Genomic DNA, 57,671 nt, shown 5'->3' on the forward strand with positions numbered 1-57,671 from the left:
AGTGGGGTTTGTTTTTCAAAGCTTTAACCTGATTTCACATCTATCGGTTTTGGATAATGTGACGTTGGCAATGACCTTATCTAATGTTTCAAAGTCAGATCGAGAAAAAAGAGCAAAAGAAATTTTAGGTGTAGTCGGGCTGCAAGACCAGTTGCATAAGAAACCGGATGCTATTTCAGGAGGTCAAAAGCAACGTGTAGCAATTGCTCGTGCGTTAGTAAATGATCCGGATATTATTATTGCAGATGAACCTACAGGAGCTTTGGATTCAGAAACAACCAATCAAGTCTTAGAAATGATCAAAGAAATCGCAGAGAATGGCAAACTTGTCATCATGGTTACCCATTCAGAAAAGGTAGCAGCTTATTCTAGTCGAGTTGTGACAATCGATGATGGGCGAGTAATCAATGATCAGATGGGCAAGGCTCTTACAGTTACAGATAACAAATACAAAACAGCGAAACCCAATCGTAATAAAAATTTGAGCTTACTGGGATCCGCTAAGCTAGCACTTCTAAATATGAGAGAAAAATTATCGCGCAATATTTTGATTGCTTTAGGTGGAAGTATAGGAATCATGAGTGTCATTTTGATGTTGTCTTTAGGAAGTGGTGTGAATTCCTATTTAACGGATACGATGAACAGTCAAGTAAACCCCTTAGTCAGTGAAGTTCATATGCCAGATGAAGAAACGGGAAATGAAACAGACATAAATGAATTGCAAAACCAGAACCCTCTATTGTCTAGTTCAGCTTCATTTGAAACGGAAAACATTGATGAGTTGGCTGGAATTGAGCATGTGGAATCTGTTGAAGAAGGCTTTACTAATTTTTCAATTGGGACCAATAAAGCTACGTATAATGAAAATTCTGGTCAGTTTATGAGTGTAACGACTATTTCTTCTATGATTACGAGCGCAGATATAGCAGAAGGTGGACTTCCTGAAGAAGGAGAAGTCATGATTACTAAAAACATGGCGGATACTTTAGGCGAAGACCTTGTAGGAAAAGAGATTCAAATCAATACGATTGTTAATGAAAAACCGCTTGATTTGACCATGACTGTTAGTGGAATATATGGTATTGAATCAGGGTTAGACACAATCTACTTGAATTATGAAGATTTGAAAAACGCGTTGGAAGAAGCAGGTGGAGAATTAAATCCTAATATTGCTTACCTTGTTTCCGATGATGCAGCGTCGACAGATGCTATCAAAGCTAAAGTAGAAGACTTAGGGTATAAAGGATCGTCAACGGAAGCTATAGCAGAAACATTTAGTCAAATGTTAGATGTCTTTACGTATGTTTTAGCCGGCGTTGCTGGGATTTCATTAGTGGTTTCAGCTATCATGATATTGACTGTCTTATATATCAGTGTAGTTGAACGAACAAAAGAAATTGGTGTAATCAAAGCTATTGGAGGACGTAAAAAAGACATTCGTCGTATCTTTGTATCCGAATCCTTCTTAATTGGTTTATTTAGTGGAATGTTTGGAGTCGGTATCGCTTGGGGATTATCATTAATTGCTAATGCTGCAAGCACGCACTATTTTGATGTGTCTATCATTGATTTAACGCCAATGTACGCTGTTTCTGGAATAGTTTTAAGTATCATTATTAGTATGATTGCTGGTCTAATGCCTGCATCTAAAGCTGCAAAATTAGATCCAGTAGAGTCGTTAAGAAGAGACTAATCAAGTAAACATATAAGTTCTGCTAATAAATAAAACCTAACGCATAACTGTGCTTAAGCAGTTACGTGTTAGGTTTATTTTTTTTATAAATAGCAGTATGGTCAGGATTGTATTAATTCGGTAGAAGTTATTATTTTATTGTGATTGATGTAAATTCTAGGGACTCTTTTACCAATTAAACAAGCGACTTCATAGTGAATCGTGCCCATTTGATCAGCAACCTCACCAATTGAAATAGCACCATTTAGTGGATCTCCAAAAAGAACGATTTCTTCGTTAAAGTAGACAGGATCAATTTCAGTAAGGTCCACCATAGTTTGATCCATACATACGCGTCCGACAATAGGTGCTTTATGCCCGTTTACTGTTATGTGTCCTCTATTCGATAGTGTCCGTGAAAGTCCATCTGCGTATCCGACGGGAATCGTTGCAATCATCGAATTTTTTGTCGTTGTATACGTTCTTCCATAGCTGATGGTTTGACCAGCCGTAACTTCCTTGATTAAGATCGGTTTTGTTTTGAACGTCATTACTGGTTTCAAGCATATTTTAGTGCGCAAATGTTCTTCGGGGTATAAACCATAAATGCCAATCCCGATACGAACCATATCTAAATGCATCTTAGGAAATGCGATGGTCGCCGCAGTATTGCAACAATGTTTAATGGGAATCGTATGGCCCTTTTTTTGAATGGAAGAAACAATTTTCATAAAATGGTTAAATTGATCATGAACAAATGTAGATTCAATAGCATCTGCATCAGAAAAATGAGTGAAAATACCTTCGAATACCAAATAGTCTGATGTAATTGCAGCAATGATTTGTAAGGCTTCTTCAGCCGTTCGTACGCCAATTCGGTTCATTCCGCTATCAATTTTCAAATGAATACGGCAAACTTTCTTTTTTTGAATAGCTAGTTTTTGAATGCTTTCTACAGCTTCTTTTGAGTAGATGGTTAACGTGATACCATAATCAATCGCCATTTCAATTGTTTCAGTATCTAGGCTAGTATAGCCAAGTACTAGTATAGGCGTAGAGAATCCAGCTTTACGTAAACTGATTGCTTCATCTAAGAACGCAACGGCCAAGTAAGTTGCACCAGCTTCAATTGCTGCTTTTGCTGTTTCTATAGCGCCATGACCATAGCCATCAGCTTTTACAACTGCCATTAAAGCAGTTTCAGGTGAAAGTATTCCTTTAAAAGCCTTTATATTATCTGTTAAGTGATCCAGAGCAATTTCTACCCATGTTTCTCTATAACTTTCAATTTTCATTTCGTCACTTCCTAAATTTATCTATCAGATTTTTAATAATGATACCATTTAATAGTGAGAAATTGTACTTTTAATATGGGAATGATAGGTAGAAATAGTCGAACGCATAAATGAAATCATAAATACATGGTATACTAGTGAAAAGTTATACAGTGTATCTTAGAGAAACTATAGGGTGCTCATTTTTATAAATAGATTAGTGTGTTCTGCTATTATTAAAAGATAGGGTGGGTTACATAGATAATATTCTAGATTTCCGAAAAAATTATTTAGCTATTCTTAAATCAAAGAAATTAAAGCAACACAAAAAAATTGAATTATTAACGAATATTTTGTACCAAATGGATCAAATTTTTAAAATACGGACCGGTGAAATGGAAAAATACGATACAGATAATTATGATGCGGTAACTTTATATTTAGAAATTTTGGCCGTTTTAAAAACGCATCAGGAAAAATGACTAACCAACTAATGGGTAATAACAGGAGGAAACTCGGTTATTGGCCATTAGTTTTTTATTAAAAAAGATTGTTTTTCGAATAATTAGTTAGTTTAACTAAAGATAAGTGTTATGATGTTTAAGTGAAAAAAGCTTTTTTAAAATTTTAAGTGATTTTCTTCACAAAGAAAAGGGGAATATGTATGAGTTTTAATGTTTTGATGTACCATGAGTTTCGCGAACGAGACACATTTGATAGAACCAAACCATCTATTATTTCAGTAGAGCAAAATTACCAAGATGCTTTACCAGCAGTACTTTTCAGTTATTTAGATGATTTTGAAAAGCAAATGAATTATTTGAAAAGTGAAGGCTACCACACTTTAACACTCCAAGAAATAAAAAAATTTTATGAAAATGGAGCAACACTTCCTAAAAAATCCGTTTTAATAACAATTGATGATGCTTTTCAATCTGTACATAAATATGCTTATCCTGTTTTAAAAAGTTTACAATTTCATGCGGTTAGTTTTGTGGTATTAGGGTGGTTATCACAAAAACAAAAAGTTTTTGATCCAACGGTTTCAATGGTTATGAGTAAAAAAGAATTAGAAAAGATGAAAGATGTATTTGAATTTGCTAATCATACGACCAATTTACACATCCGTCATTCGGACGGCACAGCTGCTATGCAACTGGTTTCTATGGAAGACTTGAAAAAAGATTTAATAGCTTGCGGGGAGTATGTGGATTCTCCTGATGTATTTGCTTATCCGTTTGGAATTTATGATGCTAAAGATAGTGAACGGTTAACGAAAGCCGATGTAAATTATGCTTTCACAACGACTCCGGGTACCAATACAATAGATACACCACTATTGGAGTTGCACCGTGATACGGTAACATTAGGATGTTCAATAGAAGAATTTAAAGCTATTATAGAAAGAGGACAAGAAAAATGAAAAAATTAGTTAAGTTAGCAGTAGTCGTTTTCTTTTTATGGATTGTTTTATTCGCACTAGCAGCTTGCTCAAATAGTAATGAGAGCAGCCAATCGGCACAAACCAGTGAATCAGAGCTTTCAAATGAACCTCTGCGATTTGGAACATTGCCAGCAGAATCAGCTATTCCAATTATACTAGCAAAAGAAAATGGTTATTTTGATGAAGAAAATGTTTCTGTAGAAATCACTCCTTTTAACGCACCAAATGATCGTAACGCAGCGGCTCAGTCTGGCGAACTTGATGGAATGATTGGTGATGTAATGACGGCTCTTTCATTTAAAGAAGGTGGAATTGATTTGACCATCACATCGGATATCAATGAAGAATTTAAATTGTTGTCTTCCCCAGATTCTGGTATCACAGATATAAAACAATTGGATGGAAAAGATGTTTCATTAGTACCTAAACTATTACTTGAATACATTATGGATGAAATAGCTGTTAAAAATAATATTACGTATGAAGTTGTCTCTATTCCATCTATCCCTGCAAGATACGAAGCATTATTAGAAAATCAAATTGACTCGGTCATCTTTACTGAACCTCAAGCTACAGCACTAAAAATGAACGGAGCTCATGTACTGGCAAGCTCGACAGAATATGGCATCAAAGGTGGGACGATACTCTTTAGTGATGACACTGTAGCGGAAAGATCTACAGATATTACTGCTTTTTATCGGGCTTACAACAAAGCTGTCGATTACATGAATACCGCAGATCCAGCGGAGTATAGTTCTATTTTAAAGGACTATAATTTTCCCGAAACCATGGGAGATTATTTAACTAATAAAGAAGAGGACTACAATAAAGCGGCTATTGTTACGAAAGAACAATATGATAGTATTGAAAAATGGACAAAGGTCAAAGAAATGATCAGCAAAGAATATACCTATGAAGATTTAACTGACTTTTCTATGTTAGAAGAGTAGTAAAACACCACGATTTAAAAGTTGCCTCTTTTACAAGAAGCGCCTTTTAAATCGTGGTGCTTTTTTTACAGCTACTGATCTTTTTTCCAAGGTACTAGCAACCGTTCTAGAATATCAATTAGTTTAAACAATAGAAATCCAAGTAAGCAAAGTGCCAATATGCCACAAAACATTTCCGAATAATCAATGACTGACCAAGCATTCATGATGTAATAGCCCAACCCATATTTGGTAGCATAGTTTTCAGCAAAAAAAAGTGAGGCTATGGCAATTCCAATACAAACGCGTAAACCACTGATGATTTGGGGAATAATAGCTGGACAAAGTAAATAGATGAACGTTTGCCATTTGCTAGCATGCATCATGCGCATGACCTGATAATACGATCGGTCAATTTGGCTAATACCGTCTCGGACAGATAAAATGAGTTGAAAGACGATAATCCAAACAACTAAACTAATCTTTGAAGCATCACCTAATCCATAAAGAAGCATAAAAACAGGCAAGAAAGCCACTTTTGGAATAGGGTAAATCAAATATACTAGCGGAGATAATAGACGGTCTGCCCATTTACTCGCTCCAATCCAAATCCCTAGAGGAATACCAATCAGGAATGAAATAAGGATAGCCATTAAAATGCGGTATAAGCTGCTGAAGATATGTGGGATGAGTGATGGAAACAAGTGTACAAATAAACGAATGGTTTCGATTGGTTCTGGAATGACAGGATGATTAATAAAAAAATAAAGACCTTCCCAAATTAAAAATAAACCAACTAAGCCAATCAATGTATCAAAAGGCATTTTTGTTTTTTGATTCATCCTCTGGTCCCACTTTCTAAACTTTCCCTTACCGTTAAGCACATATCATAAAAAATAGATTTTTTTCGAATCGCTTTAATGCCAACTAAAGGGTTCTGGATTATTTCATGTATACCGCCTTTTTTCATTACAATGATCTGTTCTCCTAAAAAAACAGCTTCTTCAATAGAATGAGTTACTTGTAAAAGAGTGGTCTTTTTTAGTTGATGAAGAGCTAAAATCATTTCTTGCAATTGTTCTCTGGTCATCGCATCTAGTGCTGAAGTAGCTTCATCCAAAAGAAGAATTTCAGGCTCTAAATTTAAACTACGAGCAATAGCAGTCCGTTGTTTTTGTCCGCCACTGATTTGAGAAGGATAATAGTGAGCGATATCTAAGATACCTAATTCGTTCAAAAGAGCGGTTGTTTTTTCCTTGATTACCGTTCGATTTTGATGACTTATTTTAAGTCCTAGTGCTACATTATCAAACACAGTGCACCATGGAAGCAGAGCATAATCTTGTAAGATAATGCCAGTGCGTTTTGGAAAATCAGTTACGGGTTCGTCGTTCATTCTTAAAACGCCACTGTCAGGTTTAATAAATCCCGCTAAAGTATGTAGTAGTGTCGTTTTACCACAGCCGGATGGCCCAATTATGACACAAGTAGAGTTTGTTGGAACGACAAATGAAAGTGCATCTAACACAATTTTATCTGTGAACGAACAAGTTAGATTATTCACAAATACAGCGTTTTTAATCATTTTTTGTCCCTCTTTTCGTTAGTTAGGTCTATTATAAAATTTTCAGACGCAAGATACAAATACCTTTTAAAAACAAGTCAATCATTAAGTTAAAAGCATAATTCTGAATAATTGTTCGTGTTTTGGTTACTTATTTCCAGTTTCTACATATTGATTCTTGATAAATTGATTAAAAGGCGTATAATTTCAATTGTCAAAGAGATTTAGTTCTAAATTTAAATCCCGTTTTTTTTAATAAAGACAATTATAATATAAACTAGAGGAGTGCACAGAGTGACAAAAAACTATCCAACAAAAGAATTCATTAAAAATTTACCAAAAGCTGAGCTTCATCTCCACTTAGAAGGAACTTTAGAGCCGGAATTAAAATTGAAATTAGCAAAAAGAAACAAAATTGCTATCGGACAAGAAACCATTGAAGAAGTTCAAAAAAGTTATCAATTTGATTCTTTGTCTTCTTTCTTAAATGTGTATTATCCAGCAATGAATGTTTTACAAAAAGAAGAAGACTTCTATGAACTAGCTTGGGAATACTTAAAAAAAGCTAAAGAACACCATATAAAACGCGTAGAACTATTTTTCGACCCTCAAGCACATACTTCAAGAGGTATAAACTTCAAGGATGTCATTAACGGCTACTATCGTGCTATTCAAAATAGTTCTGAGTTAGGGATAAGTGCGGATTTGATTATGTGCTTTTTACGAGATATGTCTGCTGAATCAGCAATGGAAACTTTTGAACAAGCACTTCCGTACAAAGATAAAATTGCTGGGATTGGACTAGATTCTGATGAAAGAGGCAATCCGCCAAGTAAATTTTTTGATGTATTTAAAAAAGCTAAAGAAGCCGGATTTCACCTTACAATGCATTGTGATATTGATCAAGAAAATTCAATAGAACACATCCGCCAAGCTCTTTTCGATGCAAAGGTTGAAAGACTAGATCATGGGACAAATATCATAGAAAACCCAGATTATGTAAAATATGTGAAAGAAAATAATATCGGCCTAACTTGCTGCCCAGTATCGAATGGTTTTGTAGTAGAAGATATGAAAGGAAAAGAAATTATTGAGTTATTGGAACAAGGAGTGAAAGTAACGGTCAATTCAGATGACCCAGCTTATTTCCAGAGTTACATTTCTGACGACTTATATGCGGTAGCTGAAAATTATTTTTTAACAACAGAACAAGTTGTTCAGCTTGTTAAAAATTCTTTTGAGATTGCTTGGATTTCTGATGAAGAAAAAGTAGAATATATCCAATTAGTAGATGCATATGTTGATAGCTTTAATAAAGTTAAGGCGATATAAGGTTTTTTGTCTGACTAGTAAAAATTTAGTCTTTTGACAAATGAACTGCGTTAATTTTGAAAAAACACTGGCTTTTTATTTATTATTCCTTTATAATAAGAAATGCCGCAAGGCCGTACGGCAATGGTGAACTTTCGAATCGTGTCAGATCTGGAAGGAAGCAGCACTAAGGATGTTTCGTCATGTGCCGTACGTACATAGAATAAAAAAAGAAACCGCTGATTTTTAATCAGTGGTTTCTTTTTGTCTATTGGTGTAGTTATCTGGGAGGGTATCTAAGCCAATTCAGCATTAATAAATCTATTTATCTCAGAAGAAACTTTTTTGAAGCATCCACACTTTAAGGTGGGTAGCTGAATAAGTTAAATAGACTAAAAGAGTCTTTGTCAGCTGTTTAAATTTGGACTCAAATGACGTATAATAAAGAGTAATGACGAATGGTTCAAGAAAGGGAGAAATGCATGAGTTATCAAGCACTTTATCGAGTATGGCGTCCCCAACGGTTTCAAGACATTGCGGGTCAAAAAGCTATTACGCAAACGTTGAGAAATGCTTTAGCACAAGAAAAAACAAGTCATGCTTACCTTTTTACTGGGCCTCGTGGAACAGGAAAAACGAGTGCAGCGAAGATATTTGCTAAAGCTATTAATTGCCCCAATTTAAAAGATGGGGAGCCTTGTAATGAGTGTGAAACATGTCACTCTATTACCCAAGGCCAATTAAATGATGTAATTGAAATTGATGCGGCCAGTAATAATGGAGTAGAGGAAATTCGAGATATTCGGGATAAAGCAAAATATGCTCCGACTAGCGCAGATTACAAAGTGTACATCATTGATGAAGTACACATGTTAACAACTGGAGCTTTTAATGCCTTATTGAAAACATTAGAAGAACCCCCTAAAAATGTTGTGTTTATTTTAGCTACAACAGAGCCCCATAAAATCCCATTGACTATTATTTCAAGAACGCAACGATTTGATTTTAAACGTATCAGCGTTCGAGATAGTTGTGAACGGATGGCATATATTTTAAATCAAGAAAAAATAACTTATCAAGAAGAGGCTTTAACCGTCATCGCTAGAGCTGCTGAGGGTGGAATGCGTGATGCATTAAGCATTCTAGATCAAGCTATCTCGTATGGAGATGACTCAGTAACGGCTGAAAATGCCATGAGCGTTACCGGTAGTTTGACACAAGAATTAGTCTTGGATTATTTTGATACCATTATTCAACATAAGACTGAAAAAGGCTTGTCTCTTTTGCAAAGTATCTTAGCAGAAGGAAAAGATGCCAGCCGTTTTGTAGAAGACCTGATTTTGTTCAGTCGAGATTTATTGGTTTACCAACAAGCTCCCCAGATGACCGATTTATTAGAAGGCGCAAATGTTGACGAAGGATTTAAAACGCTCAGTCAGACAATCACAGCTCAACAATTGTATGAAGTCATTGGAATTTTAAATGATACTCAACAAGAGATGCGATTTACAAATCATGCAGAAGTGTATTTGGAAGTTGCTACGGTAAAATTAACTCAGTTAACGGTTGCTAAGGTAGCGGATAGATTAGCAGTTGAAGAATCAGGAACAAATGGGAATTCACAAGTTGGGCAACAAAAGATCACGGATATGGAAAAAGAACTTCTTCAAATGAGAAAGCAGCTGCAAGAATTTGCCAAGAATGGCGGAGCTCCTCAGCCAACTAAAAAAGCTCCCAAAGCAATCTCTAAACCAGGAAATAATCAATTTAAAACAAATACGACAATTATTTACAAAGTGTTAAGTGAAGCAACAAAAGATAACTTAGCTCAGTTGGTTGATATTTGGCCTGATTTATTGAATATGCTTTCGGTAACGCAACGAGCTATCATGAAAGCTTCAACGCCGGTTGCAGCGAGTCCTAATGGCTTGATTGTTTCATTCGAATATGATATTTTGTGTCAAAAGGCTACAAATGATCAAGAATTGCTTGAAGCTGTCAGTGAAGATTTGCGACGTTTAGTGGGATACTCACCGCAAATGATCTGTGTTCCAGCAGAACAATGGCCAGTTATTCGAGAACAGTTTTTGAAGCAAAATAAAGAATTAATAAAGAAACGCCCAGCAGAAAAAGTTACAACTCCTTCTGTTCATAAGAATGAAACCCAAGTTGTTTCTAATTACGAACAAGAAAACCTAGCTAGTTTAGAATCGGTTTTACCGGAACCTGAAGAAGATGAAACGATTGTGACAGAAGCTATGGAATTATTTGGAGAAGCAGTAGTAGAAGTAAGAAATGATTAAAAAATTAATGGATTGAAAGGATGAATAATTAATGCGTGGAATGGGAAATATGCAAGGTATGATGAAACAAATGCAAAAAATGCAAAAAGAAATGGCAAAATCACAAGAGGATTTAAATGCAAAAGAATTTTTTGGAACAACTAATGGGGACTTAGTAAAAGTAACCCTAACAGGTGAAAAGAAAATGAAAGATATCGCTATAAAACCAGAAGCGGTTGATCCAGATGATATTGAAATGCTGCAAGATTTGATCATTTTAGCAACAAATGATGCTTTAGAAAAAGTAGAAGTAGAAACACAAGCAGTTATGGGGAAATACGCTAAAGGAATTCCCGGTCTTTAAGCCACTTAAATCAGATTTAATGAATGAAAATGGGATTCCTTGCGGGTCCCGTTTTTTGAATCCTATAATTCCGCTATAAAGGATTAGAAAGGAAATGACTATGCAGTATCCAGAACCGATATCAAAATTAATGGACAGTTACATGAAATTACCTGGAATTGGGGCGAAAACAGCAGCTCGCTTAGCTTTTTTCACAATTGATATGCATGAAGAAGATGTAACAGATTTTGCTAAGGCTTTGATTAGTGCAAAAAGAGATCTGCATTATTGTTCTATTTGTGGTCAAATTACAGAAGATGACCCTTGTCAAATATGCCAAGATAAATCACGTGATAGAAGTATCGTTTTAGTTGTCGAAGATCCAAAAGATGTTATGGCTTTAGAAAAAATGCGCGAATACCATGGCGTTTACCATGTATTACATGGGGTTCTTTCTCCAATAGAAGGTACTGGTCCTGAAGACATCAATATACCGAGCCTGATCAAACGATTGCAGTCTGACGAGATTAATGAAGTGATTATTGCCACAAATGCGACTGCTGAAGGTGAAGCTACAGCTATGTATTTATCAAGATTGATTAAGCCAGCAGGAATTAAAGTTACGCGTTTAGCTCACGGTCTTTCAGTCGGAAGTGACATTGAATATGCCGATGAAATTACACTATTAAAAGCAGTTGAAGGGCGTAGAGAACTTTAAACAGGATTTAGGAGGGAGGCTGAAAAATGCTATTTAAGAAAAAATATGCATTGCGAAAAGAGTACGATGCAGCCTTGCTAAAATTAATGACCGAGACAAAAGGAAAATGGGAATACGCTAAAAAAATTGAATATTCCGTCATTGAGAAAGATAGTTTATTATTTGCTCAAACAAAATTAGCAGAAGCAAAGTATTTTTATTTATTTAAAGAAGCCAAAAATAGACACATTAAAGGCGATACATCTACTTTAGAATCGGGTAAGTAACCAAAAATAAGGAGGAGCGAGGATGAATAGAAAAAAAGATGATGCAAAACAGCATCGTCGCCCTCTTTCTGATGTATTAAAGCAACATGAAAAAAAAGAAAAGGTCTCTTTTCATGTACCGGGACATAAGAATGGCATGAACTGGGATCCATCATTAACTTCTTTTCACTCCATGCTATCTTTTGATCAGACGGAAGTTTCAGGATTAGATTATTTGCATGAACCTGTTGGTGTTTTAAAAGAAAGCCAAGATCTGCTAGGCGAGTTATACAGCAGTAAAAAGAGTTATTATTTAGTAAATGGCTCAACTGTGGGTAATTTAGCTATGATTATGGGATCGACCAATAAAGGAGATCAAGTGTTTGTTGATCGAAGTTGTCATCAATCGGTTATTCATGCATTAGAATTAGCTGAATTACACCCGGTTTTTTTTACCCCTGAGCTGAATGAATTGGATGCAACGCCTTTAGGAATTTCTTTACCAAGATTGGAAGAGGCTTTTAAGCTTTATCCATCTGTTAAGGCCTTAATCGTAACATATCCTACATACGATGGTATGGTATACCCGCTCAAAGAATTGATTGATTATGCCAGAAAAAGAAAGTGTTTAGTGTTGGTAGATGAAGCACATGGACCACACTTTACATTAGGAGCTCCTTTCCCTGCCTCAGCGTTAGATTTAGGAGCAGATGTAGTTGTACAGTCTGCTCATAAAATGCTGCCTTCACTTACACAAACAGCGTATTTGCATCTTGGAAATCATGTTTCATTTTCTATTGAAAGCCAAATTGAACATTATTTGCATATTCTTCAATCCAGCAGCCCGTCTTATCCGTTGATGTTGTCTTTGGAGTATGCTCGTTACTTTTTAGCCTTTTTTAATGAAAAAGACTTGGAAACCACCTTGGACTATCGTGATAGATGGAAAAAGCAATTTGAGAATGCAGGTTTAGAAATACTTCAAAGTGACGACCCGTTGAAAGTGAGAGTGTCTTGGGCAAAACATAGCGGTGAAGTATTGGCTACTCAACTAGAAGAACAAGGTATCTTTAGCGAAAAGACAGAAGAAGATACCGTTTTGCTGACGTTTCCACTACTAAAACAAGAAGCAGAAGTTAGCGAACCTTTCTCTCTTCAATTGCTGCAACAGGCAGAAAGTGATGGGGTCGATAGAGGAAGAAAGCGATTGTCAATGGCACCTCATATGGAACTAGATTTAAGTTACAACAATCAAAAAAAGCGAAGAGTTAAACGAACGCGTTTGGAAGAAGCCCAAGGGAAAATTGCCGCACAAAATATAACACCTTATCCACCGGGAATCCCGCTTGTATTAAAAGGGGAACGATTAACAAGTGAACAAATCCGACAAGTAGAATATTGCTTAAGTCAGTCAATGAGAGTTGTTGGACTTGAAAATAAAAGGGAACTTTTTATTTTTTCTGAAAATGATTGATTCTATCGCAAGCAATAAAGAAAAGCAATTAGACTGTAGGTCTTAGATACAGTATAATGAAAGTAGCTATAAAGCTAGATTAAGAAGGTAGGGGCTTAGAATAGTGAGAGGAATATTTATTACAATTGAAGGTCCAGATGGCGCAGGGAAAACCAGTGTTATAAAAAAACTTATTCCAATGTTGGTAGAAACTATTCAACAAGAAATTGTTGCAACAAGAGAACCTGGTGGCAGTCGAATCGCCGAAGAAATTCGTGAACTTATTTTAAATCCAGAGAATATTGAAATGGACATACGTACGGAAGCATTATTGTATGCAGCCGGAAGAAGGCAACATTTGGTAGAAAAGATTATTCCAGCCTTGGAAACAGGGAAAGTAGTGATCTGTGATCGGTTTGTGGATAGTTCACTAGCTTATCAAGGCGTAGCTCGTGGTATTGGTATTTCTGAAGTAGCTGAAATCAATCAGTTTGCAACAGATAATCTTTCTCCGGACTTAACACTCTACTTAGATATAGAGGCCCATTTAGGTTTGGAACGGATCAATCAAAATAAAAATAATCGTCAATTTGACCGTTTAGATCAAGAAACACTAGAGTTTCACGAAAAAGTTCGGTCTGCTTATTTAACCATTGCTAAAGAACAGTCGGAGCGAATCGTTCAAATTGATGCAAGTCAAGAATTAGAAAAAGTTGTTGCGGATTGTTACGAGATCATTATAAAAAGAATCAAAGGATAAAAAGAAGAGGGGTCGATTTACGATGAAATTAATATTAGCTATAGTTCAAGATAAAGATGGTGGACGTTTATCGAATGAATTTGTAGATGCGGGTATAAGAGCAACAAAGCTTTCAACAACAGGAGGCTTTTTAAAAGCAGGAAATACAACATTTATTGTAGGAATCGAAGAAGAACGTGTGGACGAAGTATTAGATATCATTCGTAAAAATTGTCAGTCAAGAGAACAATTTATGACTCCTCCTGTCAGCTTAGATGTTTCAATGGAAACAAATATGCCTTATCCAGTAGAAGTTCAAGTTGGTGGGGCTACTGTATTTGTGTTACCTGTTGATCAATTCCAACAATTTTAAAGCGGGTCGTGATGAATATCGAAGAAAAATTAAATTGGCTACAACCTGTACTAGTCAAACAATTCACAAAAACTGTGCAACAAAAACAGTTAGCACACGCGTATCTTTTTGAAGGTATCTCAGGAACGGGTAAAAAAGAGATGAGTTTGTGGTTGGCCGCAAGTTTGCTTTGCCAAGATGGGGAAGCAAACCTCCCTTGCGAAAAATGTCAAAATTGTCGACGTGTTTTTGAACATCAACATCCAGATGTGATTGAGATCATTCCAGATGGCTTATCTATAAAAGTAGAACAAGTTCGTAATTTAAAAGCAGAATTTTCAAAAAGCGGTGTAGAAAGCCATCAAAAGATTTTTATAATTGAAGATGTTGAAAAGATGACAACGGGTGCTGCAAATAGTTTACTTAAATTTTTAGAAGAACCTGAAGGGAGCGCAGTAGCATTTTTATTAACTACAGCTAAGCAACGGATTCTTCCAACTATTTTATCTAGATGCCAACTGGTTCATTTTCAAGCTTTAACTAAAAAAAAGTTAATGGCAGAGCTTGAAACTAAAGGACTTTCTATTAATCAGGCTTCTTTATTGGTACAATTGACCAATAGTGTAGAAGAAGCACTTGAAATGAATGGAGACGAATGGTTTCAAGAGGCAAAGAAAATTACTTGGAAATGGTTTACACTGATTACGAGTAAAGACAGCCAAAGTTTCATTTACGTACAAACGACTATTATGCCTCATTTCAAAGACCGCGATGCACATAGAAGGTTGTTAGATTTAATTTTATTAGCCTACCGAGATGTATTGATGATCCATTATCACACATTAGATGTATTGGCGTATGCACGTTATCAAAAAGAACTGGATCACATTAAAACAGAATATACAGGAAAAGCAATTATCCAAGCTATTGAAGACGTCTTGCTTAGTCGTAAAAAACTAGAAAGCAATGTCAATGCTCAAGGTGTTTTTGAACAGCTTGTTTTACAATTAATGAAATAAAGGTATAAAAGATGATTTAAGCGATGATCATAGTAAAGAGTGGGTGATAAGGGATGGACAAAAAAACTTTATATGATAGTTTTACTCAAATAGAACTTGATACTGATACGACTCTCCATCAAATCTCTAAAATTAAAAAAGAGGTTGAAACATTGGTCGAAGAAAATGCTACTCTTCGTATTGAAAATCAACACTTGAGAGACCGTTTGAGTGATCTTGAAAAGCAGCAACGATCAGATGAAGAAGTTGTAGAACCAGAGATGAGCAAATCACGTTTAAATCTTGAAAAGTTATACGAAGATGGATTTCATGTGTGCAACGTATTTTATGGTTCAAGAAGAGTAAATGATGAACCTTGTGCCTTTTGTTTAGATGTCATTTATGGCGAAAGAAGATAAAACACGAATTTAATAAAAAAACTTGTAACCGTACTGATAAAAAAGGCTACAAGTTTTTTGTTATTTACTGTTATATTAGTTGGAGTGTGAACCATTTGGAAATGTACAACTCAAATGATAAAGTAACAGTAAATGACAATAAGGAGTTGGTATAAGTAATGAAAGTTGTATCAATAAAAAAACCGGGTAATTCTAAAGAATTAGAGATGCAAGAAAGACCGATACCAAAACCTGAAATGGGACAACTATTAGTAAAAGTTAAAGCAAGTGCGATAAATAGGACCGATATCATGACGCGTGAAAATAGACAATTGCCTGAACCGTATCCAATATTAGGCATTGAAGTTGCTGGAGTGGTAGTTGAAAACCAGGATAGTTCCAACAATCAATTGGTTCCAGGAACACGAGTTGCTGGATTAGTGAATCACGGCGGGTATGCAGAATATGTCGTTATGCCAGCAGATCGAGCCATTCGCATACCGGACAATATGAGTTTTGAAGAAGCAGCGGCAATTCCAGAAGTTTTTCTGACTGCGTATCAAACACTTTATTGGTTAGGAGAATTGGAGTCAGAAGAAACAGTCTTGATTCATGCGGGAGCTAGCGGTGTAGGCACAGCAGCTATCCAATTGGCAAAAAAAATGACTAAAGCAAAAGTTATCGTAACTGCAGGCTCGACTGAAAAGTTACAATTTTGTAAAGAACTCGGTGCAGATAAACTGATCAATTATAAAGAAGAAGAATTTGATCAACTCGTTTTAGAGTACACTGAGCAAAAAGGCGTTGATTTGATATTAGATTTTGTCGGCGCTTCATACTGGGAAAAAAATTTGAACAGTCTAAAAACAGATGGACGTTGGGTCGTTATTGGGGTGTTGGGTGGAGCAGTAGTTGAAAATGTTAATTTAGGCATGTTGCTGCAAAAACGAATAACTCTAAAGGGGACTCTGTTAACACCTAGAAGTGATGACTATAAAGCTCAATTAACCAATGAATTTATTGAAAATGTTTTACCATATTTTGAAAAAGGTTTGATTAAACCTATTGTAGATATCGTTTTTCCTTTGGATGAGGTAGCAAAAGCTCACCAGTACATGGAGGAAAATAAAAATAGCGGAAAAATCATTTTGAAGATTGAAGATTAAGCAAATATAGATAGAATTTCACTTACTCATATTAGAGAGAGAACCTTAATAAGTTATAGTGAAAATGACGATAATTGAAGGAAGTGTCAATAGTGAATCAGTGGTTAAAAGGCGATGAACGAATGGATCAGTTGCTCAGTCATAACTTATCTATTATCCAAAGCCCATCAGTCTTTTCATTTTCGTTAGATGCAGTATTATTAGCAGATTTTGCTCAACCAGCTAAACATGATCGCGCAAAAGTTGTTGACTTATGTGCAGGAAATGGAGTCGTCGGCTTATTGCTCAGTCAAAAAACAAATAGTCCGATTATAGGAATTGAAATACAAGAAAGATTAGTTGATATGGCCAATAGAACCATTCAAGTTAATGGGTTAGAAAAGCAAGTTTCTATTGTACATGGAGATTTAAGTGATGCAAGCAAATGGATTAAGAAAGATACGGTGGATACATTAACGTGTAATCCGCCATATTTTGCGGTGGGAGAAAAAAGTATAAAAAATCCTAATTCCCATTTGGCAATTGCCAGACACGAGTTGCATACAAATTTAGATGAAGTTATGAAGGTTTCAAGTGGGCTGTTAAAAATGAATGGAAAAGCTTATTTCGTTCATCGTCCAGATCGATTAATCGAAATCTTAGAAACAATGAAAAAATATCGAATTGCACCTAAAAAAATGCGTTTGGTTTATCCAAAAGTTGGAAAAGAAGCCAATACATTATTAATTGAAGGTATAAAAGATGGAAAAGATACAGGCTTTCGCGTATTGCCACCACTTTTTGTGTACAATGAAGATAACGACTATTTACCAGAAGTGAGTGCGATGCTACATGGAATCCGTTAGTTATTTTTATGTCTTATATTGTCAAGATGGAAGCTTTTATGGCGGATATACCACAGATCTTGAAAGAAGAGAACAAGAACATAACAAGGGTATTGGTGCGAAGTACACAAAACCCAAAACAAGAAGGCCGGTAAAAATGATTTATGCAGAGGGTTATGGAACTAGAAGTGAAGCTACAAAAGCAGAGTATGCTTTTAAGAAACAAATTCGGAAAAGTAAATTAGATTATTTAATAAACCATGGAGTTGTGTTTCCCATTCAATCAACAAATCCTTGTTTATTAAACATGCAACAAATGGAAGTAAAGGAAGGTGAAAAAAATGCAGAGTCAAAAGAGTTTTGAGCAAACTGAAGGCGGAAGTTTGTATCTTATTCCTACTCCTATTGGAAATCTAGAGGATATGACATTTAGAGGAGTAAGATTACTACAGGAAGTTGATTTGATTGCTTCTGAAGATACACGGACTACTCAAAAATTACTAAATCATTATGAAATAAAAACACCTCAAATCAGCTTTCATGAACACAATACACAAGAAAGAATCAGCCAACTAATTAAAAAATTAGAAACAGGTATGACGATTGCCCAAGTAAGTGATGCCGGCATGCCGTCTATCAGTGATCCTGGACACGAACTAGTCGTAGCTTGTATCCAAGCTGGGATTCCAGTCATTCCTTTACCAGGAGCAAATGCTGGGTTAACAGCGTTGATTGCATCTGGAATAAGTCCGCAGCCTTTTTATTTTTTTGGTTTTCTACCACGAAAAAAGAAGGATCAACTAATTGCTTTAGAAGAACTGAATCATCGGCCGGAAACGATTATTTTATATGAATCGCCTCATCGTTTAAAAGAAGTCTTGAAAAATATGTCAACCGTTTTTGGAATGGAACGACGGATTGTTTGTTGCCGTGAATTGACAAAACGATATGAAGAATTTATAAGAGGTACTATTGAAGAAGCAATTGACTGGTCAATGACAAATGAAATTAGAGGCGAATTTTGTTTAATCATTGAAGGCAATAGTTTAGGAACGCTTTTAGCGGAAGAAGACACAAGCTGGGAAATATTGTCGCTAAAAGAACACGTTGATTTAATGATTAATGATAATGAATTTACCAGTAAAGATGCCATTAAAGAAGTGGCGAAATTAAGAGGATTAAAGAAGCAAGAAGTCTATGCAGCTTTTCATGAATTTTAAAAGAATAGAAATAGGTTAACAGAAAAAGCATTTGCCCCTTTTACGGAATACATACTCCGGAAAGAAAGCAAATGCTTTTTTTAGCATTAGTTAAATTGAGTTAAAGATTTCAGTACCTATTTAGTATGATTTATTTTATCTTCTGCTAATAAATCGCGAATTTCTTTAAGATATTGTTCTGCTATAGGAACTTCAATTTCCTCAACAATAACTTCTTCTTCTTTTTTAAATTTATTTGCAGCATTATTAATGAGTTTAATAAAGATAAAGATAACAAGTGCAATCAGAATGAAGTCCACAACTGCTTGTAAGAAAGCACCATACTCTAATTTAGCACCGCCGACTTCTACGGATAAACCTTGAATGTCTGTTCCACCAGTAAGGATACCAACAAGAGGCATAATAATATAACTAACAAGAGCAGTAACGATGGCAGTAAAAGCTGAACCGATAACGACCCCAACGGCTAAATCTAGAACATTTCCTCGAAAAGCGAATTCTTTAAATTCGTCCATAAATTTCTTCATTTTTTTTCACCTCCTAATAAAGATAAAATGATAAATTATTTAGTACTACTTCAACTATAGCACAAGAACATTTTCATTGTCCATTTTCATTCATAGAATGTTCAGATAAATTTCATTTGCTAAAGAGCTCCATTATAAAGATAAAGTTTAAAATAAGAATATGCAAATTAGTGAGGAGTAAGGAGAAAATAAGGTATAATGAAAAAAGAAATAGTTTTATAAGGGGGAAAAGATATGAAGAAAAAGTGGAGTCGTCTATTAATCATTTCTTTAAGTATGGTAGCATTAAGCGCTTGTGGAACAAATGATGAAAATGAAGGTGCATCCTCAGAAGCAACAGTGTCTGAATCGACTGTGTCTGAGTCAATTACTTCGGAATCAACATCTTCGCAAGTAGCAGATTCATCAACACAAGAAGTTTCATTACAAGAAAAGTACAATGAAATTTATGAAGATGGATTAGCTCAATATGATGCTGGGAAATATGATGAAGCAGCCGGTACAATTGGACTACTGCTGCAAAATGATTTGTCAGAGTATAGTGAGCTTGAAACGAAAGCTATTAAGTTAAACGAAGACATTACGCTTGCTCAAGCTGAAGCAGCTAAGGCAGATGAAGCAACTGCGCTGATAGAAAAATCAACTTATAAAACAGAACGGACTTCAGATTTAGCTGCTGCAGAATTTTCAAAAGCAACAGGTAAAGATATCAAAACAGTTTCTGATGACGAAATTGGCAATTGGTTAGCCGATAAAGAAGCTGCTGTAGCAGAGTCTAGTAAAGAAACAACAACTAAAGCAACACCTGAAGAAGAAGTAAATGCAGCACTGGATAAAATAGTTGCGCTAACTGGAATATCTCCAGAGGACAACCAATTTTATGCAACTAAAAAGGATGAACAAACGTATACTGTTGAAATTCGTCATTCACATGAAGTAGATGGAGTAGGAATTTCAAATATGGTGGGCATGTTTGAATACAATTTAGCAACAAAAGAGTTGAAGAAAATGGATCCATTAACTGGTGAATATACTGTATTCAGCGGAACAAACTCTGGAATTTAACTTAACAAAAAAAAGCAGGAGCCAGATAAATGAAACTGTCTGGCTTCTGCTTTTTTTATTGGATTTTTTTAATGTACTGCTCAACAGGGTAATCAGAAAGCGGTAAGTCAGTCGGTTCACCTGAGATGATTTGGCTCAACATACGACCGATTAAAGGTCCTGAAGTTAGTCCCGATGAACCTAGACCACTAGCTGTAAACAGGTTAGGATAATTGGGAACGGCTCCAAAAAAAGGAGCAAAGTCAGAAGTATAAGCTCTTGTTCCGACCCGGATACTTGTAATGGACGCATTTTTCAATCCAGGAGCAAGTTCAATAGCTTCAGCTAACATAAGTTCTAATTTTTCTTTAGTGGGTGTTAGATCATAACCGCCATCGTTTTCATGTGTAGCTCCTACAATAATTTTACCGTTTGAAAAAGGTATAATGTCTTTTTCGCCATCTGGCATAATAACAGGCCATTTTGACATGTCTTCTTGTAAATGAAGCTGAATCAACTGTCCTTTTTGAGGACGGATATCAACCTCTAAACCAAGTGGATTGAGTAATTCAGGTAACCAGGCTCCGACTGCTAAAACAACTGCATCATACGTTTTTGTTTGAGTCGTAGAACGAATAACATACTCAGATGGATGTGAGTGTGAGAGTATAACTTTTTCAGAATAATGACGGGCGCCATTAAATATGGCTTGATCAATCAATTTTTTTGTTAATAAAGAGCCATCAACGCGTGCACCTCCTGAAGCAAATAAAGCTGATTCTTCTAAACCATATAGTGGAAATTTCGCCTTGATTTCTTTGGGTGATAAGAGGGCGATGTCTCCAATTTCTGGAGCCGTTTCTCGGCGCTTAAGAGCGATTTGCTCCAATTTTTTTAGTAAGCTCGGCTTTTTTTTGAAGACAAGCGTTCCAACCTGTTGGTAAATATCTGAATCAGAAAGAGGTTCATTTAAATCATGCATCAGTTGAGGATAAAAAGCAGCGCCTTTAGAAGCAAGTTCATACCATTCTTTATTCCGACGTTGAGATAGCCAAGGGCAAATAATTCCGGCAGCAGCAGAAGTTGCTTGCCCCATACCATCGTCATAGATATCCACATCATCATATTTTTTACTAAGGTAAAATGCAGCGGTAGCTCCTACGATACCGCCACCGATAACTGCAACTCGTTTTGTTTGTGTCATTGATCCTCATCCTTTATATATACAATTAAATAGTTGTATTAGTAATTGAAAATACTCGTTCTTATATGATAGAAATAGATAAAGAAGCAATTTTAAGTTCATTCCTTAAAATTGCTTCTTTCAATGAAAATAGCTTTTTAACGAATTTGTCCTTCACCAAAGATGATATATTTTGATGAAGTTAATTCATTTAACCCCATTGGACCGCGCGCATGCAACTTTTGAGTGCTTATCCCAATCTCTGCTCCGAATCCAAATTCAAATCCATCTGTAAAACGAGTAGAGGCATTAATGTAAACAGCAGCAGAATCTACTTCGCGATGAAATTGTAAACCAGCAGCGTAATCATCCGTTACGATTGCTTCAGAATGACCCGTACTATAACGATCAATGTGTTCAATCGCTTCATCTAAAGAAGAGACTACTTTAACAGCTAAAATGAAATCTAAAAATTCAGTTTCCCAGTCATCTTGAGTAGCTGGAATGGCTTTTTTTAAGTAAGAAAGAGCTTTTTCATCTGCTCTTAATTCGACATTCCAAGGAGCTAAAGCTTTTTCAATCACAGGCAAAAAGGCTTCTGCTACATCTTCATGGATTAATAGTGTCTCGGCGGCATTACATACAGAAGGTCTGGTACATTTGGCGTTAACAATAATGTCGGTTGCCATCGTTAATTGAGCGTCTTTATCGATATACACATGGCAGTTTCCGGTACCTGTTTCGATTACTGGCACAGTAGCTGTTTCTAAAACCGTTTGAATCAGCTTTGCACCGCCGCGAGGAATTAAAACATCCAGGTAGCGATTCAACCGCATCATCTCTTTAGAACTTTCACGTGTGGTATCTTCAACTAATTGAATCACTGAAGAAGGAAATACAGTTGGTTTAAGGGCATCTTGCAAGATGCGGACTAAGGCTTTATTTGAGTGAATCGCTTCTTTCCCACCGCGTAAAATAACCGCATTGCCGGCCTTGAAACACAGAGTACCAGCATCAGTGGTCACATTTGGGCGAGATTCATAAATAATTCCAATAACGCCTAAAGGAACGCGTTGTTTGCCAATCGTTAAACCAGCTTCATTTTTCCACATACCATCGACTTTTCCGATTGGATCTGGTAGATCAGCTATTTCAATGATTCCATTGGCCATCGCTTTAATGCGTTCTTGAGTTAAAATTAAACGATCCATCATATTTTCTGATATTCCATTTTCTTTAGCAGCGGTTAAATCTAATGCATTAGCTGTAAGAATTGTTTCTGTATGATCCACTAAAGATTGGCTCATCAATTTTAAAGCCTCATTCTTTTCAGATGATGAAGCTCTTGCGAGTGCACGAGCGGCTTTTTTTGCTTTTTCACCTAGTTGAATCAAGGTTTCCATAAAATCATCCTTTCAAATTTAATGTGCTGAAAACAATGTGCCGATTTCTTGGCCATGTATAATATCAAAAATAATGGTAGGGTCTTCTCCATTAGCCAATACCATTTGGCTAGATTCTTTCAAGATATGATTGGCAGCTAACAATTTAGTAGACATTCCGCCTGTTCCATACCGAGAACCTTCTCCACCAGCAAGTGCATATAATTCATCCGTGATAGTATGAATCTCATGAAATAAAACAGCATCCGGTTCATCATTTGGGTTTTTATTATAAAAACCATCAATATCCGATAACATGATTAACAAATCGGCACTCGTGATTTCGGAAACAACAGCTGATAAACGATCGTTATCACCGAATTTAGTTAAATGATCCAACTCATCAACGGCAACCGTATCATTTTCATTTACGATAGGGATGATCCCTTTTAAGAGAAGCTGCTCAAATGTATTGATAGCATTTAATCGGCTAGTGGGGAATTCGATTATATCGCGAGTCATTAATACTTGGCCGACAATTTGTCCATAGCCAAAAAAGAATTTGCTGTATAGGTTCATTAATTCAGTTTGTCCTACAGAAGCAACAGCCTGTTGTTCGGGAATTGTTTTTGGCCGTTCAGTCAACTGAAGACGAGAAAGTCCAACGCCCACAGCGCCAGAAGAGACTAAGATAATTTCTTTTCCTTGGTTTTTTAAATCAGATAAGACAAAAGCCAATTTTTCCAAGCGTTGTAAATTGATGGTGCCATTAGGATACATGATTGTACTAGTACCAACTTTTACAACAATTCGTTTGCAAGAAGCTAATAATTTCCGAGAAGTAGTCGTCATTTTTTTCATCCATTCTATGCTTAATAACCTTAAATAAATAAGCCGTTTTAGTCCTTCTAGTTTACCAGTTTCTAGTACAAAAAACTAATCTTTCTTATATAGGAAAGATTAGTTTCAGTTTGAGAAGGAATAGGTTAAGGTGTTTAAAAATAGTATACGTATTGTACAGCTTAGCTTCTCAAGAAAGATAAAAAAATTGGCAAGCAAAAAGATTCATTTGTCTTTTGCTTGCCAATTTTATAGTACTATTTTCTGTATATTTAAGTTCCTCTACATTTATGGGAACTGAGAGTGATTTGGTAGCTTAAAAATGTTTATTCATTTTACTCATAATAAACTTTTGCAGTTCAACCACTACAAGAATCGCTAATGAAAGCCCAACGACCATCAACCAATGAGTTGCACTCAACGCTGCTAAATCAAAAATAGCCGCTAAGAATGGCACAGTAGCCACTAAGGCAATAAGCCCAATAGAAAGCATTGCTAGTAGGAATAAACTAAGATTTGAGGTAATACCTACTTTGAAAATAGATTCTTTAGTACGTGCATTAAAGATATGCAATACAGAAGAGAAACCTAGAATCAAGAAAGCCATCGTTTGGCCGACTTCATGACTTGGAGCAATTGAAGAACCAATATCAATAAACGAGCCTACATAAAATCCAATCAGTGTAGTAACAGTAAACGTTATAGCGGCAATCGCAATATTCCGATAACCGCCGTTAGCGAAGATGCTTTCACCTTTAGCAGTTGGACGATTAGACATGATCGTGGGATCAGCTTTTTCTCTGCTTAAAGCAAATCCAGGGATTCCATCTGCTACAACGTTAACAAATAGCAATTGTATCGCAATAACGGGTAAGCCCCAGCCCATAATAACGGCGATTAACATAATGAGAATTTCTGAAATATTACATGATAATAAGAAATAAACGGTTTTTTTGATGTTTTCATAAACACGTCTGCCTTCTTCAACAGCATGAACGATTGTATCAAACTTGTCATCTGTCAGAATCATGTCAGAAGCACTTTTAGCTACTTCAGTACCAGTGATCCCCATAGCTGTACCAACGTCAGCAGCCTTTAAAGCGGGGGCATCATTGACGCCATCACCAGTCATAGCTACAACATCTCCATGTGATTGCCAAGCTTTAACGATACGAATCTTATCTTCAGGAGAAACTCGCGCATAAACGGAATAATCACGAATGGTTTCTTTTAATTTTTCATCTGAAAGTTTGCTTAATTCAACACCAGTAATAGCTTTATCGCCTTCTTCAAAAATACCGATTTGTTTAGCGATAGCAGAAGCAGTAGCGGCATGGTCACCAGTAATCATAATTGTCTTGATACCGGCTGATTTAGCTTCTTTAACGGCTTGAATACTTTCTTCACGTGGAGGATCAATCATTCCAACGATCCCAGCGAACGTAATGCCATTTTCTAATTCTTCAGGAGTTAAATCTTCTGGAAGTTGATCGTATTTTTTATACCCAACAGCGATAACACGTAATGCGTCATTAGCAAATGAATCATGGATATCTCGGGCATTTTGACCTACTTCATCTGTAATAGAAGAAAACTCGACTGGCAAACGATCAAAAGCTCCCTTAGTAATGGAAATGTAATGACCATCTATCTCATGAACGGTAGTCATCAACTTACGACTAGAATCAAAAGGTATCTCGTGTACACGTGGATAAGATTCATCTAAATCATCTTTTTGTAATCCTTTTTTCTGTAGTAAGCGGATAATCGCTGTTTCAGTAGGATCTCCACTGATAACTTCCTCGCCATCACGATCTTCAATCGTCGCGTTTGAGGCTAGGCTCATCATCTTAAGAACCCATTTTTCATCATCACCAAACTCATTTTTTACATTTATTGGTTCATGAGGAAAAGCCCAAAGCTTTTGAATGGTCATTTGATTTTGAGTTAATGTTCCTGTTTTATCTGAAGCAATAACAGAAGCACTACCTAAAGTTTCAACGGAAGGGATAGTTCGGATGATCGCATTGCGATCTACCATGTTTTTCACACCATTAGCTAATGAAATAGTGACGATAACAGGTAAGGTTTCAGGAACGGCTGCAACAGCAAGTGATACAGCTGTCATTAGGCTAAGGATAAAAGCTTCTCCTTGAAGGAAGCTTAAAGTGAAAATAATAATCCCAGCAATTAAAGCTATCACACTTACTTGTTTTCCTAAACCATCCATTCTAGATTGTAAAGGTGTTTTTCCTTGTTTAGTATTGTTCAACAGATTCGCAACAGAACCCATTTCGGTATCCATACCGGTAGCTACAACAATAGCTGTTGCTCGACCATTTGTAACCAATGTTCCAGAAAAAACAGTATTAAATACATCACCAACAGGACTATTTTCTTCAATTTCAGCATTTTCGTCTTTTTCAACTGGAATGCTTTCACCAGTTAAAGCAGATTCTTCGACTTGTAAATCACTGCTGGAAATTAAACGAGCATCTGCGGGAATTTGATCTCCGGCTTCTAATAGTAAAATATCTCCGGGTACTAAATCAGTGGCATCAATGACGTCTTCTTGGTCATTTCGTAACACTCGTGCTTGTGGTGCAGATAAATTTTGCAATGAAGCTAGAGCTTTTTCAGCTTTTCCTTCTTGTCGGATAGCAATAACAACGTTGATTAAAATAATAGAGAAGATAACAATGGGTTCTGAGAAATCATCGGGGTGTTCAGTGATGGCAATGTACGTTGAGATAATTCCAGCAAGGATCAAGATGATAACTGTGACATCTTTTAATTGATCAAGAACTTTTGAAAATAAAGAAATACTTTCTTCTTCATCAAATTGGTTGGCACCATATTGTTCTCTATGCTGTTCTACTTCTTTTGAGGTTAATCCTTTTTCTGGGTTACTATTGAACTGAGTTACAATAGATTTAATTTTTTTTGTTCTGAAATCCATAACATTCCTCCTGATATAATAGTGTTTGATAAAGCGGTCAGAAACAAGCAACCACTTGTCTGTTTTTTAAGTATACCAAGAAATAATAAATCATGTCAAATTAGGAGATTCAAAAAAAGCCAGCAACGGTAAGATGAAATAAGTTTAAAAGGAATAAACTAAATTTCAAAAAAAAAACCATCCACAATGAAGGGGATGGTAAAGGAGCGATTACTTTCACTTTGGAGGAGAAAGGTACTATCAAGAGATAAAAAGTTGGTTGTTATTGGTATAAGTAAACTATAACGATAAAGTATGAAGAAAATAGGATGAAATCTTTAGGATTTTATTAAGAGAGAGTCGACTAAATAAAAAAAGCTATCTCAATTAAGAGATAGCTAAAGGGGGTAAGTCTCTTTTCAATAGGGGGAGAAAAGAGAATGAAAAATAAATTTAGTTTTATTTAAACAACTGTTACAGTTTATCATAGTCAGTTAAATATCCTATGATAGTAAAGTGAAAAACGTAATGGAATTAAATTAAAGTTTACTTATTTATGATTCATCAGCTAAAGCCTGTACGATTGCCTGATTAAAAGCCGGAAGATCTTCAGGTGTACGGCTAGAAATGATGCCACTTTCGTCTAGTACAACTTCGCTGTCTTCAAATAAAGCACCTGCATTTATCAAGTCTACACCAACTTGTTTAACAGCGGTCATCTTTTTACCTTTGACGACTTCAGCATTAATGAGAAGTTGAGGACCATGACAAATTGAAAAAATAGGTTTTTTTGCATCAGCAAATGCCTTAGTAAACGCTAAAAACCGATCGTCAGATCTTAATTGATCGGGTGAAAAACCACCTGGAATCAATAATGCATCAAAGTCTTCTGGTGAAACGTCGTCAATCCCTTTATCAATGGTGATAGCAACGTCTCCTTTTTTTCCTGTAACCGTGTTGCCTGCTTTGTTCTCAATTGTAATCACTTGATGACCTGCGTTTATTAAAGCTTCTTTCGGCGAAGTGAATTCAACATCTTCAAATAAATTGGTCACTACTGTTGCAATTTTCTTTCCCATGTACAATCCCTCTTTCCTTAAAGTTTAACTAGTATAAGTGTAACGCAGACAAAAACGGTCTTCAAGTGAAAGGGCTTCTAAGGTTACAATACATGGAGTTTTAGCCTTATCTTTTTTTCAAGTAAGTGTTATCATTGAATAAAGATAGGAAAGGAGTTGGTCATAGATGAATATTGCTTTTATTGCGCATGATAAGAAAAAAGATGAAATGGTCAAATTGACTACAGCTTATAAAGAGATTATTAAAGACCACCAAATATTTGCTACAGGAACTACTGGACAACGAATTATTGATGCAACAGGTTTAAACGTGCATCGCTTTAAATCGGGTCCGCTTGGAGGAGATCAACAAATAGGAGCCTATGTTTCTGATAATAAAATAGACCTGGTTATATTTTTAAGAGATCCTTTGACAGCGCAACCACACGAACCAGATATTTCTGCTTTATTAAGATTGTGTGATGTCTATGAAATACCATTAGCAACAAACCTTGGAACGAGTGAAGTGTTATTAAGAGGTTTAGGAAACGGCTTTATTGAATGGCGCAAAACGCAACGAGAAGCTCAGTTAAAAGAACTAGAAGAATACGAATAAAAAAAGAAGCTCGGACCAATCGTCCGAGCCTCTTTTCAATTATAAGCCGCATTTTAACTGAGCATTACAGTTCGTACAAGTGTTGCAACCACCTAAATCTTCTACCGTTCCTTGACGACAGATAGGGCAAGTGTCGCCAATTTCATTTCCATAATTCTTTGCATCGCTAATAGCAGCAACTTGAATCGTTTTTTGTTCTGAAGAAGGACTTTCATCAAGCGTTTCTTCGTCCCAGATTGTTTCTTCAGCCTTTAATGTTAATACTTGTGTGTCACGGCTGCCATCTACGTAAACTGTTCCACCTTTTGCGCCACCTTTATAAAGACGTTCATAGATTTTTTGAACTTGTTCAACCGAATAACCTTTGGGAGCATTGACCGTTTTAGAAATAGAACTATCAATCCAACGTTGGATAGTACATTGAACATCAACATGAGCTTCAGGTGTTAAACTCATGGCCGATATAAATTGTTTTGGCAAGTTTTCTGGGTCTGCTTCTGGATGTTGATCTAGGTATTCTTGAACGATGTCAGCTTTCACTTCGATAAATTTACCTAAGCGTCCGCTTCTGAAATAACTAAAAGAATAGTAGGGTTCAAGACCAGTTGAAACGCCGACCATAGTCCCCGTTGAGCCTGTTGGAGCGACGGTTAACAAATGCGAATTGCGTATGCCATATTTCAAAACACCTTCGTGGAGGTGTTTTGGCATTTGCTTCATATAACCAGATTGAAGGAATCGTTCTCTTAAGTTAGTTGTTTCTGCATCAGTTTCGCCAATTAAAAATGGAAAGCTACCACGTTCTTTTGCTAATTCAATAGAAGCTTCATAAGCTGAAACAGCAATGGTCTCGAATACTTTATCTATTAATTGATTGCCCTCTTGAGACCCATATTCTACGCCGCAGTAAATCAGTAAGTCAGCAAGGCCCATAATGCCTAAACCAACACGACGTTCGCCTAATGCTTGTTTTTCATTGTCGGCTAAGAAGTAAGGTGTCGCATCAATCACATTATCTTGCATGCGGACACCGACCTGAACGGTTTGTTTTAATTTGGCAAAATCGATTGTTCCAGATTCTTTGTCAGCCATTTCAGCTAAATTAACAGCTGCTAAGTTGCAGACAGAGTAGGGAGCAAGTGGTTGTTCACCACAAGGATTAGTAGCAACAACTTTTTGTCCATAAGCCGTGGCATTCGTCATCTTATTCGCATTATCAATGAAGAAAATGCCTGGTTCAGCAGCGTAAGTGGCACAAATAGTAATTAGCTTCCACAATTCACGAGCTTTTATTGTCCGATAAGTGTGAACCGCATGTCCTGAAGCTTCCCATTCGCGGACATCTCCAACTTCCGACCAATGAGCATTGTATTCTTCCATATCTGCTGGGCTGTATGACTCAACGGCAGGAAAACGAAGCTCGTAGTCCGTATCATTTTCAACAGCTTCCATGAAATCCGTTGTCAAACACACCGAAATATTTGCTCCAGATAAGAAATCTGGATTATGAACACTGTAAGTACCGCCTGTTTTTAATTTGTCAGCTGTTTCTTTCATCATTGTCTCATCAAATCCACCATAACCTGGTACATTCTTATAATTTAAAATACTTTGATACATAGCTATTTCACGTTCGGTAAAAGGAGTGAACGTTAGTTTTTCATTAGCTAATTTTTTAACTTGGTCGTCTGCTGTATTTTCAATTAAATAACGTAAAATACGAGGATTTTGCATTTTTGAAATAATAAACTCAAGAATATCTGGATGCCAATCTGCTAACATGATCATTTGAGCTCCACGACGGCTGCCGCCTTGTTCTACTAAGTGAGTTAACTTCGCAATATCGTCCAACCAAGAGACCGCTCCTGATGATTTTCCATTTACACCGCGAGCTAATGTATGACGCGGACGAAGAGTAGAGCCATTCGTTCCCACACCACCACCACGACTCATGATTTCCATCACTTGTTTGCGATGATCTGAAATACCTTCACGAGAGTCTGGTACAAATGGCATAACATAACAATTGAAATAGGTAACGTCAGTTTCTGAACCTGCACCATATAAAACACGTCCTGCAGGAATAAAATTCAAGTTTTTTAATTCCTCATAAAAAGTAGCATAAGCAGCTGCTCTTTTTTCAGGAGTCGATTCTGTGGCAGCTAAGCCAGTCGCGTTTCTTTTGGCGATTTGTTCGTAAAAAATTTCAAGCGGCTTTTCGATTACATCTAAACTACAAGTGATGATGCCAGTTTTTTGCTCGTACTCGTCTTCAATGGCTCCACGGAATTCTTCATCAATTAAAACGGAAGCTGTGTGTTGAGAATGGTTGATGTGTGTAACAAAACCCGTTCCTCTAGTAGGGTATTTTGGATCAGCTTTAACGGTTAAAACAACTAAATCTCCTACAGACAGAGTAGACTTGGACAAATCTTTAAATGAATACCGGTCTAGCATGACTAAGCGAGAAACGCCTTTATAAGTTAAGTTCATATCTTCAGTTATCGGATGAACTTGAGGAAAAGCGGGAATAGTTTCATTTAAATTTTTAATGGTTTGTTTCATTTTTGTAGAGCTATTGGCAATCATGAACACCACTCCTTAATAAAGTATGTATTTTTGTAAATAAATAGTAGAAAATATGTAATCACCTATATCTAGTTAACAATAATTCATTTTACACTACATATAGTGATATTGCACGATTAAAAATTCGTTTTTTTTAAAATAAAATGAAAAAAGAAGCGAAAACAACTCGCTTCAATCTTTTTTAGAAAATATTTTTTTATTATTGTTCATTTAAAAAATCTAGTGCATATCTGACATGTAATTCAGTGGCTATCGCTAACCCACGTTCATCAATATCAAAATTTTCATGATGATGCCCATACCAAGTTTCCGGGTTAGCAGGATCTTTCGTTCCTACGCGAGCATAAACGCCTTGCGCAACAGCTAAAAAGTCGGCAAAATCATCTGCTCCTAAACTTTTTGGATTATCTTGAATAATATTCTCATTTCCTACGATGTCAGCTCCTACACGAGCCGCGCGACTTGCAGCTAGTTGGTTATTGATAAGGGGAGCAGCAGCATCGTAATTTTCAAATTCAACTGTCGTACGATGAGCTGTAGCGACATCTCGTGCCACGCGTTCAACAGCTGCTAAAACAAATTGACGTGTTTCGTGACTAAACGTACGTACGGTTCCTTCAATCGAAGCTTCATTGGCAATAATATTGTAACGAGTTCCTGCGTTTAGAACGCCAACAGCAACCACAACATTATCTAAAGGACTCACTTCACGAGCAACAATGCTTTGTAATTCGACTGTAATAGCTGCAGCAGTTAAAAGAGCATCTCTTCCTAAATCGGGTCTAGCCGCATGACCGCTTTCACCTTTTACTTTGATTTTGAAAATATCACAAGAAGCATTTGTTGGACCAGCTGTAGCAACGATTTTTCCGGTTTCGATAGAAGAGTCGACATGGATACCAAAAACTTGATCCACATCGTTGACGAATCCGCCAGCCACAAATTGTCTTGCGCCAGCGCCGATTTCTTCCGCTTGTTGGAAAGCTAATTTGATTGTGCCAGAAAAATCCGCTTCATGCGTTTTTAAGATTTTTGCAGCCCCTAATAAAGCAGAAGTGTGACCATCATGACCGCATGCATGATGCAAGCCTTTCTTAGTTGATTTATAAGGTTTATCTTTAGCATCTTCTAATTCAAGAGCATCAATATCTGCCCGTAAAAGAATTGTTTTACCAGGTCCTTTTTTACCTATAATAGTCCCGAGAGCTCCTGTTTCACCCACAGATTCGTAAGGAATTGCTAATTTATCTAATTCATTTTTGATGAATTTAATCGTTTCATATTCTTTTAAACTTGGTTCAGGGTGTTGATGAAGATAGCGGCGTAACGCAATAACCTCTGGAGCTCCTTGTTGAACTTCTTCGTGTAATGTAGATTGAGTGATTACTGTTGTCATAATTCATCGTCCTCTCAAATTTGTTTACTGTTATTAGTTGTACTCATTTACCATACTGGAATAGAAGAGCCTTTTGATGTTTCGGCAATCACTTCTTTTGTATCTTCAGCCTGATAAGCTTCTATGATCTTTTTGAAAACTTCATTATCTTTATCTTCTTCTCTTGAAACAATCGCATTGTAATAAGGGTCCGATGATTCAGTAACCGGTTCTAAGAAAACAGCATCTTCAGTTGGAATGAAGCCTGCATCAACAGCCATTCCACTATTGATAACGGAAGCAGTCACATCATCTAAAGCACGAGCAGTTTGAGAAGAATCTAATGTTTCAAAGGTTAAGTTTAAAGGATTAGAGGTAATGTCTTCGACTACAGGGATCTGACCTTTCGAAGGATCAACCTCAATTAAACCAGCTGTTTGAAGTAAGAGCAGAGCACGACCTTCATTTGAAACGTCGTTTGGAATGGCAATCACATCGTTTTCTTTTATCTCGGAAATGTCTTGAATACTTGATGAATAAATACCAAGAGGAGCGATAACCGTATCAGCGATAGCGACTAGATTTTCTCCATGGTCTTCGTTAAAAGAATCCATGAAAATTTTTGTTTGAAAAGAGTTTAAATCTAATTCACCTTCAGCAAGAGCTACGTTTGGTGTAGCATAATCTGAAAATTTAATCAGTTCGATTTCAACACCGTCTGCGGCTAATTTTTCTTTCACAAAATCCCAAACTTCATTTACCTCGCCAACGACACCAATTTTAATCGGTTCAGTTTCTTCTGCTTTCGAAGCATCTGTTCCACAAGCAGTCGTTACAAGAAGTCCTACTGCTAACGTTAACCCTAAAAAGCCTTTTTTAATTTTTTTCATCATAAATTCCTCCAATGTCATCTAGTGACTCGTTTTTTTAACTAAAGTATTTCCTATCAATTGACTAATAAAAACAATGATCAAAATAATAACGGTTGCGACGAATGTTACGTCATTTTGGAAACGATTATACCCTCTAGCTATAGCTAAATTCCCTAATCCGCCGCCACCGATTGCTCCAGCCATAGCGGTTAAACCAATCAAGTTAATGATTGTAACAGAAGAGACACGAATGATGGCTGTCAAACCTTCTTTTAAATAAACACGGAAAATAATTTCTAATGGGCTGGATCCCATTGATTGTGCAGCTTCTATGACGCCGGGATCAACTTCCAATAGAGCGTTTTGAATCTGTCTAGCGAAGAAAGGGACTGTTCCGATAACCAAAGGGACGATAGCAGCTGTTGTACCAATAGATGTATGGGCAATCAAGCGAGTTAAGGGGACAACCAAAGCCATCATAATAATAAAAGGTAAAGAGCGAAAGAGGTTGACGATTTGATCAAGTACATTGTAAAGACGAGGGCTTTCTAAGATGCCCCGACGATCCGTTACCACAAGAATGACCCCTAATATCAAACCAAGTACACCGGCTATCAAAGCTGTTGCAGTTACCATGTAGAGTGTCTGTAAAGTACTTTCAATAATTTCATCTTTTAAAGGGATAACATTTTCAAAATAGGTTGTAAGAAATTCGGTCATTTTCATTCACTCCTTAGATAATAGTGGTTTCTTTTTTTAATGGAATAACTTGGTGTTGCCGGTGTATCAAAGTTACTTTTACGTTTTTTGATTTCAAATAAGCAATAGCTTTGTCACGAAAGCTAGGTTCGCCACTTAACACAACAATAAGATTACCGACAGGTGTTTCTTGCAAAAATTCCACATTTCCAAATAAAATATTGGTTGTAACACCAAATCGAGTCGTTAATGTAGCAATCAATGGGTCACTAGTACTTTCGCCAACATAAGAAATCGTGGCTAAAACATCATTTGGTTGCAAATCAAGTAAAGTAGGGTGTTTCAAAATGGTTTCTAAAGCTTGCTCAACATGGGTTGCGGTATTGATAAACTCTTTTGTGATTCTTTCTTTAGGTTCTGTAAAAATAGTGACAAGATCACCTTCTTCAACGACATGACCGTTTTCCATAACCGCTACTTTATTGCAAATTTCTTTTACAACTTGCATCTCATGAGTAATGATGACAATTGTCAATGCCAATTTTTGATTTAACTCTTTCAATAATTCTAGAATCGAAAGGGTCGTTTTTGGATCCAAAGCACTGGTAGCTTCATCGCACAATAAGACTTCAGGATCATTGGCTAAAGACCTGGCAATAGCTACACGTTGTTTTTGTCCACCAGATAGTTGAGAAGGGTAAGCAGAACTTTTATCGGTTAACCCTACTAATGTTAATAAATCAGCTACTTTTGTTTTAATTTCTGTTTTAGATAATCCTGATTTCCTTAAAGGATAAGCCACATTTTCAGCGATTGTTCGTGACCCCATTAAGTTGAAATGTTGAAAAATCATGCCGATTTTCTTGCGCGCAACTCGTAATTGTTTTGGTTTTAAACTTAATAAATCTTGACCTGAAACGATTACTGATCCTTCTGACGGTCTTTGAAGAAGGTTGATGGTACGAACTAAAGTACTTTTCCCAGCTCCGCTGTAGCCGACAATCCCAAAAACGTCTCCTTTTTCAACAGTTAACTGAACATTTTCTACTGCTCTTACAGTTGTTTCTTTTCCTGCAAATGTGACACTTACATTATTTAATGTAATCATGTATATTCCTCCTTAAAATAGAAAAAAGCGTTCGTCCATTAACCTACTGCTGTAGATTAAAGGACGAACGCTTTACCGCCGTGTTACCACCTTTATTTGAGTTGTTTTCGCAAACAACTCCTTATCAAGTACGAGAAGAAAACTTCTGATACTCTAGCACTGTAATGGGTGCACCCATGATAGCCTTATGTTTAAAAACACTCGGTATCCCGCTCGGAGGCCATTTTCTTTTTACTCCTGCAAACCTGTTCTCAGCATTCAGGCTCTCTGTTAGTGCATTCTGTAAAAATACTTTTCTCTTCATTGCGTTTAGTTATGTAATTGTAAAAATAAAAAAGTCCTTACAAAGAAACGAACGAATCCGTTTCTTTGTAAGGACGAAAGTCAGTTATCTGCTTCGTGTTACCACCTTAATTTATAAGTATATTACTATACCTACCTTATCCAGTACACCAGACTGTTTTGTCTGTTTATACTGTGACACTGTAACGGGTGTTCCCGTAGTAAGCTGACACTTTTACACAAGTGATTCGCTAACTCCACTCAAAGACCATCTTCGGTTCAATTTGACTACCCCATTTTCAGCAACTACTGGGTTCTCTTGTATAGACGAATTTAAACGTACTCTTCTTTTCATAGTGTTTTATCATTTTATTTTCATAATTATTATCTAATTCTTAATATACAGAACTGAAAAATAAATGTCAATGACTAATTTTATTAAATAATAATTTTCCCTAACAAATAAAATTTCGCTACTATACCAAATAGGTAGAATATGCTATAGTGAATTTGCCTAAAAGAGGTAAAACTAATTTAGGTAATCTATCAGAGTAGGAAATGAAGCGTTAAGTGTCGCTGGGATGGGATGTTGCCCGCGAACGAAAGATTGTTTAGACAATTTGCGGTTTTGTTTCTGCATTCGCTGCATAAGCTTTTATGTGTGGAGCTCTTCAAAGGAGATCTTCAAAATGAGTAAGAATAAGTATGACGCACGAAGTGTTTCAATAATAGGATTATTAATGGCGTTAGAGATCGTTTTAACTCAGTTCATTTCGATTGAAACCCCAATCGTTCGAATTGGTTTTGGTTTTTTACCAATTGCTATTATTGCTATGCTTTATGGTCCTTGGATAGCTGGAATGACTTCAGCAATAACAGATGTAATAGGAACGATATTATTTGGTGGGGGAGTGTTCTTTCCAGGATTTACCTTATCAGCATTTATCGGAGGAATGATTTATGGTTTGGTTCTTTACAAGAAACCTAAATCATTAAAGAGAATTATTTTAGCGATACTTTTGGTTACCATTTTTGTGAATTTGGGTTTGAATACAATTTGGTTAACAATCATGCTTGATAAAGCCATCTTTGTAATTTTCCCTACCCGGTTATTACAGAACCTTGTTTTAGCACCCATAAACATCGCATTGTTGTACTTTGTTGTACAGAATAAAACATTACGGAAAACCATAGGAATTGACTAAATTCTAATTAGACTAAACATAAACAACACAACACCCAAACTAAGACAGCTTAAAGTTAAGCTGTCTTTTTTTTGTATTTTTATTATAATACCAATTTTACTTTCATGACAAAATTCATTGATAGAATAATTTTCCAAAAAAATAATTACATAAATATAAAAAAAGCAGGTATCAAAAATTAATTTGGTCTCTGATTTTTTTGTTTTCCTGTAAAAAAAACGAGCAAAAAAACATTGTTTTTTGCCAATCTGACGTCATTTTTTTCACTTAGATTCGTCAGGCACAGCCTGACAAGTCAACTTTTATGAGCATGGCGAAAAAACAGGCGATGTCGGAATCTCTTTTTCCTCTTACCAAGAATTATCTAAATCTCATTTTATTTTCGCTACGATTTTTTTCTGTTTTTTCTTTCAAGAGTTTTAATTAGCAAATCTTTTAGTTGGTGGTAAAATAACTTCAAGGAGTGATAGAGATGACAACTATACAAGTAGAGCTATTAGATCGTGTTCAAGAACGTTTTGAAGAAACTTTGGACAAAATGACGGTAGAAGAGGCCAATAAAATGCCACATCCTTTACTTAAATCAGTAACTTGGCTCTTTTGGCATACTGCTCGTGAACTTGATATGCAGATTTCTGATCTAAAAGGCGAAGAAGCACTGTATACAAGTAAGGGGTGGAATAAACGTTTTGATTTGCCATTCCCAGATTATGCGCCCGAATACAAACATACATCAGAGGAAGCTGAACAAGTCACCGTTTCTGACAAAGATCTCTTGAGTGATTATCTAGATGTCAGTATCAAATTGGCAAAGGATTATCTAGATAATTTAAATGAAGATACTTTAGATAAAATTGTTGATGAAAATTGGTCCCCACCAGTAACTCAGCAAGCTCGACTTGTTTCTATTATTGATGATGCCGTTATGCATTCAGGACAAGCCGTTTATACACGTCGTTTGGTGATTAATGAATAATAGAAAGTACGATTAATTAACTCTCTCGCTTAATTACAGCCTATTCGTTGTGTATTCAGTTATGGTACATTAGAAGGTCTGTTCGTTGTTAATTACAATAAACAATTTGTGAAGATTATGACATCAGCAAATGTCTATGTGCCTATTAATGGCTCTATTTCAATGCTTATTGAAGAAATAAAAGAGAGTCTAGAAACACAATTTTTAATTTCAGCCACTCAACAAGATATTATTGAAAATGCAATTGTTTTCTTAAGTACTCAATCTAAATAAAAAGATAAAAAAATCGGCCACTTAAAAAGTAGCCGATTTTTCTTTGATTAATTGATCTACTTGTTTATCAATTCTTAGAGATATTAAAATCATTAGAATCAACCCCTCTTTTTTTACACATATATTGTAATACAAAAAAGAGAGGTTGCAATTTAGTTTATCTGAAAATGAATTAGCGTACTCAGAAATTGTTTCTAATTATCGGAAAAATCCATAACATATCAAAATTTCAGATACACGATTTTATCCAATTTTATGTATCTAAGTAATTAGGAGTAGTACGTCTCAGCTAATTAAGAATTATATCCAACTATAAATGTCCAAAAGATTACACAAAGCGAAATTAATGTAATCATTATTCCTACAATTATACTAATTAGAGCTGAGATTTTGCTTTGTTTATGTATTTTAATTCCGGTAGTTATTAGCAAAATGCCACCAATCAAAAAAATTACTTCAAACAGTAATATAGGCCATTTAAATTCTATCATATTTTTAAACAAACTCATAAGTCACCTCCCTTTAGCAAGTATAACCAAAAACTAATTGTATTAGATATACTGATAAAGCAAAACAACGACAAAAAAATAACCGTCTATTAATTTAATCAACTTGCTACCGTCTTAAACAGGAATATATCTTAGTAGCATGTACTCAATTATATTCTATCATTATTAAGTCTACAATTATCATTTTCTTTTGCTATATGATAGATTATTTTATCTATTTTTTTCTAAGTGAGGTTAGTCTACTTAATAAAAAAATCTTGTAGTCACCCCAAATAATAGGTTAAAATTAAGTGATCTATTAATAATTCAAGCGAAGAGGAGATATATGCTTTTATACTTATCAAATAAAACAATCTTTAAAAGAGCTAGTAAGTTCTTTTTATTTCTAACAAGTCTATCAATAGTTATAGCTTTAATAACTTACATGTTCAGTTTAAACATTTCAAACATTGATTTTATAAAAATATTTGAGTCAATAGGCGATAATGAACAGCTTATCCAATTAAATGGGATACAAAAAGTAGAGGCTTATATCCTTAATAATGGTTTTAAGGTCCCTCTACAGATGCTGATTTTGTCTACAATTCCAATACAATTTTTATACCTACTAAATATCATTATACCTGCTGCTCTTATAGGTGTTGCCTTTGGAATCATACTACAAGTTGATTTAGTTAAAGGAATACAGGTACTCGTTTCAAGTATGCCATATTATATTGTTGAGGTTTTTGCATTCTGTCTATTCGCAGCTATTTTGTATGAGTTGAACCAGTTTATTCGAATAAAAATTAAAAATATTTTCAAAAAAAATAAAGAGAAAATATCGTTTACAAATAGAGGTCTAGAAGCTGTAAAACTATATGCTCTGTTCATTCTCCCAATGCTGATTTTCGCAGCATTTTTGGAGACGTATTTAGCAGAGATATTATTCGTTTTTTTTCAATAAAAAGTAAGTGATTAAGCTAATAACTACATATTTTTCATTATTAACTTTATGTTCAATTTTTTTAACTTTTATAATGATCGATATGATGCAATATTTGAAATTACCATTTGAGGTAGCTCAGGTTATTGAGACAACTGTTAATGACTTTTTAAAGTATTGAATAATATGGTTGTTTAGTGCTTTATTTTTTAATTTTAATCAAAAAAAATATTGATTTACTAAGGTTCTAGATACGTGACTTTATCTAATTTCATTTATTGTATGGGAGATTATACTGGCAAATTTTTACCAAATATATTTAATAATTATTTTTTTTAAGAGAATGGAGATTAAAAAAATATGAAAGTTGAAGTGAAAGAATATAACGAAAAGTGGCCACAAATGTTCAAAGATGAAGCTGAAAAAATTAAAGCTGTTTTTGTTAATGAATTAATCGATATACACCATATTGGAAGTACCTCTGTACGCGACTTAAAAGCTAAACCAATCATTGATATCATGCCAGTAGTGAAGCATATCGAAAATGTCGATTTATTTAATCTTCAAATGACAGAAATCGGATATGAACCTCTTGGTGAGTTTGGGATAGAAGGAAGACGTTATTTTAGAAAAGGAAGAGATAATAGGACTCATCAGGTACATGTATTTCAGGCGGATAATAAGTATGATATTGACCGTCACTTAGCGGTTAGGGATTATCTCAGAACGTACTATGAAGCAAGAAAAAAATATGAGAATTTAAAGAACGAGCTGGCTGAAAAATTTCCGAATGATATCGAATCCTATGTAAGTGGTAAAGATAGATTTGTTAAAGACTTAGAGAAAAAAGCACTAATTTATTACAAAGAACAGTAGTATCTGATTGTTCAAGTAAGTGGATTTTGCCTAAGAATAAGATTGTTTTCCAATTATTTTCCTGAGTTCGAACTAGAAGTTAACAAAGTTCTATATAAATTATTTTAAGCCATTTTATGTATTAATCTTGAAAACTAATTTTTTTTAATAAGGAGGAGCGAGATGAAAGAATTAGTAACAGAGAGATTACTATTAAGAGAATGGAAACAAAAAGATAGCAAAGACTTATACGAATATGCACGTAATAAATTAGTTGGACCTAGTGTTGGATGGTCACCTCACAAAAATGAAGAAGAAAGCAAAGAAATAATAGAGATGTTTATCAAAGATAAAAATACATATGCGATTGTTTTAGAATCAGAGAATAAAGTTATTGGAAGTATAGGACTTCATGATAGGAAACCAGATCATACTATTACTAATTTAAAACAAAGAGAAATAGGATATGTATTAAATCCTAAATACTGGGGAAGAAATATTGTTCCTGAAGCAGTAAATGAATTAATCAGATATTCATTTGCTGAGTTAGAGTTAGATTTAATCTGGTATGGCCATTTTGATTTTAATGGTAACTCTAAAAGAGTTGTCGAAAAATGTGGATTTAGATATAAATTTACAAAAAACGAAAAGTTGAAATTCCTCGAAAACAAAGAAGTTACTACTCTTTATTATTGTATTTATAAATTTGAATGCTAGGTATCAAATTTGTAAATAATATCGAATTTCATGTATCGAAAATTCTTGTTTTATAAAAAAATAAAATATGTTATCTTTAAGCCAAATATTTAACTACGTAATCATAATATAAGGAGTGCATTTTATATGGCTTTAACTTTAGTATGTTTCTTGTTTATAATCTTTGTTATATCGAAGAATAAGGACAAATATCAAAAATAACCGGAACCTTGTTAAATTAAGATAGACTCATGAAAACGAAGGAGGAAATCATTATTTTATGAATTCATTGAAAAATAAAAATTTAACGTTATGGATATTCTGTTCAGTCGTGTTATTTTTTTTACTTCTTAGCTGTTTGTATGAGCCCTTATTATCAAAAATTTTAACGCTCCGTGTAGAAAGCATTATGATAAATGGAGAAGTAAAGTATCCGCCTTTCACTCCTCTTGAAGTTCTGCCATTTGGTACAGATATCATAGGATTTACTATCTTTGCTAAGATTATTCAAGGCTTTAAATACACTTTTTTTATTGGGTTATTATTAAGTACTGCTCAAATATTCAGTAGTTTAATTATAACTATTCTGACTCTTTATAAATTAGGCTCAAAAGTTTTGCTGCCTCTATTTTCTTATTTTGACAAGCTTTTTACATTAATTCCTAAACCGTTTTTATTGCTGCTATTAATAGGGCCTTATTCTGATGCATTACTCTTTAATACCGATAATGTCCAACCTTCAGCTAATTTAAAATTTGTAATGATTCAATTATTCATTCTATTTCTTGTAGGAATTCCTAATTTGGTTAAACTGTATCATTCTGAATTAAGTGTTCTTTTCAAGCAAGATTTTGCCCTTGCTAGCCAGACATTAGGGAGTTCTAAGTTTAGAATGATTGGATATTCTTTTAAACCACAATTAACAGAACTTACCTTAAATTTGTTTTTCAAAATCCTAACACAAAATTTATCTCTTTTTATTTATTTAGCTTATTTCCAACTCTATCTAGGGGGTTCCTTAGTAACCCAGTTAGATGCAAGCACTACATATACGGCAACTATATCTAACGAATGGAGCGGTCTAATTGGGCAGAATATCAATCGATTAGCCAGTACTCCATGGACGGTGCTCATTCCGTTAGCTTTTTATGGCGGCTTTATTCTCTTGCTCAATGGAATCAAGCGATCTTTAACGGGAGGGATGCAAAATCAATCCATATAAAAAAATTATAAAGCAATCCATTTTGTTTATTACCTTACCGATGGGTACCATTCTACTTGTTTGTTTAAGCTATTCATTACCATTAAGCATGGGAAATACAGAATTACTATTCGAAATTGTAAAAGAATCTATTAGTCAAATTTTTACATATCGGTACTTATCTGAATTATTCATTATTTATCAACAAACCAACGGTGACTATACGTTAAAATTAATCAGTACTAGTTTAACCATAACATTATTTTCACTTCTTATTTACAGTTATTATTTCCCAAAAATGAAGAATAAAAAGGTAATGAGATTGATAAAATATTTAGAAGACATTGAGAGTTTACCTGTACTTGGTATTGTGTTCTTCATCCACTGGTTGAGTGTCGTTATCTACAAAGAAACTTCCATCTATCTATTTAAAACAGTTGGTACACCCAGAGAACCAGCGATAACTGTTCCATTAGTTATATTGAGTATTTTTCCAATTATTTTTCTGATTAAATATATGACTCCGTATATCAAAGATGTTTATCAATCTAATTATTTTATCTTCGCAAAATCACTAGGCTATCCTAAATATAAGCTATTCTTTTCCTATGTTATTCCAAATTTACTCCCATTTTTAGAAAACATTATGAAATTTATTTATCTAGAAATGATCACAGTAATGCTTTTTATTGAAATTCAATTCAATACAGGAGGACTATTAACCGGCTTAAGAAATACGCAGTTTATACCTTCTGATACTACCAGCCCGCAAACAACGGTTATCAGTTATTTGTTTTTGTTGTTGTTTCCGTATGTTCTTATGAGCTTTTTTTTTAAAACAATCCATTTTTTTAAATTACACAAATAAATTAATCCAAATTTAATATAATTATCTATCATTCAATAATATGATCTAAAAAATAAAAATTATGTAACAGAAAAAAATCAAGTTTTCATTAGCGCAATGTATTTTTTGTTTGAAAGGGTTACGGGCACACCTATTTTATGTGTATTTTTCTTTCTTTAGAAAAACAGCTAATTGATAGGATGAAATCAAAAGTAAACCCCAATATACAAAACTTAAAAGAGCTCCTAAACCACTAACAGGTAAGATAGAACCAACGATAGGATTAAAAATCAAATCAAGTGCAAAGAAGTTTAAAATGGTTTGAATAGCTAACTTTACAGACATTTACAAGCCTCCTAACAATTAAATAAAATAAGTTCTGTAGCTTCATTCTCACTACCTATAAAAAATATGTATACCCTAATTGACACTAGTTTATTCAATGGAAATTTTCCTTAAAAAGTATCTTCGTTATGGATCATTAAAAAAATCTTTCGCTTTCCAATAAAGGGAAGGAGAATTTTTATTATTTGAGTTGTAATATTTTATTACTATAATTGCCAAAAAAAGTAGAGTTTGCATAGAGAAGGAATGCTAAAAATAGAATAACCTCTGTTTCTACTTTCGATATAACTAGGATAACAATTATAGAAAGTAATATATCTATGATTCCACTTAAAATAGCTAAAATTTTAAATTTTTCTTGTTTTTCTTTAGGTACATCATTAATTTGATATGAATCAATAGGCGCTAAAGTAAAGTAGCTTACAAAAATAGACTGATATCTCCCTAAAAAAATATTAATTATCCCAATTAGTTTACCTAGTATTAATATCGATAAAAAAGTAGTAGCTATGTAATTTCTCATAAAAAAGCCTCATTTCAAATTCTAGTATGACTTAAACTAATTTTTATTTTAACACGCATTCAACATAATAAATCAAAAATAATGCAGCACTTATATTTACTATTGTATAAGCACCATTCGTTATTTCAAAAACTATAAAATATTAAATTTACAAATTAATATCTGAGAATAAACAAAGCATATCCACAGATCATTCTGTTGTTTATCATAGTTAGAATAACATTAAAAAAATGGTTTACATATCAGTACTTTCTTTTTCCACTTATAATTGTCTAATCTAACTATGACCATATCAGAAAGTCGGGTAATAAAATTGTGTTTTTTGTTTCTTAAATAAAATAGAAAGCAAATACAATATCAATACACAGAGACAAGGAGTTTAACAGATGAATAATGCGATAGTATCGATAACAAAATTTATTTTAACCATTATCTTTCTTTATGTAACTAATGCATTGATTAGTTTATTATTTGGAAACATAATACCTCATCCAGATGAAATGAAAGGTGCAATTTTTATCTACCTGTTTATATTTATAGGAGAAATTATACTAGCTTCACTAGCTACACACCTAGTATTTAAAATTGCAAAAAAGAGCATTAAGTATCAAGGTATAGTGTAGAAACTTTAGTCACTGAATTATAAACAAGCGAAACAATAATTATTCCTAAAAACTAAGTGTTATAAGCTGCTATTCCAAAATGGAGTAAAAGCTGATACGTCAGTTCCACTAGCGTATGCTGTCTTTCCAGGAGGCAACCAATTAAAAGTGGTTTGGAAAGAAGAGTCTAATAGCTATGATACGAAGTTGCTAACATTTAAGTCAGACGATAAGTTTATTGAAATTAGTTACCAAAATAAAGAACCGAAGAAACAAACTCAAATTTTTGAAATGCTCTCTGATTCTCTTTTACGAGACGAAACCGGCCGAGAATACCAATGGTTTGAAGATGAAGTAAAATAATGTAACCAATTTTTTCTTACTGTATTCTTAAAGTCTACCCGAAATAGAGAGTTAGTAGACATTAATCAAGATTATTAAGTATAAAGGAAGTTGTATGAGCTAAAATAATTGTTTATAAGTTTCCCTTTTTATGCAGATTAAGGAGCGAAACCGTAAAAAGTTAAGATGAAAAGGGCATAACCTAAAGCAAATATACTTGTTAATATAACGATAGCTCCAATAATTATCGCATATTTTAAAAAAACTAAATAGATATCGGCGTTCATTATTAATTTCCTAAATAGCAGTATCAAAACTACTTCCAAAGGGATAAATAACAAAAAGTACAATGTAGCTAAACCATTATAGTAAATAGTTATTCCTTGATTAGGTAGAGATGTTTTGAAATATAAAGAAAAGCCTAGTAAGAATACAATAAAGATTAGATTGATTACAACAGAGTAAATACGAAACTGCGTTTTGTACTTACTAGGTAATTTAAGGCCGAAAGAGATTAAACTGTATATCGCAGATATTATAACTGCAACGACAATATTTAATGGAAACGGCATATGAATTCTCCTTGTCATAAATTTATGGGTAGATGAGTCCTCTAAACATGATTTTTTAGATATGTATAGTTAGTAATTTTTGAGAATCTCTCTGTATTTTTAGTATTAAGTTTAAGTTCTGTTTATTGAGCTTCTGATTCGATAACTGTAATTTCTCCGTCTGAAGAGACTGCGCTGACTCCTTTAGTTCTATCGCTTTCGTTTATCCATTCAATATAATACTCATCTTCTTTTTTATCTGTAGAAATAATTTCAGCCGTGCCATTAAAAATACTATATTGATCAATAACTAGTTTTGTTCCGCTTCTTCTAGGGACATAGTTGAGCATCCTGCTAAAAAACAGCTAGTATTCAACCTAAAAACAATAGCCTTCTCATTGGAAATCACCTTTCAAAATAAAAAAACTATTTTTTTTCATTAAAAGATCTGTAGATGGAAACAATGCCTAATACAAATAAACAAAAAGCATAAAAATAAAAAATGCCATTGAATGCAGCAGAAGATGTGTTTTCTAATCCATAAACATATACGTGCATCCACAAACCGCTACTTAGAGCTATTACACCGCTTAAAAATTTCATTTAAAACTCCTCCTTTAAATAACGCTTTCAATAACGTTTATTATACTATTAATTTACCTATTAATATATCTTTCACAGGTGAAGAATTAGGTTTCATGTTTATGGACGTTAATGACTAACTAAAAAGCTTGAATCTGTGGTGTTATCTTTTACTTAAATCTTACTGGTCTTTAGGTTAATGTTACCCGGAAACAGATTAATGTATACCATGATTTTTAGAAATTTTAATCTATGGGTTAAACACAAATAGAGTAGTTAATTAGTTGTAAAATAGTGTATAATGAGGAAAAGTATTTCAAAATGAGGATACGATGAGGAGGGGGAAGCGAAATGACAATGAAAACATTTGGACTAAAGTTGGATAATCAAGTTTATCGTACCCGTATTGGCGTACATGTTGTGATTTTTGACTCAGAAAGTAAAAAAATCTTACTCGTTTCACCTCCAAACGGCTCATATTTATTACCAGGTGGAGAAATCGAGAAAAATGAGACTCATGAAGAAACGGCTCAACGTGAATCAATGGAAGAATTAGGATATGAAATAGAAGTTGGGCAGTTTATCGGTGAAGCAGAAGAGTATTATTACTCCAAACACCGCCACCAGCATTACCACAATCCTGCATATTTTTATATTGCTAAAACATGGAAACCTATTTGTGAGCCACTAGAAGATTTCAATCAATTAGAATGGGTGTCCATTCCTGAAGCCATAGCTAAATTAAAAAGAGGCAGCCATAAATGGGCTGTAGAACAATATGAAAAACATTATCTAAAGATGGGTCAATCTATATAAGAATGAAAATACTAAAAGGGAGTTGAGACGACCGTCTCAACTCCCTAAATCATTGTTTTATTTATCTGCTTCATAAGCAACGGCTGTTACTGTTACATCAATATTTCCACTTGTAGCTTTTGAATAAGGACAAAAAGCATGCGCTTTTTCTGCTAATTCTTTCGTAGTTGCGTCATCTTTGCCTTCAATTCCAACTTCTAGTTTAACTGCAAGTTTAAACCCGTTATCAGTTGGGTCTGAATGCAATTCAACTGTTGCAGTAACTTGGCTTTTACCAGTTACTTTTTCTTCTTTCATCATATGTTCTAAAGCTGAATTGAAACAAGCGCTATAGCCTAGTGCGAATAATTGTTCTGGGTTACTTCCTTGTCCAGGGCCACCCATATCTTTTGGAGTAGAAACACGAACAGAAAATGATTTATCAGGTAAATGGCTTTCACCATTTCGTCCACCAGTATTAATTGCTGTCGTTTGATACATTAATTTTGAATCTGTCATAGTTGTAAATCTCCTCTCTAAATTATCGTACGTATTAAGTATACTAACATTTGGATTAAAACTCTAATCATCTGTTTAAGAGCATTGATCTAAAGAAAAAATTAGTTGAAAAGAAAAAAAATAGGTCTAAAATTAGAAGAGAATATAGAGAAAGGAGAGAGGTATATGCCATTTGTACATGTTGAATTAGTTGAAGGACGGACCGCAGAACAAAAAGCTGGTCTAGTTAAAGATATTACACAAGCCGTAGTGAAAAACACTGGAGCAACAGAAGATAAAGTTCATGTTATTATTGAAGACATGAAAAAAACCAACTACGCTGTGGGTGGGAAATTATTAGGCTAAATAATAAAAAATAAGCTATGAGTTGTAGTATATCCTCATAGCTTGTTTTTTTTCGATTATTTTGAGGAATTATGAATTGGACTGTTCTCAAAAGCAATGGCTTCAATTGCTTTAGCGACACCGTCTTGTTCATTTGTATCAGTAATGTAATCACTTACGTCTTTTACGCTAGCAATAGCATTGCCCATGGCTACACCCATTCCAGCGTATTCAATCATATCGATATCATTTTCATTGTCTCCAATAGCCATGATATTTTCACGAGGAATAGACAAAATTTGTGCTAGATCTTTTAGTGCTTGACCTTTACTGGCAGATTTGTTTAACACTTCTAGATAAAATGGCTCACTTTTTAAAACAGTGTAGTCATCATAAAAACTTTTTGGAAATTTAGCAATGGCCGCATCAAGAACGTCAGGATCATCAATCATCATCATTTTACTGATTTCTATTGTTGGGTCCATTTCTGCTACTGTGCGGAATCGAATCGGCATATTGACTAAAAAGGATTCTCTTACACTGTATGGACTGATGTCTTTGTTAGCAGTGTAAATGTATTTTTCATCAATTGTATGACAATGGCTTCCGACTTGACGACTCATTTCTTCAATTTTCAGAAAATCCTCAAAACTTAATGTGTGATGAGCAATAGCTTTTCCATTATGTGATTGCTGAACTAATGCGCCATTGTAAGTAATGACGTAATCGCCTTCTTCTTCTAAATTTAATTCTGCGAGGATTGAGTTTACACCAGGTAAAGGGCGCCCAGTGCAAATAACAACTTTAATCCCTTTGGTTTTAGCCAATTTAATGGTTTCTTTAACCTTAGTACTTATTTTTCTTTCGGGTGTTAACAATGTGCCGTCTAAATCGATGGCAATTAATTCTATAGTCATTTAGGTGAGTCCTCCACTAATTTATTTGGGTCAATAATGGCCCCGTTCTTAATATAACGATTAAATTCATCGTATAAATGTTCAAATAAAGTTATTTCATTTGATATTCCTGGTTTTAAAAATTCTTTTGGTACATAAAAACGTTCATCGCCACGGACCTTTCCCGTTATAGAAGAAACAATTTCGCTTACTTTAGAAAGTTCAACCAATGTACCATCTTGATGAACTAATTCTATTTGTGTGCGGTTAGTATCTTGATTAGGCCGGTAAAAGTCATAAGGAAGATCGTAACTGTTATTGATAGCTGTATAATAGTCTGTATCGTATCCAGCTTCACGAATAATACTTTTCAGCTCTTCGATCAAAGCCATATCAGTTGTGCTAGAAAATTTAACGGACTTAAAGGGATGGCGATCTAGGAAACGTGTAGCCAAATCGCTTAAAATAGGATCTTTTTCTTCTTTCCATAATGTAAAGTAAGTGGCTAAAACACCATCATCTAATTTTAGATAATCTTTAAGAGTGAAGTTGTTTTCAAAAAAAGGCACAAGTAAGTTTAGTTGATCGGTAAAATGGAACTCTGGATCAACATACATTTTTTTTGCACGGTTTAACAAATGGTCTAATATGACTTCCATACCTCTCGAAACAGGGTGAAAATAGACTTGCATGTACATTTGGTAACGGCTGACGATGTAATCTTCAACTGCATGCATACCGGACACTTGAAAATAGATTCCATCCTTGTAAGGACGAATCACTCTAAGCACACGCGTCAAATCAAATGTACCATAATTGACACCGGTATGATAGGCATCACGCAATAAATAGTCCATCCGGTCGGCATCGATTTGACTAGAAATGAGTTGGACCACTTGCGGGTTAGGATAGGTTTTCTGGATAACACTGGCAACTTTTTCCGGAAAATCTTCACTAACTTTAGCTAAAATTTTATGAACTTCCGTTTCTGGAGAGTTAATAATAGCTACAGTAAACTCTTCGTGATCTGTTTTAAAAATATGTTCAAATGTATGAGAATAGGGTCCATGTCCAATATCATGTAACAATGCTGCACATAAGGCAACTAAACGTTCATTATCATCCCAACCGCCATCACCGGGTGTTTGAGTAGCATAATTTCGCTTGAATTTATCACAGATTCGACGAGCAATTTCATAGACACCCAACGAATGAGTGAAACGCGAATGTTCTGCACCATGAAAAGTTAAAGAAGAGGTGCCTAATTGTTTGATTCTCCGTAATCTCTGAAATTCGCTTGAATTGATCAAATCTAAAATAATCTGATTTTGAACATGAATATAGTCGTGGACTGGATCACGTAATACGTGTTCGATAGGCAATGAAAATTTATCATCATAAAGGTCGCTCATTCGCTTAACTCCTTATCAATTGAATTGCCGAGCATTTGCTGGTTGCGGCGAATCATTTTTTCAAAGCCTTCATTATAATCGGCTATAATTTCTGAAGAATACTCACCGGCTACAATCGTGCAGTTGTTTTGAAGAAGCGTGTGTAAAATCAAATTCTTCATTTCAGCTACAGTCAAAGAAATGCCGAGTAAATCTTCTAATGTAGCCATTGCAGCAGGATCTACTGATGGAAAATGCCATTTGACCGTTTCGCCTTTTAAGCCTGCCTGATAAAAATCACGAATCATTTCAGCTCTCTTCGTTTGGTTGCCGTTTACGCTGATGTAGATCATAATGGCTACACCATTTTTTAAGCGTCTTTGTGAGATGCCGGCAAATTTTTTTCCATCAATACTTAAATCGTAATCTCCAGGACAATAAGAATTTTTAATTTCGTAAGCAAGACTTTTTTTTCCAAATGGTTTGAGGGCATCATTGATCAACTGCATCATATAGTCATATCCAGTATTGATAGGCATTTTTTGCTGAGGATCTTCAGGCAATATAAGTGAAAAATTTAATACACCCTCATCTCCTACAACTGCTAAACCTCCTGAATTACGAACGATATAAGGTTGTCCGTACCCTTCAAGGACCGCCAATGCGTCTTTGAAATATGGTAATTTTGTATCCATCATGCCTAGAATAACTAAATTTATAGTTGGCCAAAAATGCACAATGTTCTTTTGGTACTTTCCAGCATAACGCAATAAACTATCTGTTAATGCAAAGTGAGAAATGGTTTTATTGGGAAAAGGCATAGTGGTAGCTTCGTAAAGTTCATAAGAATGATTGGATAAAAAATCTTTTTTTTCAGTAGTTGTCATTGGTTTTACTTCCTTTAGGTTGATTATAAATAACGATTCTTCCTTATTATAGCAAATTTTATTGCAGTGTTCTTCCTTAACTGTTTCAAAAAAGCATAATATTCGCTTTATCTATGATAAGATAGGTATGCAATAAAATGAAAAAGGCGGCTAGAATTACTAAACCTTTTGTGAACAGTAGATAAGGAATAAAAAATAATGAGGTGAGACAATTGGATTTATCAAAAGGAAGAGCAGCGCAAATACATTTAGAGACAATTATTTCTCAAGGCAATGAAACTGAAAAACACGTATTCGACGAAGCTGGTAAAGTCGTTCAAATGAATTCGTCTTATTATATTCGTTTCCAAGAGACCTATGAAACAGGAGTCGTTCCTGTAACGGTTAAAATTGATCCGACTGGAATCGTTACTCTTACACGTAAAGGTGAAACGACTACACGAATGCGATTCAATAAAGGCGAAAGATTTGAAACCCTCTACCGTACGCCACAAGGTGCAGTCAGTATTGAAACAATGACAAAAAATATGCAGATTAGTTATACAGATGAACCCTTTTCTGGAAGAGTATACATTGAATACGATTTGTTTTTAGGAAAAGAAAAATTAGGAGATTACAAATTACAATTGCTTTTTACTATTTAAATATTGTATGATAAAGAATAGACTGTTGAAAGGACGTGGCTTTCGTGAAATTAACACAATTTGACGGGCAAAACAAAAATGAATTGTCAATGATTGAAGTAGCTCATGCCATCTTAGATCAAAAAGGAGAAATCCTTGATTTCTCAGCTTTACTAAAAGAAGTACAAGAATTCTTAAACATAAACTCAAAAGAACTTGCTGTTGCAACTTCTCAATTTTACACAGACTTAAATATTGACGGTAGTTTTATTTCCTTAGGAGAAAACCGCTGGGGACTACGTTCATGGTACCCAATCGATTTCATCGATGAAGAAGTGACTCAAGGAAATGAAGATGAAGCTCCACGTCGTAAAAAACGCAAAAAAGCTAGTGCATTTGTTACAGGTGAAGATGATATTGATTACAATGATGACGATCCTGAAGACGATGATTCTCCTGAAGAGGAAGAAGATGACGATGCGACTACTTACGGTGGACGTGTTAGTGTTGATGAACATGGCGTAATGATTGATGATGAAGACAAAGAAGATCTTGGAGAATACAAAGCTGATTTGTCTGAATTAGGTACAGATGACGAAGAAGATGAATTACCTGATGGTGTTGAAGGCGATCTTACCATCATCGAAGACGAAGATGAAGACGATACCGAAGACGAGTATTAATAAGGACTCTTCTAAGGCAACTTGTTACTAAAAGGAATATCTTGACGGTTCCTACAGAAATGTGTATTATCTATATTGGGCTCCCTTAAATTCAATTTAAGGGACAGGAACTATAAGTAATCAAAAGCTCCCTATTCTACTAATGGATAGGGAGCTTTTCTGTTTTTATTATACATTGCTACCCAAGAAAAACAGAAAGTGTCCAGTATCATTCTTTTATTTTTACTCTAATACAGTCAGAAGGAGCCGGTAAAATGACAAAATATATTTTTGTAACAGGTGGAGTAGTATCTTCAATAGGCAAAGGAATTGCCGCAGCATCTCTAGGGCGTTTATTAAAGAACCGAGGATTGAAGGTGACCATTCAAAAATTTGATCCTTATATTAATGTTGACCCAGGAACAATGAGTCCTTATCAACATGGAGAAGTTTTCGTAACAGATGATGGGGCTGAAACTGACTTAGACTTGGGTCATTATGAACGATTTATTGATATCAATTTAAATCAATATTCGAATGTAACTACGGGTAAAATATATTCTGAAGTGATACGCAAAGAACGTAAAGGGGAATATTTAGGAGCAACCGTTCAAGTTATTCCACATATTACCAATGAAATCAAAGAAAAAATTATGCGTGCAGGTCAAACAACAGACTCTGACATCGTGATAACCGAGGTTGGCGGTACAGTAGGAGATATCGAATCGCTTCCTTTCTTAGAAGCCTTACGTCAAATGAAAAGTGATGTAGGTGCAGATAATGTTATGTATATCCATACAACATTGATTCCCTATTTAGGTGCAGCTGGTGAAATGAAGACAAAACCAACGCAACATAGTGTGAAAGAATTACGTGGGTTAGGGATTCAGCCGAACTTGCTAGTGATTCGTACAGAAAAACCTGTTCCACAAAGTTTGAAAGATAAATTAGCTTCATTTTGCGATGTGAATCCAGAGGCTGTTATTGAATCACGTGATGTAGACACGTTGTATTCTATTCCATTAAATTTACAAAAACAAAACATGGACCAAATTGTTTGTGATCATTTGAAAATTGATGCACCACCTGCAGATATGTCAGAGTGGATTGCGTTAGAACAAAAAGTATTGCATTTATCTAAGAAAACAAAAATTGCATTAGTTGGAAAATACGTTGAATTACCTGATGCTTATTTATCAGTTATTGAATCTTTAAACCATGCAGGATATGCTGTAGATTCTGAAATTGAAGTAGAATGGATCAATGCTGAGGAAGTTTCACCAGAAAATGTTGAAAGTAAATTAAAAAATGCAGATGGAATTTTAGTTCCCGGTGGATTTGGTGATCGCGGTCTAGAAGGCAAAATCTTAGCAATTCAATACGCACGTGAAAATAAAGTGCCGTTCTTAGGAATCTGTTTAGGTATGCAATTAGCATGTGTAGAATTTGCACGCAATGTTGCAGGTTTAGAAGGTGCGCATTCAGCAGAAACTGACCCAGAAACACCATATAACATTATTGATTTGATGCTAAATCAAAAAGATGTGGTCAATATGGGAGGGACATTGCGCCTAGGGTTGTATCCATGTAAATTAAAACCAGGTTCTGTAACAGCTCAAGCCTATGACAATGTTGACGTTGTTCAAGAACGTCACCGTCACCGTTACGAGTTCAATAATGAATACCGGACGATGCTAGAAGAAAAAGGTTTAGTCTTTTCAGGTGTGTCACCAGATAATCGCTTAGTTGAAATTGTTGAGTTATCTGACCACCCATTTTATGTAGCGTGCCAATTCCATCCAGAATTTGTCTCACGTCCGAATCGCCCACAAAAACTATTTTTAGGTTTTGTAAAAGCAGCATTAAGCAACTGATAGCAAATGGGACATGAAAACTGGTTAAGTTTATAATAAATCTAGATATTTTCATGTTTTATTGTTATAATAGCATCGTTGACTAAGAGTATCTTAGTAAATAAAAAGATTTCCTTAAGGAGGAAAAAATATATGAGTCGTTTAGTTAGTATGACAGATATGTTAAATAAAGCTTTAGAAGGTAAATATGCTGTAGGTCAATTCAACATCAACAACCTTGAATGGACACAAGCTGTATTAGAAGCTGCTGAAGCAGAAAAATCACCAGTTATTTTAGGTGTTTCTGAAGGAGCAGGAAAATACATGGGTGGCTCTAAAGTTGTAGCTGCAATGGTTGAAGCTTTAATGGAAACAATGAACATTACAGTTCCAGTTGCATTACACTTAGATCACGGTTCTTCTTTTGAAAGCTGTAAAGCTGCAATTGATGCTGGTTTTTCATCAGTAATGATTGATAACTCTGCATTTGTAATTGACAAAAACATTGAAGAAACTAAAAAAGTTGTAGAATACGCTCATTCAAAAGGCGCATCAGTAGAAGCAGAAGTTGGAACTGTTGGTGGAACTGAAGATGGCGTTACTGGTGGAGTAAACTACGCAGACGCTCAAGAATGTCTACGTATGGTAACTGAAGCTAAGATCGATGCTTTAGCTGCTGCTTTAGGATCAGTACATGGTGATTATGAAGGCGAACCTGTTCTAGGTTTTGACGAAATGAAAATTATTTCTGACTTAACTAAAGCTCCTCTAGTATTACATGGTGGATCTGGAATCCCAGAATTCCAAATTAAAAAAGCTATTGAAAATGGTCACTCTAAAATTAATGTTAACACTGAATTACAACAAGTTTGGACAAAAGCTGTACGTGAAAAATTAAACACTGACGATAAAGTTTATGACCCACGTAAAGTTATTGCACCAGGTAAAACTGCAATTGTTTCTACAGTTAAAGAAACTATGCAAAGATTTGGATCTTCAAACAAAGCTTAATTAAATAACGAAAAAGTCCTTGCCTTTTAGGCAAGGACTTTTTTGTTTGGTTAAAAGATATAGTAATTGTAAGTTGTTTTGAGTTATAGTAAGATTGAATTAGCCTGTTTAAATAGAGAAAAAAGGCTGGAATTACTAAACTCGTTATCGAAATAGAGTTGATTAAGTTCGATAAAATTAATTCGTTAAATTAGGGCATTTAAGCGGCGATAAAAACTCGGTTGATTGTCCGCTGATTCAAGAAAATTAGCTTTTTAGAAGAAAAAATGGAGGTATAACATGAAGAAATTAATCATTAATGGTGGGAAAAAGTTATCAGGAGAAGTGACTATCAATGGAGCGAAAAATAGTACAGTTGCTTTGATACCAGCTGCGATATTAGCCGATTCACCTGTTGTTTTAGAAGGTGTACCAGATATCCAAGATGTCCATTCATTAATTGATATTCTGAATGTAATGAAAGTAGAAACTACTTTTGATGGCTCAACGCTGACTATCGATCCAACAAATATGGTTTCTATTCCAATGCCAAATGGAAAAATAAAAAGTCTACGTGCTTCTTATTATTTTATGGGGGCTTTACTGACTAAATTTGGACAAGGGGTAGTTGGACTACCAGGAGGCTGTTTCTTAGGACCTCGCCCTATTGATCAACATTTAAAAGGATTTCGTGCTTTAGGAGCCACTGTAGATAATGAAATGGGAGCCATGTATTTAAGAACAGATGAAAAAGGTTTAGTTGGAACAAGACTGTATCTAGATGTGGTATCAATTGGTGCAACAATTAACGTCATGCTAGCCGCAGTGAAAGCAAAAGGGAAGACAATTATTGAAAATGCAGCGCGCGAGCCGGAAATTATTGATGTGGCAACGTTGTTAAACAATATGGGAGCAAAAGTAAGAGGTGCTGGTACAGATATTATTCGGATAGACGGAGTCGATGAGCTTCATGGGTGTAGGCACACAATTATCCCGGATCGTATTGAAGCTGGAACTTACTTATCTATGGCAGCCGCAGCTGGGTCAGATGTTCTTGTGAAAAATGTTATTGTAGAGCATTTGGAAGGACTAGTAGCCAAACTGGAAGAGATGGGCGTGCCAATGGAAATTGGAGAAGACAGCATCCGAGTAAAAGAAGCCACTCATTTAAAAGCGATAAATGTAAAAACACTTCCTTATCCTGGATTTGCGACAGATTTACAACAACCGTTAACTCCTCTGTTATTAAAAGCAACCGGAACTTCTTTAATTACGGATACAATTTACCCTAAACGCGTTAAACATATACCAGAATTGGTACGAATGGGTGCAAAAGCCCGTGTTGAAAGCGATATGATTTTAATTGAAGGACCAATAAAACAGTTGCAAGGCGTGGAAGTAGAAGCAAGTGACTTAAGAGCAGGAGCGTGTCTTGTGACCGCGGGCTTAATGGCAGAAGGAACAACAACGATTACTGGAGTTGAAAATATTTTACGGGGTTACGATCATATCGTAGAAAAATTAACAGCTTTAGGTGCAGATGTCCAAATGATTGAAGACGATAACAAATAGGAGTTAACTAATATGAGTGATTTATTAACATTGACCGAATTAGAAATGAAAACGTTAAAAGAAATTTACAATTATGCAAAAGACCTAAAAATTCCTTATTACAGTCAAATGAACAAAAAGGAATTAGCATTGGCTGTTATCCGAGCACAAGAAGAAAAACAAGGATTCTTTATTGTCGAAGGTGTGTTGGATATTATGGCTCAACAAGATTTTGGCTTTTTGCGCCCAATCAATTACACACCAAGTAAAGAAGATATTTATATTTCTTCTTCTCAAATCAAACGATTTGGTTTAAGAAATGGGGATAAAGTATCCGGTAAAGCAAGACCACCTAAGCCATCAGAGCGTTACTATGGGTTAATGCATGTAAATCTCGTAAATGGAAAAGATCCAGAAGATGCAAAGGAACGACCTCATTTCCCTGCACTAACACCGCTTTATCCTGAAAAACAAATCACTCTTGAAACGTCACAAACAAAAATTTCAAATCGAATGATCGATATTTTAGCTCCTGTAGGTTTTGGTCAGCGTGGATTGATCGTTGCGCCTCCAAAAGCCGGAAAAACAATTCTGTTGAAAGAAATTGCCAATGGAATCGCTGAAAATTATCCTGATGCTGAATTGATCATTTTACTGATTGACGAGCGTCCAGAAGAAGTGACGGACATTGAAAGAAGTGTTAAAGGAGAAGTTGTTTCTTCAACTTTTGATCAGCAACCACAGAATCATGTGCGTGTAACAGAATTAGTGTTAGAAAGAGCTATGCGATTGGTAGAAGATAGACGTGACGTTATTATTTTAATGGATAGTATTACGCGATTAGCGCGTGCCTATAACTTGGTTCTTCCACCAAGCGGTAGAACATTAAGTGGTGGGTTGGATCCGGCAGCGTTGTATCGACCAAAACGCTTTTTCGGAGCAGCGAGAAATATTGAAGAAGGTGGCAGCTTAACAATTTTAGCAACTGCTTTAGTAGATACTGGAAGTCGCATGGATGACATGATTTATGAAGAATTTAAAGGAACTGGGAATTCTGAACTGCATCTATCGAGAGAACTTGCAGAACGCCGTATTTTTCCAGCTATTGATATCAAAAAATCTAGTACACGAAAAGAAGAACTTTTGTTGGAAGATAGCCGATTAGATATGATTTGGAAATTGCGCCATACAATGACAGGAGATGCCTTAGATTTAACAGATCAATTTATAAAAGCCTTACGCAAATCAAAAAACAACGAAGAGTTTTTTGAGAATTTCACGGATAAAACCATCACTAAAACAA

At 35.0% G+C, this 57,671-nt stretch carries 60 protein-coding genes, 1 other RNA gene, 1 riboswitch and 2 other annotated features (2 of these 64 only partly in view); of the genes, 39 read left to right on the top strand and 22 right to left on the bottom strand.

Annotation, left to right across the window (positions count from 1 at the left end):
• On the top strand, positions 1-1,693 hold the 3' portion of the coding sequence (locus BP18_RS11725) for an ABC transporter ATP-binding protein/permease (protein ID WP_029277152.1). Its footprint begins 260 nt before the window's first position; 1,693 of the gene's 1,953 nt are visible here — the last part of the coding sequence; its start codon lies beyond the left edge, outside the window; the stop codon is at positions 1,691-1,693.
• Positions 1,694-1,794: 101 nt separating this feature from the next.
• Here the strand turns inward: BP18_RS11725 and alr are convergent, their stop codons facing one another.
• Positions 1,795-2,967 (bottom strand): alanine racemase, encoded by a 1,173-nt coding sequence (gene alr / locus BP18_RS11730; RefSeq protein ID WP_035050662.1) that lies wholly within the window; start codon positions 2,965-2,967, stop codon positions 1,795-1,797.
• Positions 2,968-3,194: 227 nt separating this feature from the next.
• On the opposite strand from alr, the gene BP18_RS11735 reads away from it, so the two are divergent.
• From BP18_RS11735 to BP18_RS11745, 3 genes are all read left to right on the top strand, one after another.
• A complete protein-coding gene (locus tag BP18_RS11735) occupies positions 3,195-3,428 on the top strand; it encodes a hypothetical protein (protein ID WP_007721810.1) in 234 nt (77 codons plus the stop codon).
• A 182-nt stretch (positions 3,429-3,610) separates the two neighbouring features.
• Positions 3,611-4,369, top strand: coding sequence for a polysaccharide deacetylase family protein (locus BP18_RS11740; RefSeq protein WP_029277155.1), 759 nt, complete (start codon positions 3,611-3,613; stop codon positions 4,367-4,369).
• Positions 4,366-5,340 carry an ABC transporter substrate-binding protein gene (locus tag BP18_RS11745; protein WP_029277157.1) on the top strand — a complete coding sequence of 325 codons (975 nt, stop codon included), beginning with the start codon at positions 4,366-4,368 and terminating at the stop codon, positions 5,338-5,340. Before BP18_RS11740 ends, BP18_RS11745 begins: the two co-directional genes overlap by 4 nt.
• A gap of 71 nt (positions 5,341-5,411) precedes the next feature.
• Here BP18_RS11745 and BP18_RS11750 read toward each other — a convergent pair whose 3' ends face one another.
• Both BP18_RS11750 and BP18_RS11755 read right to left on the bottom strand, forming a co-directional pair.
• Positions 5,412-6,161 (bottom strand): ABC transporter permease, encoded by a 750-nt coding sequence (locus BP18_RS11750; protein WP_029277159.1) that lies wholly within the window; start codon positions 6,159-6,161, stop codon positions 5,412-5,414.
• On the bottom strand, positions 6,158-6,904 hold the full coding sequence (locus BP18_RS11755; protein WP_029277161.1) for an ABC transporter ATP-binding protein: 747 nt from the start codon (positions 6,902-6,904) through the stop codon (positions 6,158-6,160). The genes BP18_RS11750 and BP18_RS11755 overlap by 4 nt, the downstream gene beginning before the upstream one ends.
• Positions 6,905-7,177: 273 nt before the next feature.
• Here BP18_RS11755 and add point away from each other — a divergent pair, with 273 nt between their 5' ends.
• The 15 genes from add (at position 7,178) to rsmI (ending at position 18,932) form a co-directional block, all read left to right on the top strand.
• Positions 7,178-8,215 carry an adenosine deaminase gene (add, locus tag BP18_RS11760; RefSeq protein ID WP_007721801.1) on the top strand — a complete coding sequence of 346 codons (1,038 nt, stop codon included), beginning with the start codon at positions 7,178-7,180 and terminating at the stop codon, positions 8,213-8,215.
• A 112-nt stretch (positions 8,216-8,327) separates the two neighbouring features.
• An RNA gene (ffs, locus tag BP18_RS12490) (signal recognition particle sRNA small type) lies at positions 8,328-8,414 on the top strand.
• A gap of 262 nt (positions 8,415-8,676) precedes the next feature.
• Positions 8,677-10,497 carry a DNA polymerase III subunit gamma/tau gene (dnaX, locus tag BP18_RS11765; protein WP_029277163.1) on the top strand — a complete coding sequence of 607 codons (1,821 nt, stop codon included), beginning with the start codon at positions 8,677-8,679 and terminating at the stop codon, positions 10,495-10,497.
• A 31-nt stretch (positions 10,498-10,528) separates the two neighbouring features.
• Complete coding sequence (locus BP18_RS11770) at positions 10,529-10,840, top strand: YbaB/EbfC family nucleoid-associated protein (protein WP_007721797.1); 312 nt, start codon at positions 10,529-10,531, stop codon at positions 10,838-10,840.
• A gap of 100 nt (positions 10,841-10,940) precedes the next feature.
• Complete coding sequence (gene recR / locus BP18_RS11775; protein WP_029277166.1) at positions 10,941-11,537, top strand: recombination mediator RecR; 597 nt, start codon at positions 10,941-10,943, stop codon at positions 11,535-11,537.
• 26 nt (positions 11,538-11,563) lie between these two features.
• Positions 11,564-11,803 carry a YaaL family protein gene (locus tag BP18_RS11780; protein ID WP_007721789.1) on the top strand — a complete coding sequence of 80 codons (240 nt, stop codon included), beginning with the start codon at positions 11,564-11,566 and terminating at the stop codon, positions 11,801-11,803.
• A 22-nt stretch (positions 11,804-11,825) separates the two neighbouring features.
• Positions 11,826-13,256: an aminotransferase class I/II-fold pyridoxal phosphate-dependent enzyme gene (locus BP18_RS11785; protein ID WP_035050663.1), complete on the top strand. Its 1,431-nt coding sequence runs from the start codon at positions 11,826-11,828 to the stop codon at positions 13,254-13,256.
• 103 nt (positions 13,257-13,359) lie between these two features.
• Complete coding sequence (tmk, locus tag BP18_RS11790) at positions 13,360-13,995, top strand: dTMP kinase (protein WP_029277168.1); 636 nt, start codon at positions 13,360-13,362, stop codon at positions 13,993-13,995.
• Between the two features lie 22 nt (positions 13,996-14,017).
• Complete coding sequence (locus BP18_RS11795) at positions 14,018-14,347, top strand: cyclic-di-AMP receptor (RefSeq protein WP_007721783.1); 330 nt, start codon at positions 14,018-14,020, stop codon at positions 14,345-14,347.
• 11 nt (positions 14,348-14,358) lie between these two features.
• Positions 14,359-15,345 (top strand): DNA polymerase III subunit delta', encoded by a 987-nt coding sequence (gene holB / locus BP18_RS11800; protein WP_007721782.1) that lies wholly within the window; start codon positions 14,359-14,361, stop codon positions 15,343-15,345.
• Positions 15,346-15,398: 53 nt separating this feature from the next.
• Positions 15,399-15,743, top strand: a complete 345-nt coding sequence (locus BP18_RS11805) for an initiation-control protein YabA (protein WP_007721780.1) — start codon at positions 15,399-15,401, stop codon at positions 15,741-15,743.
• Positions 15,744-15,901: 158 nt separating this feature from the next.
• Entirely contained in the window at positions 15,902-16,888 is a 987-nt protein-coding gene (locus BP18_RS11810; protein ID WP_007721778.1) for an NAD(P)H-quinone oxidoreductase, read from the top strand.
• Positions 16,889-16,980: 92 nt separating this feature from the next.
• Entirely contained in the window at positions 16,981-17,733 is a 753-nt protein-coding gene (locus BP18_RS11815; RefSeq protein WP_007721776.1) for a tRNA1(Val) (adenine(37)-N6)-methyltransferase, read from the top strand.
• Complete coding sequence (locus tag BP18_RS11820) at positions 17,720-18,076, top strand: GIY-YIG nuclease family protein (RefSeq protein WP_007721773.1); 357 nt, start codon at positions 17,720-17,722, stop codon at positions 18,074-18,076. The genes BP18_RS11815 and BP18_RS11820 overlap by 14 nt, the downstream gene beginning before the upstream one ends.
• Entirely contained in the window at positions 18,054-18,932 is an 879-nt protein-coding gene (gene rsmI, locus BP18_RS11825) for a 16S rRNA (cytidine(1402)-2'-O)-methyltransferase (RefSeq protein ID WP_007721772.1), read from the top strand. Before BP18_RS11820 ends, rsmI begins: the two co-directional genes overlap by 23 nt.
• A 116-nt stretch (positions 18,933-19,048) precedes the next feature.
• Here rsmI and mscL read toward each other — a convergent pair whose 3' ends face one another.
• The gene (mscL, locus tag BP18_RS11830; protein ID WP_007721770.1) at positions 19,049-19,459 is read right to left on the bottom strand and encodes a large conductance mechanosensitive channel protein MscL; all 411 of its coding nucleotides are present in this window, start codon (positions 19,457-19,459) and stop codon (positions 19,049-19,051) included.
• Between the two features lie 234 nt (positions 19,460-19,693).
• Here mscL and BP18_RS11835 point away from each other — a divergent pair, with 234 nt between their 5' ends.
• Positions 19,694-20,524, top strand: coding sequence for a hypothetical protein (locus BP18_RS11835; RefSeq protein WP_029277173.1), 831 nt, complete (start codon positions 19,694-19,696; stop codon positions 20,522-20,524).
• A 55-nt stretch (positions 20,525-20,579) separates the two neighbouring features.
• Here the strand turns inward: BP18_RS11835 and BP18_RS11840 are convergent, their stop codons facing one another.
• From BP18_RS11840 to BP18_RS11860, 5 genes are all read right to left on the bottom strand, one after another.
• Positions 20,580-21,707, bottom strand: a complete 1,128-nt coding sequence (locus BP18_RS11840) for an NAD(P)/FAD-dependent oxidoreductase (protein WP_029277175.1) — start codon at positions 21,705-21,707, stop codon at positions 20,580-20,582.
• A gap of 137 nt (positions 21,708-21,844) precedes the next feature.
• Positions 21,845-23,089 carry a glutamate-5-semialdehyde dehydrogenase gene (locus BP18_RS11845; protein WP_035050665.1) on the bottom strand — a complete coding sequence of 415 codons (1,245 nt, stop codon included), beginning with the start codon at positions 23,087-23,089 and terminating at the stop codon, positions 21,845-21,847.
• A gap of 18 nt (positions 23,090-23,107) precedes the next feature.
• The gene (proB, locus tag BP18_RS11850) at positions 23,108-23,929 is read right to left on the bottom strand and encodes a glutamate 5-kinase (protein WP_155860406.1); all 822 of its coding nucleotides are present in this window, start codon (positions 23,927-23,929) and stop codon (positions 23,108-23,110) included.
• A 295-nt stretch (positions 23,930-24,224) separates the two neighbouring features.
• Positions 24,225-26,867, bottom strand: a complete 2,643-nt coding sequence (locus tag BP18_RS11855; protein WP_029277179.1) for a cation-translocating P-type ATPase — start codon at positions 26,865-26,867, stop codon at positions 24,225-24,227.
• 533 nt (positions 26,868-27,400) lie between these two features.
• A complete protein-coding gene (locus BP18_RS11860) occupies positions 27,401-27,925 on the bottom strand; it encodes a type 1 glutamine amidotransferase domain-containing protein (RefSeq protein ID WP_007721759.1) in 525 nt (174 codons plus the stop codon).
• 166 nt (positions 27,926-28,091) lie between these two features.
• On the opposite strand from BP18_RS11860, the gene mgsA reads away from it, so the two are divergent.
• The gene (gene mgsA, locus BP18_RS11865) at positions 28,092-28,520 is read left to right on the top strand and encodes a methylglyoxal synthase (RefSeq protein WP_029277181.1); all 429 of its coding nucleotides are present in this window, start codon (positions 28,092-28,094) and stop codon (positions 28,518-28,520) included.
• 39 nt (positions 28,521-28,559) lie between these two features.
• On the opposite strand, the gene BP18_RS11870 is transcribed toward mgsA, so the two are convergent.
• The 5 genes from BP18_RS11870 to BP18_RS11890 all read right to left on the bottom strand — a co-directional run bounded on the left by BP18_RS11870 (position 28,560) and on the right by BP18_RS11890 (position 35,163).
• Entirely contained in the window at positions 28,560-31,109 is a 2,550-nt protein-coding gene (locus BP18_RS11870; RefSeq protein WP_029277183.1) for a vitamin B12-dependent ribonucleotide reductase, read from the bottom strand.
• A gap of 199 nt (positions 31,110-31,308) precedes the next feature.
• Complete coding sequence (locus tag BP18_RS11875) at positions 31,309-32,505, bottom strand: amidohydrolase (protein WP_007721754.1); 1,197 nt, start codon at positions 32,503-32,505, stop codon at positions 31,309-31,311.
• Between the two features lie 47 nt (positions 32,506-32,552).
• Positions 32,553-33,374: a MetQ/NlpA family ABC transporter substrate-binding protein gene (locus BP18_RS11880; RefSeq protein WP_007721752.1), complete on the bottom strand. Its 822-nt coding sequence runs from the start codon at positions 33,372-33,374 to the stop codon at positions 32,553-32,555.
• A gap of 21 nt (positions 33,375-33,395) precedes the next feature.
• Positions 33,396-34,076, bottom strand: a complete 681-nt coding sequence (locus BP18_RS11885) for a methionine ABC transporter permease (protein WP_007721750.1) — start codon at positions 34,074-34,076, stop codon at positions 33,396-33,398.
• Positions 34,077-34,089: 13 nt separating this feature from the next.
• The gene (locus BP18_RS11890) at positions 34,090-35,163 is read right to left on the bottom strand and encodes a methionine ABC transporter ATP-binding protein (protein ID WP_029277185.1); all 1,074 of its coding nucleotides are present in this window, start codon (positions 35,161-35,163) and stop codon (positions 34,090-34,092) included.
• Between the two features lie 56 nt (positions 35,164-35,219).
• Positions 35,220-35,476, bottom strand: a binding site (T-box leader).
• A gap of 57 nt (positions 35,477-35,533) precedes the next feature.
• Positions 35,534-35,809: a binding site (T-box leader), on the bottom strand.
• A 181-nt stretch (positions 35,810-35,990) separates the two neighbouring features.
• Positions 35,991-36,093, top strand: a riboswitch (THF riboswitch).
• 41 nt (positions 36,094-36,134) lie between these two features.
• Here BP18_RS11890 and BP18_RS11895 point away from each other — a divergent pair.
• The 8 genes from BP18_RS11895 to BP18_RS11930 all read left to right on the top strand — a co-directional run bounded on the left by BP18_RS11895 (position 36,135) and on the right by BP18_RS11930 (position 42,953).
• On the top strand, positions 36,135-36,650 hold the full coding sequence (locus tag BP18_RS11895; protein WP_029277189.1) for a folate family ECF transporter S component: 516 nt from the start codon (positions 36,135-36,137) through the stop codon (positions 36,648-36,650).
• A 472-nt stretch (positions 36,651-37,122) separates the two neighbouring features.
• Positions 37,123-37,626, top strand: a complete 504-nt coding sequence (locus BP18_RS11900; protein WP_081835465.1) for a DinB family protein — start codon at positions 37,123-37,125, stop codon at positions 37,624-37,626.
• Between the two features lie 117 nt (positions 37,627-37,743).
• Positions 37,744-37,899: a hypothetical protein gene (locus BP18_RS12750; protein ID WP_197050112.1), complete on the top strand. Its 156-nt coding sequence runs from the start codon at positions 37,744-37,746 to the stop codon at positions 37,897-37,899.
• A gap of 834 nt (positions 37,900-38,733) precedes the next feature.
• Positions 38,734-39,354 (top strand): stage II sporulation protein M, encoded by a 621-nt coding sequence (locus tag BP18_RS11910; RefSeq protein ID WP_029277195.1) that lies wholly within the window; start codon positions 38,734-38,736, stop codon positions 39,352-39,354.
• Between the two features lie 339 nt (positions 39,355-39,693).
• A complete protein-coding gene (locus tag BP18_RS11915) occupies positions 39,694-40,209 on the top strand; it encodes a GrpB family protein (RefSeq protein WP_029277196.1) in 516 nt (171 codons plus the stop codon).
• Between the two features lie 162 nt (positions 40,210-40,371).
• Positions 40,372-40,905: a GNAT family N-acetyltransferase gene (locus tag BP18_RS11920; RefSeq protein ID WP_029277197.1), complete on the top strand. Its 534-nt coding sequence runs from the start codon at positions 40,372-40,374 to the stop codon at positions 40,903-40,905.
• A gap of 259 nt (positions 40,906-41,164) precedes the next feature.
• Positions 41,165-42,106, top strand: coding sequence for a peptide ABC transporter permease (locus BP18_RS11925; protein WP_029277198.1), 942 nt, complete (start codon positions 41,165-41,167; stop codon positions 42,104-42,106).
• Positions 42,107-42,128: 22 nt separating this feature from the next.
• A complete protein-coding gene (locus BP18_RS11930; protein ID WP_231549468.1) occupies positions 42,129-42,953 on the top strand; it encodes a peptide transporter in 825 nt (274 codons plus the stop codon).
• A gap of 135 nt (positions 42,954-43,088) precedes the next feature.
• Here the strand turns inward: BP18_RS11930 and BP18_RS11935 are convergent, their stop codons facing one another.
• Both BP18_RS11935 and BP18_RS11940 read right to left on the bottom strand, forming a co-directional pair.
• A complete protein-coding gene (locus BP18_RS11935) occupies positions 43,089-43,277 on the bottom strand; it encodes a hypothetical protein (RefSeq protein WP_029277201.1) in 189 nt (62 codons plus the stop codon).
• Between the two features lie 181 nt (positions 43,278-43,458).
• Positions 43,459-43,800: a hypothetical protein gene (locus BP18_RS11940; RefSeq protein ID WP_029277203.1), complete on the bottom strand. Its 342-nt coding sequence runs from the start codon at positions 43,798-43,800 to the stop codon at positions 43,459-43,461.
• A 386-nt stretch (positions 43,801-44,186) separates the two neighbouring features.
• Here BP18_RS11940 and BP18_RS11945 point away from each other — a divergent pair, with 386 nt between their 5' ends.
• Positions 44,187-44,423, top strand: a complete 237-nt coding sequence (locus tag BP18_RS11945; protein ID WP_029277204.1) for a hypothetical protein — start codon at positions 44,187-44,189, stop codon at positions 44,421-44,423.
• A 147-nt stretch (positions 44,424-44,570) separates the two neighbouring features.
• Positions 44,571-44,765: a hypothetical protein gene (locus tag BP18_RS11950; RefSeq protein ID WP_029277206.1), complete on the top strand. Its 195-nt coding sequence runs from the start codon at positions 44,571-44,573 to the stop codon at positions 44,763-44,765.
• 673 nt (positions 44,766-45,438) lie between these two features.
• Here BP18_RS11950 and BP18_RS11960 read toward each other — a convergent pair.
• Both BP18_RS11960 and BP18_RS12640 read right to left on the bottom strand, forming a co-directional pair.
• Positions 45,439-45,645: a hypothetical protein gene (locus BP18_RS11960; protein WP_029277210.1), complete on the bottom strand. Its 207-nt coding sequence runs from the start codon at positions 45,643-45,645 to the stop codon at positions 45,439-45,441.
• A gap of 76 nt (positions 45,646-45,721) precedes the next feature.
• Positions 45,722-45,898, bottom strand: coding sequence for a hypothetical protein (locus BP18_RS12640; RefSeq protein ID WP_155860407.1), 177 nt, complete (start codon positions 45,896-45,898; stop codon positions 45,722-45,724).
• 330 nt (positions 45,899-46,228) lie between these two features.
• Between BP18_RS12640 and BP18_RS11965 the strand changes: the two genes are divergently transcribed.
• Complete coding sequence (locus BP18_RS11965; RefSeq protein WP_007721699.1) at positions 46,229-46,693, top strand: NUDIX hydrolase; 465 nt, start codon at positions 46,229-46,231, stop codon at positions 46,691-46,693.
• A 57-nt stretch (positions 46,694-46,750) separates the two neighbouring features.
• Here BP18_RS11965 and BP18_RS11970 read toward each other — a convergent pair whose 3' ends face one another.
• Positions 46,751-47,191, bottom strand: coding sequence for an organic hydroperoxide resistance protein (locus BP18_RS11970; RefSeq protein ID WP_007721696.1), 441 nt, complete (start codon positions 47,189-47,191; stop codon positions 46,751-46,753).
• Between the two features lie 165 nt (positions 47,192-47,356).
• Between BP18_RS11970 and BP18_RS11975 the strand changes: the two genes are divergently transcribed.
• Positions 47,357-47,536 (top strand): 2-hydroxymuconate tautomerase, encoded by a 180-nt coding sequence (locus BP18_RS11975; RefSeq protein WP_007721694.1) that lies wholly within the window; start codon positions 47,357-47,359, stop codon positions 47,534-47,536.
• Positions 47,537-47,592: 56 nt separating this feature from the next.
• Here the strand turns inward: BP18_RS11975 and yidA are convergent, their stop codons facing one another.
• From yidA to BP18_RS11990, 3 genes are read right to left on the bottom strand one after another with little or no spacing between them, the layout of a single operon-like run.
• Positions 47,593-48,432, bottom strand: coding sequence for a sugar-phosphatase (gene yidA, locus BP18_RS11980; protein ID WP_007721692.1), 840 nt, complete (start codon positions 48,430-48,432; stop codon positions 47,593-47,595).
• Positions 48,429-49,823 carry an HD domain-containing protein gene (locus BP18_RS11985; RefSeq protein WP_007721690.1) on the bottom strand — a complete coding sequence of 465 codons (1,395 nt, stop codon included), beginning with the start codon at positions 49,821-49,823 and terminating at the stop codon, positions 48,429-48,431. Before BP18_RS11985 ends, yidA begins: the two co-directional genes overlap by 4 nt.
• Entirely contained in the window at positions 49,820-50,689 is an 870-nt protein-coding gene (locus BP18_RS11990; RefSeq protein ID WP_007721684.1) for a lipoate--protein ligase family protein, read from the bottom strand. The genes BP18_RS11985 and BP18_RS11990 overlap by 4 nt, the downstream gene beginning before the upstream one ends.
• 203 nt (positions 50,690-50,892) lie before the next feature.
• Between BP18_RS11990 and BP18_RS11995 the strand changes: the two genes are divergently transcribed.
• The 6 genes from BP18_RS11995 to rho all read left to right on the top strand — a co-directional run.
• Entirely contained in the window at positions 50,893-51,333 is a 441-nt protein-coding gene (locus tag BP18_RS11995; protein ID WP_231549469.1) for a DUF1934 domain-containing protein, read from the top strand.
• Between the two features lie 44 nt (positions 51,334-51,377).
• The gene (gene rpoE / locus BP18_RS12000; protein ID WP_007721681.1) at positions 51,378-51,995 is read left to right on the top strand and encodes a DNA-directed RNA polymerase subunit delta; all 618 of its coding nucleotides are present in this window, start codon (positions 51,378-51,380) and stop codon (positions 51,993-51,995) included.
• Between the two features lie 254 nt (positions 51,996-52,249).
• Complete coding sequence (locus tag BP18_RS12005) at positions 52,250-53,848, top strand: CTP synthase (RefSeq protein WP_029277212.1); 1,599 nt, start codon at positions 52,250-52,252, stop codon at positions 53,846-53,848.
• 132 nt (positions 53,849-53,980) lie between these two features.
• Complete coding sequence (gene fba, locus BP18_RS12010; protein ID WP_007721677.1) at positions 53,981-54,838, top strand: class II fructose-1,6-bisphosphate aldolase; 858 nt, start codon at positions 53,981-53,983, stop codon at positions 54,836-54,838.
• 279 nt (positions 54,839-55,117) lie between these two features.
• Positions 55,118-56,389: a UDP-N-acetylglucosamine 1-carboxyvinyltransferase gene (locus tag BP18_RS12015; RefSeq protein ID WP_029277214.1), complete on the top strand. Its 1,272-nt coding sequence runs from the start codon at positions 55,118-55,120 to the stop codon at positions 56,387-56,389.
• 12 nt (positions 56,390-56,401) lie between these two features.
• A protein-coding gene (rho, locus tag BP18_RS12020; RefSeq protein ID WP_007721674.1) for a transcription termination factor Rho crosses the window boundary here: on the top strand, positions 56,402-57,671 show its 5' portion. It continues 26 nt past the right edge of the window; the window shows 1,270 of its 1,296 coding nt (coding positions 1-1,270); it begins with the start codon at positions 56,402-56,404; its stop codon lies beyond the right edge, outside the window.

Source organism: Carnobacterium jeotgali MS3 (genome assembly GCF_000745125.1).
Taxonomy (GTDB): Bacteria; Bacillota; Bacilli; order Lactobacillales; family Carnobacteriaceae; genus Carnobacterium_B; species Carnobacterium_B jeotgali.

What these genes read in the sequence shown, in the direction of transcription:
- BP18_RS11990 (WP_007721684.1), bottom strand. Translation starts at nt 50,689, where the DNA reads ATGACAACTACTGAAAAAAAAGATTTTTTATCCAATCATTCTTATGAA.
- holB (WP_007721782.1), top strand. Translation starts at nt 14,359, where the DNA reads ATGAATATCGAAGAAAAATTAAATTGGCTACAACCTGTACTAGTCAAA.
- BP18_RS12015 (WP_029277214.1), top strand. Translation starts at nt 55,118, where the DNA reads ATGAAGAAATTAATCATTAATGGTGGGAAAAAGTTATCAGGAGAAGTG.
- BP18_RS11770 (WP_007721797.1), top strand. Translation starts at nt 10,529, where the DNA reads ATGCGTGGAATGGGAAATATGCAAGGTATGATGAAACAAATGCAAAAA.
- BP18_RS11805 (WP_007721780.1), top strand. Translation starts at nt 15,399, where the DNA reads ATGGACAAAAAAACTTTATATGATAGTTTTACTCAAATAGAACTTGAT.
- BP18_RS11910 (WP_029277195.1), top strand. Translation starts at nt 38,734, where the DNA reads ATGCTTTTATACTTATCAAATAAAACAATCTTTAAAAGAGCTAGTAAG.
- BP18_RS12640 (WP_155860407.1), bottom strand. Translation starts at nt 45,898, where the DNA reads ATGAAATTTTTAAGCGGTGTAATAGCTCTAAGTAGCGGTTTGTGGATG.
- BP18_RS11755 (WP_029277161.1), bottom strand. Translation starts at nt 6,904, where the DNA reads ATGATTAAAAACGCTGTATTTGTGAATAATCTAACTTGTTCGTTCACA.
- BP18_RS11925 (WP_029277198.1), top strand. Translation starts at nt 41,165, where the DNA reads ATGAATTCATTGAAAAATAAAAATTTAACGTTATGGATATTCTGTTCA.
- BP18_RS11745 (WP_029277157.1), top strand. Translation starts at nt 4,366, where the DNA reads ATGAAAAAATTAGTTAAGTTAGCAGTAGTCGTTTTCTTTTTATGGATT.
- alr (WP_035050662.1), bottom strand. Translation starts at nt 2,967, where the DNA reads ATGAAAATTGAAAGTTATAGAGAAACATGGGTAGAAATTGCTCTGGAT.
- BP18_RS11940 (WP_029277203.1), bottom strand. Translation starts at nt 43,800, where the DNA reads ATGAGAAATTACATAGCTACTACTTTTTTATCGATATTAATACTAGGT.
- BP18_RS11965 (WP_007721699.1), top strand. Translation starts at nt 46,229, where the DNA reads ATGACAATGAAAACATTTGGACTAAAGTTGGATAATCAAGTTTATCGT.
- BP18_RS11915 (WP_029277196.1), top strand. Translation starts at nt 39,694, where the DNA reads ATGAAAGTTGAAGTGAAAGAATATAACGAAAAGTGGCCACAAATGTTC.
- BP18_RS11740 (WP_029277155.1), top strand. Translation starts at nt 3,611, where the DNA reads ATGAGTTTTAATGTTTTGATGTACCATGAGTTTCGCGAACGAGACACA.
- BP18_RS11795 (WP_007721783.1), top strand. Translation starts at nt 14,018, where the DNA reads ATGAAATTAATATTAGCTATAGTTCAAGATAAAGATGGTGGACGTTTA.
- BP18_RS11920 (WP_029277197.1), top strand. Translation starts at nt 40,372, where the DNA reads ATGAAAGAATTAGTAACAGAGAGATTACTATTAAGAGAATGGAAACAA.
- mscL (WP_007721770.1), bottom strand. Translation starts at nt 19,459, where the DNA reads ATGAAGAAATTTATGGACGAATTTAAAGAATTCGCTTTTCGAGGAAAT.
- BP18_RS11985 (WP_007721690.1), bottom strand. Translation starts at nt 49,823, where the DNA reads ATGAGCGACCTTTATGATGATAAATTTTCATTGCCTATCGAACACGTA.
- BP18_RS11855 (WP_029277179.1), bottom strand. Translation starts at nt 26,867, where the DNA reads ATGGATTTCAGAACAAAAAAAATTAAATCTATTGTAACTCAGTTCAAT.
- fba (WP_007721677.1), top strand. Translation starts at nt 53,981, where the DNA reads ATGAGTCGTTTAGTTAGTATGACAGATATGTTAAATAAAGCTTTAGAA.
- BP18_RS11750 (WP_029277159.1), bottom strand. Translation starts at nt 6,161, where the DNA reads ATGAATCAAAAAACAAAAATGCCTTTTGATACATTGATTGGCTTAGTT.
- BP18_RS11935 (WP_029277201.1), bottom strand. Translation starts at nt 43,277, where the DNA reads ATGTCTGTAAAGTTAGCTATTCAAACCATTTTAAACTTCTTTGCACTT.
- BP18_RS12750 (WP_197050112.1), top strand. Translation starts at nt 37,744, where the DNA reads ATGACATCAGCAAATGTCTATGTGCCTATTAATGGCTCTATTTCAATG.
- BP18_RS11835 (WP_029277173.1), top strand. Translation starts at nt 19,694, where the DNA reads ATGAAGAAAAAGTGGAGTCGTCTATTAATCATTTCTTTAAGTATGGTA.
- BP18_RS11900 (WP_081835465.1), top strand. Translation starts at nt 37,123, where the DNA reads ATGACAACTATACAAGTAGAGCTATTAGATCGTGTTCAAGAACGTTTT.
- BP18_RS11960 (WP_029277210.1), bottom strand. Translation starts at nt 45,645, where the DNA reads ATGCTCAACTATGTCCCTAGAAGAAGCGGAACAAAACTAGTTATTGAT.
- rsmI (WP_007721772.1), top strand. Translation starts at nt 18,054, where the DNA reads ATGCAGAGTCAAAAGAGTTTTGAGCAAACTGAAGGCGGAAGTTTGTAT.
- BP18_RS11945 (WP_029277204.1), top strand. Translation starts at nt 44,187, where the DNA reads ATGAATAATGCGATAGTATCGATAACAAAATTTATTTTAACCATTATC.
- BP18_RS11880 (WP_007721752.1), bottom strand. Translation starts at nt 33,374, where the DNA reads ATGAAAAAAATTAAAAAAGGCTTTTTAGGGTTAACGTTAGCAGTAGGA.
- BP18_RS11895 (WP_029277189.1), top strand. Translation starts at nt 36,135, where the DNA reads ATGAGTAAGAATAAGTATGACGCACGAAGTGTTTCAATAATAGGATTA.
- BP18_RS11840 (WP_029277175.1), bottom strand. Translation starts at nt 21,707, where the DNA reads ATGACACAAACAAAACGAGTTGCAGTTATCGGTGGCGGTATCGTAGGA.
- BP18_RS11975 (WP_007721694.1), top strand. Translation starts at nt 47,357, where the DNA reads ATGCCATTTGTACATGTTGAATTAGTTGAAGGACGGACCGCAGAACAA.
- BP18_RS11860 (WP_007721759.1), bottom strand. Translation starts at nt 27,925, where the DNA reads ATGGGAAAGAAAATTGCAACAGTAGTGACCAATTTATTTGAAGATGTT.
- BP18_RS12005 (WP_029277212.1), top strand. Translation starts at nt 52,250, where the DNA reads ATGACAAAATATATTTTTGTAACAGGTGGAGTAGTATCTTCAATAGGC.
- mgsA (WP_029277181.1), top strand. Translation starts at nt 28,092, where the DNA reads ATGAATATTGCTTTTATTGCGCATGATAAGAAAAAAGATGAAATGGTC.
- BP18_RS11845 (WP_035050665.1), bottom strand. Translation starts at nt 23,089, where the DNA reads ATGGAAACCTTGATTCAACTAGGTGAAAAAGCAAAAAAAGCCGCTCGT.
- recR (WP_029277166.1), top strand. Translation starts at nt 10,941, where the DNA reads ATGCAGTATCCAGAACCGATATCAAAATTAATGGACAGTTACATGAAA.
- BP18_RS11785 (WP_035050663.1), top strand. Translation starts at nt 11,826, where the DNA reads ATGAATAGAAAAAAAGATGATGCAAAACAGCATCGTCGCCCTCTTTCT.
- BP18_RS11875 (WP_007721754.1), bottom strand. Translation starts at nt 32,505, where the DNA reads ATGACAACAGTAATCACTCAATCTACATTACACGAAGAAGTTCAACAA.
- BP18_RS11780 (WP_007721789.1), top strand. Translation starts at nt 11,564, where the DNA reads ATGCTATTTAAGAAAAAATATGCATTGCGAAAAGAGTACGATGCAGCC.
- proB (WP_155860406.1), bottom strand. Translation starts at nt 23,929, where the DNA reads ATGAAAAAAATGACGACTACTTCTCGGAAATTATTAGCTTCTTGCAAA.
- BP18_RS11970 (WP_007721696.1), bottom strand. Translation starts at nt 47,191, where the DNA reads ATGACAGATTCAAAATTAATGTATCAAACGACAGCAATTAATACTGGT.
- BP18_RS11870 (WP_029277183.1), bottom strand. Translation starts at nt 31,109, where the DNA reads ATGATTGCCAATAGCTCTACAAAAATGAAACAAACCATTAAAAATTTA.
- yidA (WP_007721692.1), bottom strand. Translation starts at nt 48,432, where the DNA reads ATGACTATAGAATTAATTGCCATCGATTTAGACGGCACATTGTTAACA.
- BP18_RS11885 (WP_007721750.1), bottom strand. Translation starts at nt 34,076, where the DNA reads ATGACCGAATTTCTTACAACCTATTTTGAAAATGTTATCCCTTTAAAA.
- BP18_RS11820 (WP_007721773.1), top strand. Translation starts at nt 17,720, where the DNA reads ATGGAATCCGTTAGTTATTTTTATGTCTTATATTGTCAAGATGGAAGC.
- BP18_RS11890 (WP_029277185.1), bottom strand. Translation starts at nt 35,163, where the DNA reads ATGATTACATTAAATAATGTAAGTGTCACATTTGCAGGAAAAGAAACA.
- BP18_RS11810 (WP_007721778.1), top strand. Translation starts at nt 15,902, where the DNA reads ATGAAAGTTGTATCAATAAAAAAACCGGGTAATTCTAAAGAATTAGAG.
- dnaX (WP_029277163.1), top strand. Translation starts at nt 8,677, where the DNA reads ATGAGTTATCAAGCACTTTATCGAGTATGGCGTCCCCAACGGTTTCAA.